General features: G+C 59.4%; 44 protein-coding genes and 2 pseudogenes (1 of these 46 cut by a window edge). 11 read left to right on the forward strand and 35 right to left on the reverse strand.

Going from position 1 to position 57671, the window contains the following annotated elements:
* Positions 1-2206 precede the first annotated feature (2206 nt).
* The 3 genes from L0U80_RS28935 to L0U80_RS28945 form a co-directional block, all read right to left on the reverse strand.
* On the reverse strand, positions 2207-3232 hold the full coding sequence (locus tag L0U80_RS28935) for an IS110 family RNA-guided transposase (protein WP_233874383.1): 1026 nt from the start codon (positions 3230-3232) through the stop codon (positions 2207-2209).
* 112 nt (positions 3233-3344) lie between these two features.
* A complete protein-coding gene (locus tag L0U80_RS28940) occupies positions 3345-4313 on the reverse strand; it encodes a ParB/RepB/Spo0J family partition protein (RefSeq protein WP_233874386.1) in 969 nt (322 codons plus the stop codon).
* Positions 4310-5530: a ParA family protein gene (locus L0U80_RS28945; protein WP_233874389.1), complete on the reverse strand. Its 1221-nt coding sequence runs from the start codon at positions 5528-5530 to the stop codon at positions 4310-4312. Before L0U80_RS28945 ends, L0U80_RS28940 begins: the two co-directional genes overlap by 4 nt.
* A gap of 1106 nt (positions 5531-6636) precedes the next feature.
* On the opposite strand from L0U80_RS28945, the gene L0U80_RS28950 reads away from it, so the two are divergent.
* Both L0U80_RS28950 and L0U80_RS28955 read left to right on the forward strand, forming a co-directional pair.
* Positions 6637-8142, forward strand: a complete 1506-nt coding sequence (locus tag L0U80_RS28950; RefSeq protein WP_233874392.1) for a replication initiation protein — start codon at positions 6637-6639, stop codon at positions 8140-8142.
* Between the two features lie 310 nt (positions 8143-8452).
* Positions 8453-8950, forward strand: a pseudogene (locus L0U80_RS28955) (integrase core domain-containing protein); the annotation flags it as partial.
* Between the two features lie 183 nt (positions 8951-9133).
* Here the strand turns inward: L0U80_RS28955 and L0U80_RS28960 are convergent.
* The 31 genes from L0U80_RS28960 to L0U80_RS29105 all read right to left on the reverse strand — a co-directional run bounded on the left by L0U80_RS28960 (position 9134) and on the right by L0U80_RS29105 (position 41915).
* Complete coding sequence (locus tag L0U80_RS28960; RefSeq protein WP_233874395.1) at positions 9134-9382, reverse strand: hypothetical protein; 249 nt, start codon at positions 9380-9382, stop codon at positions 9134-9136.
* 31 nt (positions 9383-9413) lie between these two features.
* The gene (locus L0U80_RS28965; RefSeq protein WP_233874398.1) at positions 9414-9581 is read right to left on the reverse strand and encodes a hypothetical protein; all 168 of its coding nucleotides are present in this window, start codon (positions 9579-9581) and stop codon (positions 9414-9416) included.
* 248 nt (positions 9582-9829) lie between these two features.
* A complete protein-coding gene (locus L0U80_RS28970; protein ID WP_233874401.1) occupies positions 9830-10147 on the reverse strand; it encodes a hypothetical protein in 318 nt (105 codons plus the stop codon).
* Between the two features lie 1237 nt (positions 10148-11384).
* Entirely contained in the window at positions 11385-11510 is a 126-nt protein-coding gene (locus tag L0U80_RS31605) for a hypothetical protein (protein ID WP_267955014.1), read from the reverse strand.
* Positions 11511-11527: 17 nt separating this feature from the next.
* Positions 11528-11767 (reverse strand): hypothetical protein, encoded by a 240-nt coding sequence (locus tag L0U80_RS28975; protein WP_233874404.1) that lies wholly within the window; start codon positions 11765-11767, stop codon positions 11528-11530.
* 229 nt (positions 11768-11996) lie between these two features.
* Complete coding sequence (locus tag L0U80_RS28980) at positions 11997-12353, reverse strand: type II toxin-antitoxin system VapB family antitoxin (RefSeq protein WP_233874407.1); 357 nt, start codon at positions 12351-12353, stop codon at positions 11997-11999.
* A gap of 171 nt (positions 12354-12524) precedes the next feature.
* On the reverse strand, positions 12525-14399 hold the full coding sequence (locus tag L0U80_RS28985; RefSeq protein ID WP_233874410.1) for an AAA family ATPase: 1875 nt from the start codon (positions 14397-14399) through the stop codon (positions 12525-12527).
* Positions 14400-15461: 1062 nt separating this feature from the next.
* The gene (locus L0U80_RS31735) at positions 15462-15737 is read right to left on the reverse strand and encodes a type II toxin-antitoxin system CcdA family antitoxin (protein WP_233874413.1); all 276 of its coding nucleotides are present in this window, start codon (positions 15735-15737) and stop codon (positions 15462-15464) included.
* Positions 15718-16446: a hypothetical protein gene (locus L0U80_RS28995; RefSeq protein ID WP_233874416.1), complete on the reverse strand. Its 729-nt coding sequence runs from the start codon at positions 16444-16446 to the stop codon at positions 15718-15720. Before L0U80_RS28995 ends, L0U80_RS31735 begins: the two co-directional genes overlap by 20 nt.
* 3 nt (positions 16447-16449) lie before the next feature.
* A complete protein-coding gene (locus L0U80_RS29000; RefSeq protein WP_233874419.1) occupies positions 16450-16692 on the reverse strand; it encodes a hypothetical protein in 243 nt (80 codons plus the stop codon).
* A 2-nt stretch (positions 16693-16694) separates the two neighbouring features.
* On the reverse strand, positions 16695-17024 hold the full coding sequence (locus tag L0U80_RS29005; protein WP_233874422.1) for a hypothetical protein: 330 nt from the start codon (positions 17022-17024) through the stop codon (positions 16695-16697).
* A complete protein-coding gene (locus tag L0U80_RS29010; protein WP_233874425.1) occupies positions 17021-17332 on the reverse strand; it encodes a cyclic-phosphate processing receiver domain-containing protein in 312 nt (103 codons plus the stop codon). Before L0U80_RS29010 ends, L0U80_RS29005 begins: the two co-directional genes overlap by 4 nt.
* 484 nt (positions 17333-17816) lie before the next feature.
* Positions 17817-18083, reverse strand: coding sequence for a hypothetical protein (locus tag L0U80_RS29015; RefSeq protein WP_233874428.1), 267 nt, complete (start codon positions 18081-18083; stop codon positions 17817-17819).
* Positions 18084-18695: 612 nt separating this feature from the next.
* Entirely contained in the window at positions 18696-18881 is a 186-nt protein-coding gene (locus L0U80_RS29020) for a hypothetical protein (protein WP_233874431.1), read from the reverse strand.
* Between the two features lie 1399 nt (positions 18882-20280).
* Positions 20281-20481, reverse strand: coding sequence for a hypothetical protein (locus L0U80_RS29025; protein WP_233874434.1), 201 nt, complete (start codon positions 20479-20481; stop codon positions 20281-20283).
* Positions 20482-21059: 578 nt separating this feature from the next.
* On the reverse strand, positions 21060-21476 hold the full coding sequence (locus L0U80_RS29030; RefSeq protein ID WP_233874438.1) for a PIN domain-containing protein: 417 nt from the start codon (positions 21474-21476) through the stop codon (positions 21060-21062).
* Positions 21473-21736: a type II toxin-antitoxin system VapB family antitoxin gene (vapB, locus tag L0U80_RS29035; protein WP_233874441.1), complete on the reverse strand. Its 264-nt coding sequence runs from the start codon at positions 21734-21736 to the stop codon at positions 21473-21475. Before vapB ends, L0U80_RS29030 begins: the two co-directional genes overlap by 4 nt.
* A gap of 320 nt (positions 21737-22056) precedes the next feature.
* Complete coding sequence (locus tag L0U80_RS29040; RefSeq protein WP_233874444.1) at positions 22057-24870, reverse strand: DEAD/DEAH box helicase; 2814 nt, start codon at positions 24868-24870, stop codon at positions 22057-22059.
* A 765-nt stretch (positions 24871-25635) separates the two neighbouring features.
* Positions 25636-25920, reverse strand: a complete 285-nt coding sequence (locus L0U80_RS29045; protein WP_233874447.1) for a hypothetical protein — start codon at positions 25918-25920, stop codon at positions 25636-25638.
* A 39-nt stretch (positions 25921-25959) separates the two neighbouring features.
* Positions 25960-26952, reverse strand: a complete 993-nt coding sequence (locus L0U80_RS29050; protein WP_233874449.1) for a ParM/StbA family protein — start codon at positions 26950-26952, stop codon at positions 25960-25962.
* 102 nt (positions 26953-27054) lie between these two features.
* A complete protein-coding gene (locus L0U80_RS29055) occupies positions 27055-27747 on the reverse strand; it encodes a hypothetical protein (protein WP_233874452.1) in 693 nt (230 codons plus the stop codon).
* A 434-nt stretch (positions 27748-28181) separates the two neighbouring features.
* Positions 28182-29003, reverse strand: coding sequence for a phage integrase Arm DNA-binding domain-containing protein (locus L0U80_RS29060; RefSeq protein ID WP_233874455.1), 822 nt, complete (start codon positions 29001-29003; stop codon positions 28182-28184).
* A 3-nt stretch (positions 29004-29006) separates the two neighbouring features.
* On the reverse strand, positions 29007-29900 hold the full coding sequence (locus L0U80_RS29065; RefSeq protein WP_233874457.1) for a site-specific integrase: 894 nt from the start codon (positions 29898-29900) through the stop codon (positions 29007-29009).
* Positions 29901-29903: 3 nt separating this feature from the next.
* Complete coding sequence (locus tag L0U80_RS29070; protein ID WP_233874459.1) at positions 29904-30176, reverse strand: hypothetical protein; 273 nt, start codon at positions 30174-30176, stop codon at positions 29904-29906.
* A gap of 1211 nt (positions 30177-31387) precedes the next feature.
* Positions 31388-32224, reverse strand: a complete 837-nt coding sequence (locus tag L0U80_RS29075) for an alpha/beta fold hydrolase (RefSeq protein ID WP_233874461.1) — start codon at positions 32222-32224, stop codon at positions 31388-31390.
* Positions 32225-32253: 29 nt separating this feature from the next.
* Positions 32254-33984 carry a site-specific integrase gene (locus L0U80_RS29080; RefSeq protein WP_233874463.1) on the reverse strand — a complete coding sequence of 577 codons (1731 nt, stop codon included), beginning with the start codon at positions 33982-33984 and terminating at the stop codon, positions 32254-32256.
* A gap of 411 nt (positions 33985-34395) precedes the next feature.
* Positions 34396-36651 (reverse strand): KAP family P-loop NTPase fold protein, encoded by a 2256-nt coding sequence (locus L0U80_RS29085; RefSeq protein ID WP_233874465.1) that lies wholly within the window; start codon positions 36649-36651, stop codon positions 34396-34398.
* Positions 36652-36770: 119 nt separating this feature from the next.
* Entirely contained in the window at positions 36771-37196 is a 426-nt protein-coding gene (locus tag L0U80_RS29090) for a TetR family transcriptional regulator (protein ID WP_233874466.1), read from the reverse strand.
* A complete protein-coding gene (locus tag L0U80_RS29095) occupies positions 37193-39085 on the reverse strand; it encodes a site-specific integrase (protein WP_233874468.1) in 1893 nt (630 codons plus the stop codon). The genes L0U80_RS29090 and L0U80_RS29095 overlap by 4 nt, the downstream gene beginning before the upstream one ends.
* On the reverse strand, positions 39082-40764 hold the full coding sequence (locus L0U80_RS29100; RefSeq protein ID WP_233874470.1) for a site-specific integrase: 1683 nt from the start codon (positions 40762-40764) through the stop codon (positions 39082-39084). The genes L0U80_RS29095 and L0U80_RS29100 overlap by 4 nt, the downstream gene beginning before the upstream one ends.
* Positions 40764-41915: a tyrosine-type recombinase/integrase gene (locus L0U80_RS29105; protein WP_233874473.1), complete on the reverse strand. Its 1152-nt coding sequence runs from the start codon at positions 41913-41915 to the stop codon at positions 40764-40766. The genes L0U80_RS29100 and L0U80_RS29105 overlap by 1 nt, the downstream gene beginning before the upstream one ends.
* Before the next feature lie 300 nt (positions 41916-42215).
* On the opposite strand from L0U80_RS29105, the gene L0U80_RS29110 reads away from it, so the two are divergent.
* Positions 42216-42896: a tyrosine-type recombinase/integrase gene (locus tag L0U80_RS29110; RefSeq protein ID WP_373322330.1), complete on the forward strand. Its 681-nt coding sequence runs from the start codon at positions 42216-42218 to the stop codon at positions 42894-42896.
* Positions 42897-43216: 320 nt separating this feature from the next.
* On the opposite strand, the gene L0U80_RS29115 is transcribed toward L0U80_RS29110, so the two are convergent.
* Positions 43217-44029, reverse strand: coding sequence for a BrxR family helix-turn-helix transcriptional regulator (locus L0U80_RS29115; protein ID WP_233874479.1), 813 nt, complete (start codon positions 44027-44029; stop codon positions 43217-43219).
* 98 nt (positions 44030-44127) lie between these two features.
* Here L0U80_RS29115 and L0U80_RS29120 point away from each other — a divergent pair, with 98 nt between their 5' ends.
* From L0U80_RS29120 to gmtX, 8 genes and pseudogenes are all read left to right on the forward strand, one after another.
* Entirely contained in the window at positions 44128-45522 is a 1395-nt protein-coding gene (locus L0U80_RS29120; protein WP_233874481.1) for a hypothetical protein, read from the forward strand.
* Positions 45523-45576: 54 nt separating this feature from the next.
* Positions 45577-46389 (forward strand): hypothetical protein, encoded by an 813-nt coding sequence (locus tag L0U80_RS29125; protein WP_233874484.1) that lies wholly within the window; start codon positions 45577-45579, stop codon positions 46387-46389.
* Positions 46390-46407: 18 nt separating this feature from the next.
* Positions 46408-50943 (forward strand): coiled-coil domain-containing protein, encoded by a 4536-nt coding sequence (locus tag L0U80_RS29130; protein WP_233874487.1) that lies wholly within the window; start codon positions 46408-46410, stop codon positions 50941-50943.
* A complete protein-coding gene (locus L0U80_RS29135; RefSeq protein WP_233874490.1) occupies positions 50913-52034 on the forward strand; it encodes a Wadjet anti-phage system protein JetD domain-containing protein in 1122 nt (373 codons plus the stop codon). Before L0U80_RS29130 ends, L0U80_RS29135 begins: the two co-directional genes overlap by 31 nt.
* On the forward strand, positions 52021-52536 hold the full coding sequence (locus L0U80_RS29140; RefSeq protein ID WP_233874493.1) for a hypothetical protein: 516 nt from the start codon (positions 52021-52023) through the stop codon (positions 52534-52536). The genes L0U80_RS29135 and L0U80_RS29140 overlap by 14 nt, the downstream gene beginning before the upstream one ends.
* A gap of 714 nt (positions 52537-53250) precedes the next feature.
* On the forward strand, positions 53251-54003 hold the full coding sequence (locus tag L0U80_RS29145; RefSeq protein WP_233874495.1) for a site-specific integrase: 753 nt from the start codon (positions 53251-53253) through the stop codon (positions 54001-54003).
* Positions 54004-54542: 539 nt separating this feature from the next.
* A pseudogene (gene gmtZ / locus L0U80_RS29150) lies at positions 54543-57131 on the forward strand (gamma-mobile-trio integrase GmtZ).
* Positions 57128-57671 carry the 5' portion of a gamma-mobile-trio protein GmtX gene (gene gmtX, locus L0U80_RS29155; protein WP_233874497.1) on the forward strand. The gene runs 107 nt beyond the window's last position, so 544 of the gene's 651 nt are visible here — the first part of the coding sequence; it begins with the start codon at positions 57128-57130; its stop codon lies beyond the right edge, outside the window. The pseudogene gmtZ and the gene gmtX overlap by 4 nt, the downstream one beginning before the upstream one ends.

The following is a 57671-nucleotide window of genomic DNA, read 5'->3' on the forward strand; positions in this document are numbered from 1 at the left end:
ATCTCGAGTGCCTTGAACCGGGACGCTTCAAGGTCGGACGGATCAGCAATTTCGTATCGTATGAGGGGCAGCCCGGCTCCGCCTATCGTATATTCTCCGCAAAGTCCGGGGCGAGGAATTGGGAGGGCCCGGCCATTGGGCACCACTCTATGGCGCACTTTACTACATAAAACGTATTGAATATTACGTCGCAATGGTCCTGCTGTCCGGAATCGAGCCGAGCCGTGTCACTACATGGTTTTCCGCCATTCAGCGCGCCAGCGAAGCGTGAAACATACAGTCGGCATACGGTCGAAAGCCCCGCCTGTTCGGGCATTGGAGCGCCTGAGAATTCGTCCTCGAATGTTTCACGGCGATGAGATTTGGCCGCCTGCATGATCTGCGCAAGGTGGCCCGGTAAAAAGGGGACGTCTGCTGACGGTCCGTCCTTGAGATCGGCTTCTGTACCTGCCGAGTCGCCGCAAGGCCGCCCGCCCTTCTCTAAAACAAGCTCCGTCGCAGCGGGTAAGTTCTCACTTGCCAATCGAGCTTCGGAATATGGGCGCGCCTTCAGGCGCCTCGTGGTTTGGCGCCCGATTGACGGTTAGTTGCGTTATTTGGTATCGATAGTAATTTGCGCGACGCGGTTCCCATCAGTATTGCCATCGATGTTCGTACTGGCGCAGGTACGTCGACGGGTCATAGCTGCGGTGACGCCTATGTGTCGCTGCAGGAGAGATTTCGCTGAAACTGACCTCTCCCCAACTTCGCTTTCGCGGCGCTGGCAGCGTCGTTCACGTTAGGCTATTCATTGGCTCACTTCTGGCTCCGCCTCCGTGCGACGCCCTTACGCACCTGTTGAGAGCACACATCGACGTTGCGTCGCTGCCTTCCTTGGGCGCCTACGAGCCGCTGCGCGCGGATGGGAATTTACTGAGCAATGTCATCGGCGAACAATTGATTCGGGTGCGGCATCCAACTGGTGACGGCACGTATTTTAGTAACGACGCGAGGTCATCAGAGCGCCCAAACGTCGGCCACTCACTGTGCCCTTCTCGTTCGCGCCAGCATCATGACGGAAACAAATTCGGACTACGGCTAGCAGTCCTTGTTGTGATCGCGCCGCACCGTTCAAACAATACGCGCGGGCAAGACTTCACCCAGATCATCCACGATCGATTTGCCGCTTGGCTCGGAAAACATCCTGACGAATCGTGCTGTGCAGGATCTTGATAGACACGGGGCATGGTTCACCCGAGCCTTTCAACGAGGCGGCACTCGACCATCAAAAGACCGCGGAGTGATCGTAGCGGCAAATGTTGACTTTGCACGGTGCAGATACCATCCAGCTACTGTTTAGCGCCCGTGTCGCTTCAATGAACCCGGTCGAATATGCAGATGCCGTTACCGCGGTGTGCCTATTAGGCACACGTGGTGAGCCGCCTCGTGACGCTGACCGGCGTCCAAGTATCTGTGCCTAAAAGGCACACTCCCGGGCTAAATAGGGTGTCCGTGGTGCCCGTCCTCCTGTCTGGTCGACCGCTAGCTTGACCAGCCGGCTCGTACTCCCGTAACCCATAGCATCCAGCGTATGCATGCCTCAGTGGGAGCCCGCTATCCGCGTAGTGGTGCACGAAACATATACGCCAAATGGTGACCGCTAAAGCAGACGGTGCTCAACGCCGGACCCGCCTCTCACATCGGCCGGCGATTTCGCCGACGAAGAGCGGGCCACGCGCGCGAGGATGGTTATGTCGAATCGATTCAATCTGACAGGTGACAGTGCGCATCGCCCCCAGCGGTTGACATGAGAGACGTCAATGTTCGGGCCGGAGTGTGCCTAAAAGGCACACGCTTCGCTGGTGCTACGCTCGAACCGGAGCGCGCCTTCCTCGGCAACTGTGCGTTTTAAGAACGCCTGCGCTCACACGACGAACCACGCGAGTATCCAACAGCAATAAAAATCTATGGTCAGCCCGATTTTTGCAAGTGAGGTTGTGTTGACCTAAAGTGGACTTGCTCGAATCTATCCGGGGTCGTGGATGGGAAAGATCCCGCCCCATGATGGGAGCCGCGCCGGGCAAACCTCAAAAAGCCCTCAGCATCGAGGTGCTGGTTTTCATATCAGGTTACTTGCCCGGTCGTTGAGTCGTTTATGCCTTCACGTATCTCGCGTCGCAAAACCAGGTGTGACTACTGAAACTGAAGCTGTAAGCGACAGGAAGCGTCAGGCCGGGAGAGCTGCCGGCGCGCTTCGGTAGTGTGTCCCCTTGGCGAGGATGGCCCAGGCGATCCTCGCCAATTTGTTGGCCAAAGCACAGGCCACCACGTTCGAGTGTCGTCGGGCCAGCAGGCTGCGAACCCAAATACCCAATGCATCTGCACGGTGCTCGATGCGCTGCATGATGGTCCGCGCGCATTGCACCAGCAGCCGTCGCAGTTCCTTGTCGCCGCGTTTGCTGATGCCCAGTAGCGTTGGCTTGCCGCCGGTGCTGTACTGCCGCGGCACCAGACCGACCGAAGCTGCAAATTGCCTTGCCGAACCATATTGACGGGCATCGCCCAACTCTGACATCAACACACTGGCGGTCATTGGGCCGATGCCGGGAATCTCCAGCAGCCGTTCGCTGCGTTCGTCCTCGTGTAGCTGTGTGAGCAACTCGCGTTCGAGCTCACTGATCTGCTCATCCAGATACTTGAAGTGCGCCTGCAAGCGTTCGAGCACGGCCACCAGCCTTGGCGGCAACGATTCTGCCTCCAGCACGGCGGGTAGTCGCCGGATCACCGCCATACCGCGCGGCAGGCTGATGCCAAACTCCAACAGAAACGCGTGAATCTGGTTGATCGTGCCGGTGCGATCGCGCACCAGACTCTCGCGAACTCGATGCAAGGCTGACACGATCTGCTGCGCTTCGTTATGCAGACTCACGGAGCGCATGCTCGGACGCGAAGCCGCTTCGCAGATCGCCTGCGCGTCCGCGAAATCGTTCTTGTTGCCTTGCCGGAATGGTTTAACGAACTGGGGGGAAATCAGCCTGGCCTCGTGGCCCAGTGCTTGAAGTCGGCGGGCGATCCAGTGAGCCCCAGCGCAGGCTTCCATCACCACCGTGCAACTTGGGGAATTGCTCAGCAGCGTGAACATCTGGCTGCGCGTGAGCTTCCTGCGGAACACCTGCTTGCCTGACGCATCCTGTGCATGCAGGTGGAAGCAGTGCTTGCCGAGATCGATGCCGACCAGCGATACCGTGTCCATGATGGCGCCCCTGAAAGGACAAAATCCCCACTCAGCGTAGTCCACTGAGTGAGGATCGGGCTGACCATCCTATTAAGCCCGCTTTCGCGGGCCTCAGATATGCAACGGTAATTCACGCCGGATCGCCGTTAAACAACTCGCTGATCACCTGGCGTATCCGAGTTTCCTGAGCGTCAGAGAGAACGCCGGTCTTGATCTTCACGGTAAAGCTGTTCACGTCTTTCGTAATGCTGCCCGCGTGAGTCTTTCCAGCAAAGAACTTCTCGATTGATCGTTCGCGAGCAGATGTTCGCGAATTTCGCCGCGCGACTAGCGCCGCGATCGCGGGAGCGAATTTGCTTTGATCAAGACTACCGGACACAACATCGGGCCAAAGCTCGCGAGCCGCAACTACGCCGTCGTCACCATGCTTCTTCAGCACTGTGACGATCGCGTCAGCCGCATTGCATCCGATCAACGACGGGTTCAGGTCCAAGTCCTTCGTAACAAATTCCGGAAGGCTTCCAAAGGAAATGAACTTATACAGACCGCGGCGACTCATTCCTACCGCCTCCGCGAGACGCGTGCGGTTTGGAAACTCCTTTTCGGTCGTCCGGATCGAGACTGCGATCTCGTAGTCGGTCAGATCGTCGCGGCTCACGTTCTCCACCAAGGCGAGAACAGCCATGTCCTGGTCCGAACATTCGATCACCACGGCGGTAACGGCATCTTTCCCGAGCATCTTGTGCGCCCGCCAACGCCTTTCACCCGCTACGATTTGATATCCCGCCTCGGCACGCCGGACCACGATCGGCTGCAGCAGTCCCGCCTCGCGAATCGACTCCGCCAATTCGGAGAGTTTTGCCTCCGAAAACACCCGGCGAGGTTGCCACGGATTCGGAACGATTTCTGCCACTGGGAGTTGCGAAGGCGTCCCTGACGCCTCCAATTCCCGTACGCGCAGTTGCGCTGAGGCCAGCGCTCCAGCCATCCCCGGTGCTGTCTCGGTACGTGCCGCTCGACGCGCGGGATCCGGCTTTCGTTCGTCCGTGGACCGAATGCCTGCCGTTTTGGCAAGCAGTTGCTCGCGGATGTTGCTCATTGTGCGGGCCTCCATTGCTTGATGAATTGTTCGTCGACCCATCGGCAGTAGTCGACTAAAGGCTGTCGCACTCGCTGCAATGACTTCGCTTGACTGTGTGTGCTGCTGATGTCGAACACAGTGGTAAATGCCAGAGCTCCAGAACTCATGACTGAACTTGCGGGGACCTCGAACGGATCCAGCCACTGACGGTAGGCGCCTTGAGCCCAGGTACGGACAACTGGAGCCGATGATGTCGGCCCGTAATTTACCCGGGTAAGAAGCACGGACACGAAGTCGTACTTCTTGTCGGCCTCAAACCTTATGAAGGATTTGGCGACGTCGGAGAACAACCGCCAAAACGAGAGTGAACTAAAAAAGTCTAGGTTCTCGGGCACCATTGGCATAACCATGGCGTCAGCGGCCATCAGTGCGTTCAAGTTGAGATACGACAGGGAAGGGGACGTATCGAGGATGATGTAATCGTAGTGCTTCCTCAGCGGTGCCAATCCGTCTCGCAGCACCTGCCAGAATTTGAATCCCGGAACTTTCATCTGCATCGCCGGCAGGTGATACTCCGCTCCAACCAACTCGGTATGCGCTGGAATGATGTCGAGTCCATCCCAGTATGTCGACTGAACTTTTGCAAGCAGCCCGCCTTCAATGTCCTGGTCGTAGACGTAAGGCAGCACGGTAGCTTCAGGAAACACCTCCTTCTCCGCGTATAACCCGCAGAGTTCAGACAGAGAGGCTTGGGGGTCAAGGTCGACTACCAGCACTTTGCGACCACGGAGAGTCAGCCCTTGTGCGAGACACATGGTGGTCGTAGTCTTCGCAGAACCACCCTTCAGCTGCGAAGTAATGATGATCTTGCCCTCGAAGTCCTCGCTTGGGCCCGCGACTAGCGGTGTCTGGAAGATATCGGAAATCTGCTGGACCCAGGTGCGCGCTTCCGCCAGAGTGAACTGCCGACTCCGACTACGCCCCGTCCCGGTGCTATGCCCTTCTGGCAACACCCCATCACCTTTTGTTATCTGGTATTGCACCTGATTGCGGGTCAATCCGCACATTTCCGCGATCTCGCCGGTCGTGAAGACCGGGGGAGTCTTGCGGGGACGGGGGGCGAGAATTTGGTCTCGCAGTTCCGTCGCATAGTCGGTCACGATATCGGCGAAATCGCTGATTTCCGCGAGCGTGACTGTTCGGTCGATTGGTAGCGGTTGACTGACATTGGCCATTTTCAGAGTTTCCGGTCAAAAATTAGGCTAAACGCAGAATACCGGAAAAATCCAAAAACGTCTTTATATTAGTGTCGTATTCATCGCTTTAGTTGTTTTCGAGCTTAACCACAGCAACCCATTGATTTCCTTCAGGGCGACCGAGTAACTCACCCGTAGCTCAGACGCCCGCAAGTCGGTACAAAATGTCTCACCTTCGCGATGGCGTCGGTTTGCTCAAGTACAAAGGTGAGCCATTTTGTACCTATTTCGAGGAATGAATGTAACGTAAGACGACGTGAAGAAGCCACCAGTGAAGCAATTGGGTTGCTGATACATTACAATTTCATTTCGCGCCCGGTCTTCCTCAGCAGAGGTGAGAGATTGTGTACCCAACCCTGAGCGTTACGGCCAACCAGCCCTTAAGCGGTACATAATCTCTCACCTCTGAGGCACACCGCCAAACGACGAATAAACGACCCGTTCAAGATCGCTGCGCTTCTTGTACAGGCCGCAGTTTTTTCTTGGCCACGAATCGATGCGTGGCTAGACCAGAACATCAACTATCGCCGTCAGATCTTCAAGAAAACTTGGATTACATCCCGATGTTGCACTCTTCGGGAAGCCCTCTGCTAACAACCCAGAGATGTGATTGCAGTCGCGAAAGCTGTTTTGTGCGCTGTGTTTGTATGTGTTTTTATAAAAAAATAACGTACATACAAACATACACGCCGAGGTAGTTTGTTAAAAAACAGATACTTAAGTCTCAAAAGTGAGAGGTGCTGTCCCTAAGGTGAGAAATTGTGTACCTCAAAAGTGAGAGATGCTGTACTCATAGGTGAGACTAAGGGCGAGTGGAAGGTGAGAGATCGTGTCCTGAAGAGGACAGATAAGAACCGACGCGATGAATGCATGTGGATAACCCTTCGGACGTCCTGTGCTATTGGGACCTAGCAGATTGCGCCGTGTGTGAAGGTGAGAGTTTGTGTACCAAAGGTGAGAGATATTGTGCATCTGTGCTTTGCGACGGAAATAAGGTGAGAGATCCTCGTTGACATCTCACCTTTATGTGCTACAGTCAGTCGAAACTTTGAGGGTAAGAACGGCTCCATGACCGCGGACTAGGCATGAATAGCAGCAGTGACCGGCGGGTGACACCGCTCCAGTATGCACTCGACCTTTTTGTCGAAAACTCGCCGGCTCAGAGAGCTATTCACGAGCTCGCGTCAGACAAGGACATCGGATTTCAAAAGAATCGGGTGTTTGCCCGAATCGTCGGCCTTGGGCTGTCCGCGCGACGTTTCGTTGATGCGGCTTACTTCATCGTCGCCCAAGAGCCAGAGGTCAAGGAAGCCTACGACGTCACGCTCAGCTTTTTCAAGTGGCTGATGCGCTACGACAGCAAGAACAAAAAACACTTTTCCAGCGTTATTCGCAGCGTCAAATCGTCCATGCTCGAGGTGACAAGCGCGCCGATCGTCTCCGTTGATCCGGCTGGACGGTTGGTCGATCAGTCATCTGACGACCACGACCTCGATGACGAGGGCCAGACGGATGGTACCGGCAAAGCCGCAGTTGTCTCGATCACCGATGAAGATGGCGACTGGCTGGAGTTGATCGGCCGGGTAAGCGTTCGAAATGGCAGGATACGATTCCGCGTGCCTGTCGAACTGCAGCGGCTTATCAAAGATCCAGAGAATTCGTACTGGACGAGCTTGCTGGTGACATCAAGGTTCACGCTGATCTACGCGAGAGGCATCTACGACCACGTCCAACCTGTCGTCGCCAATGGCGTATCAGAATGGCTGCCGCTCGACCTGATACGAAACCTTCCGGGAAAATCCTGGGCGAACAACGCCGAGTTCAAGTACTTCAAGCGTGACTATCTCGAGCCTGCCGTCAGGCAAATTAACGAGCTGTCCGATATTGACCTGTCGTATGAGACGCGAGCTGGAACGCCGGGGTCACGCAAGAAGGATCAGATTCGCTTCAAGCTCAAGCGAAAGAATGGCGCTTTGGCGTCCAAGGCCGCGATGCTCAACTCAGTGGCTCTTTTCCAGACCCTGCAGAACGAGTTTGGCCTGACCGACAAGCAGTTTGAACGAATCGAGGACAACAGGGCTGTCTGGACTGACGAGCGAATTCAGCAGGCGATCGACTACACCCAGTGGACGATCCGCCAGGGCACCAAAGTCAAACGAGCGTCTGCGTACTTGATGAAGGCCCTGTCGGAAAACTACCGCGTGGCCGAAGCAGACCGGCAAGTCGAACTCGTGCAGATGAAACTCGCCGAGGCGGCTGTGGCCGAAAGTGCGGCCAAGCTTGCTTCCCGTACCGCCGTCGCCGAAAGCGTGGCGGCAGCAGACGCGGCCGCGAATCAGCGTCGTGAGGACGAGGCGAAACACGCGCGAGAATCTTTCGCGGCGCTCGACAAGAAAATGCGGGAGGAACTCGTTCGCAAGTTCGTCGCGCAGAACGTGTTCGGACTTCGCGCTATCGAACGACAGGGGATCAAACCGGCTGATGTCACGCATGAGAACATCATGGAATTGCCCGGTATCGCAAACACGTTCAGCCACTACGTCGCGTCAGAATTGAGGAAGGCCGCGCGGACACGGCAATCAAAAGACTGATGCAAGAGATGAGATGTGCCGGAGTAGATAAGTGCATCTGTACTCGCGCAGTGCTCACGGAACACGATCACAAACTCCATCGAGCGCATCGAGATCAACGGCTCAGTGCTGGTTCACCTGCGCCTTCTGAGATTGAGAATGGTCTCGTTATCGGGTACCCGAGTGATTTGCCCATTGTCCGTGCTTAAGATCAGACCTTCACACGAACCGCCGCCCAACTGCAGATTCTGTCCAGAGATGTAGTTCGCCTGGATGCTGCGTAGGAACGCGCAGGTCGATGGCGCTCCCCTGTTTTTCCCAACAAGCCGGAGGCCGTGTCTACCAGCAGACTTTCGTCGACACCTACTCGAAAGTTGCATTCGCCAAGCTCTACGATCGCAAGACGCCCTTGCCGGCGGCGGACCTGCTCAACGATCGCGTTGTCCCGTTCTTCGACGGCTTTGGCATCCCGCTGCTACGCGTGCTGACAGACCGCGGCACCGAATACTGCGGCAACCCCGAGCATCATGAATACGAGCTGTACCTGGCTTTGGAAGACATCGACCATACCCGAACAAAGGCCAAGTCGCCGCAAACCAACGGGATCGTCGAGCGACTCCACAAGACCATGCTCAACGAGTTCTACCGCATCGCGTTCCGCAAGAAGATCTACGACTCGATCGCCACCTTGCAAACGGACCTTGATGCGTGGCTCGACCAGTACAACAATGAACGGGAGCATCAGGGACGGTGGTGTTACGGCAAGACGCCGATGCGCACCTTTCTCGATTCGCTGGAACTCGCCAGGGAGAAACTCATTCCCCATTGATCGCTTCCTCTCTATCGGCCCGACTACCTGTCAGATCGAGTCCCGGCTAATACACTTTTTGCATGCACGTTCTATGCTTCCCGGTCCGACCAAACCAGCCACCCGTCATTCACGCAAAACGTGTGCGCGCGAATAGGGGAACAAAAGATCAGGGACTTCGATGACTTCCCTGATCGATAGCTGTCACGGCAGCCTCCCTGTCTTGATGCGCGCGCCCATGGCGCAGCGTTGATCGGCATAGGACAGCGAGCGCATCGCGAACACCACCCAACGCGCGCCGGCCACCTTTAAGTAACCGTCCTTGGCGGCTTCGTTGTCTATTGGCACATAGGCGGCGCGCTCCGTATGATGCGGGAGCACTCGACGATTCTTGCGATCGGACAGTTCGGCCTCGACCGCGGGCAGCAGCGCAGCTTGTCGCGTGCTGGTCAAAAAAGAGCAACTTGCGCTGTCGCAAAGGCGGTCATGCGGCAGCGAGTGCGTAGACGTGCAGCAGCATTTCGGCCGGTTCGAACTGACGACGGCCAAGCGCGGCGCTGTAGGTGATGTGTGCCGCGTCACTTGTGGGCTGTCCGGTGGCGAAGGCATGCAGCACGATGATAGGTGCAAGTCCCGCGTCCTCAATCTGCAACCGCGGGTCGGCCGGAGCGGCAATTCCCGCGAGCGGGTTAGGGGCGACAACTACCCAGTCCGGTTCGCCGATCAGGGGACGGGCAACCGGGGAGCCGGACCAGCAGATCGCGGGGCAGAGGCCGGATCAGGTTCGCTGGCGCGAGTGAGTCAGTGCAGCAGGAAAGTCAGTCATGCCGGTATGGACGAAGAGTCTTGTTGAACTGGCGGCACCGATTAGTGCGATGCTGCGCAGGCAGGATGAGGCAGTTAGCGTTGCGGTCCGTCATGCAGGCCGAGGCGTCGCGGCACAAACAGCCGGTGTGGCGCCTTGATGGCTATGCGCAGGTGTGGTTTGCGGCGCTGCTGCTGGCGTCGTCGTTCGCAGCGCACGGCGTGACGTCCCATGCCTGTCCGGTTGAGCTTGTCGCGGCTCATGCGGAACAGCCAACCCGACAGGCTGATGGGGACCCGTTCGGTGATAAGTGACGTGGCGGTGGGGTGTAGCGGATAGCGAGCCTCCCGGCTCCTGTGGGGGGTGAGGCGAAACCAGTAGCGATCGCGGTGGGAGCGCATAACCATGATCATTGCCCCCTCAACGACGCGTGACGCGCCGCAGCCAGTGCCACGCAATGGTGAGTGGCCGGAAAAGGAGGTGCAGGAAAGCACGCGCCTCGTCGACAACAACCTGCCAGAGCGAACGGAGATCATTCATGAACGGGTTCTTCCATTTGAAAGGTGTGCAAAACGCACGACGGATAAACCAGGCGACCCGAAGCGGGTCGGCCCACCTGTTGCCTGCACGGTGTGGTGCAGGTGACATCAGCGTCTCACGGATCAGAGCGAACGCAAGTCGACATCCGGGCAGCAATGTGACTGTGACGTATGGCGGATGGGGGGTGACGTGCCGCGATGCCGGTGTCATAGGTATGGCTTCGGGGGGGCGGGCTTGCCGTGCAGTAACGGTGACGGGACGGAGCAGGCGCGGCCGGGGGATATGCCTCGTGGCCCGCGATGGCTGCGACTGCCTGGTTGCGTTAAGGCGTAAAGCAGATCATGGGCAGGGTCGCAAAGGTGAGCCGGACGGAGATGATCGTGCCGGGCCGTATGATCCCGGTACGCCAGCGTAATGTTTTCCGGGGCGTTCGGCGGCTCACGGATCGGCATGGGGTGCCAGTCGGGAACGTATGGCAAGTGGTGCCCGTCTTGCCTGCCGCGCAGATCGGGTGGCGGTGGTAGTCGGCCGTCTGATGCCGTGCGGGTGGCCAGATGGTGACGTATCTCGACGACGCCATGAAATCCCTGCTCGTCTCACCGTTAGATGAGGCTTGCCCGGAAACGGTTGCGGTCCTGCATCCTTGTCGGCTTTCTCCTGGCGGGTTGATGGACCAGCCCGGCGCCGACAGATTCTCCCGGGAAACGCCGGATGCCGGTCGGCTGCCGGGAACGGTACCGCCGAAAAAGCGCGGCGCGAATCGGCTCGCCAGCCTGCCTCGGCATCCGGGTCGTGCACGTTGTCCACAGAAACTGGGGGCAAACCTGTGGATAAGGAGAGCGGGATTGGGGCCAATGACCGGCTGGAGGGCGCCTTGCCTGTCATGGTCGCCAGACGGGCAGGCGCTGCCCACCGGAGCGCAAGTGGCTACCCGCTGTTTCGCTCATTCAGTCCGCGGCCGGATCGGCGTTGCACTTTGCTCCCCGATTGCGTAGCCGTGCCTGCCAGAATTCCTCATGGCGCGCAGGCGGGTTCCCGGGAGGCTCCAGCCATCTTACGGATCCCGGCGTGTCAGCACCACCGTCGCGCCGAATTCAATGAACTGCCTGGTCATTTCCCTATCTGCTCGGCAAATGGTTTCGGCATCACGGTCACGATATTGGCGAACGGATGAAGTTTGTCCTGTGCCGCGTCCGTGAGGCGAATTTTCGGCCGGCCCCCGGAATGGACGGACATGATCAACTCCGCCCTCGTTACCTGCGGGGCCAACTGGCTAGCGAGCAGATGATGCTGACGACCGCGGCAATGCCTCCGGCTATGCCGAGCCGGGTAATGACGAGCATCGGGAGTGCGTCATATCCCCGGTACCTAGGGAATTTACGCTCGGCCAGCGCGACCGCGCCGGGGACGGTCCGGGCCAGCAGCACCGGAATCCCGATGAATCCCAGCCAGTAGATCACCACCAGCGCGACAATGAGGAGTAACAGATACATGTTGATTCCTGGTTATATTGATTATTAGGATCGCAAATCATGCGATGACAAGGGCCGTCCGGTATCACGAAAAGCGGGGGGTGTCATGGCGTGCCGCCTGCAGAAAACTGGCGCGCCGGACCCTGAAACGTCGTAATGGCGAGCGCACCAGGGACGGCTTTTTCCAGGTGCGGCGGATGCGTTTGTGCGAACGTTGCTGCTTCGTGAATTCACGCTGCCTGCGCCGCAACTACCCGCGGACGTGGCCCAGGGGGCGGGCACGCCGGTCCCGGACGCGAGGGGGGCTGTCGAGGTCTTCGAACTGGTCTGCCAGTGCGAGATAGCGGAGCAGCTGGTGCAGGCCAGTCCGCCGCTTGCGTCGTAATGTCATGGCTGGATGCGTCACGGTAGCCGATACGAAACGGACCACTGTCGGGATGTTGTCCGGACCCGCATTGCTGGCCTCGCACAGGAACGTCTGCGTGAGCGTGCGCAGGCCGCGTTCGATGACCTCGCGCTTCGAGGTCAGGCCCGTGGCGGCCATCGCAGCGGCGAGCAAATGCCTGTCGATGGAAGCACTAATGCACTTGAATGGCTCCGATACCACTTCTGTCTTTTGACGCAGGGGATGCGCGTAACAACCGGATCTCCAACGTCAATCGTGTGGGAAAGGCGGTGCTGTCCACGGGTTTCCTGGACCCCCGGAGGGCGGCCACCGCCGCACGTCGTGCAGCGGTGAATCCAGTGTCGCACGGGCCAGGAGGACCGCAAGCCGGCTTCAGTCCGGCCACTCCACGGTATCGATGCCGAGTGTGCTGGCGGCGGCCAGCATGTCCACAAGGCACAGAAAGGGTCCATCGTTATCCTCTTCTGCACCATCGAGAAACCGCATCGCGCTCAGATTGATGGCCTCGTCAATGAGCGCCCCGGCGTCGGCAATGGGGCGCCCGGCCAGCAGTTGCGCAGCCAGTTCCCCGGCACCACTCTCCAGCGCAAAGTCCAGCCTCTCCTGCCTGTCATCCAGCGTGGACTCTATCCATGCGAGCATGTCATCCGCCCCGGGCACATCAAAACGCACCTGCATCGCAAAGCGCCCGCCGCGCAGCACGGCCGGATCAAGCATGTCCGGATGGTTCGTGGCCGCGATGTATAGGACATCAGGGGTGCGTCCACCGGTGCCATCCATCGTGGCGAGCATCCGGTTGGTGAGGGCCGGGACGTTCGAGTGACGCCGGTTGGCCAGGATCGAATCCGCTTCGTCGATGAACACGATGGACGGGCGCTGGTCTTTCGCCTTGCGCACGAGCTTCTCCCATTCATCCGGGCGGGCAATCAGGTCGGTGCCGGTGGTGGACAGGAAGAGCCACCCTGAAGCCTTGGCGAGTGACATTGCAGCCATGGTCTTGCCGGTGCCAGGTGGCCCGTAGAACAGGATTCCACGCGGCAGCTTTCCACCGAGCTGGGTGAAGTCGTAGACATTGCCAAGCCGTTCCCCGAGACCGGTCAGCATCCCGCGGGAGGCCTGGGGCATGACGATGTCCTCGAGCGGAACCACATGCTCTGGAAACGCGCTGCGCTGCCCCTGGATGAGGCGCATGGCCCGCATGGCGAGCTCGAAGGTGACGGGGCCGTCGAATTCGTTGTCGCGCTTCATGTCGCGCAGTTGCGGGCCGAGGGCTGCAAGACGTGCGGCGCTGAAGCCTTCCCAGCGCCGCGCAAGCTCATCGACGACAGGCCTGTCGATGGCTTCCCGGCCGAGGCTGCGGACGATATTTGCACAGAGTACGTGGTGGCGGGACTGTAAGTCAGGAGCGGGTACCTCAATGTGGAAATCAAAGCGCCCCGAGCGGATCGCAGCGTGGTCGAGCTGCTCAATATAGTTGGTTGCCGCCACCACCACGACCTGGGCATTGCGCAGATCCACAATTTCCTTCAACAGGGTGTTGACCACGTCACGGTCCATCGAGTGGCTCATGCCTGAGCCGTCGCGGGGCTTGAGGAACGAGTCGACCTCGTCGATGAAGAGCACGCAGGGCGCACAGCGACGCGCGGTACGGAAGAGGCCGCGCAGTTTCTCCGGTGTCTCGTTGATCCACTTCGACGCCATGTCGCCGAAGCCAACTGGGAGGAACGGGATGCCGAGCTCGCCGGCCAGCGCCTCGGCAAACATGGTCTTGCCATTCCCAGGTTCGCCATAGAGCAGGATGCCGTTACGCGGCTCGCCATCCAGAGCGGCCAGGATGTCCTGTCCGGCATGCAGCAGGCGGCGTTTGGTGTCGGCCATGCCGGCGAGGTGTCTGAACGAACCTCGGGCAGGACGGACGAGCTCGCTGCAGTCGTGCGGGATCGCATCGGCTGTGGCTGGCACTGGCATTGCAGGGCGCGTAGCGGGGCGGGGGGCTGGCGACGGGCTCACCGGCGCGGTGGAGGGCGTCGAGGAGGCAGGCGTTGCCGACGCAACAGCGGATTTGGCAGGGGCCATCAGAGCGGATGCAGCTTCCGGCGCAACCGTATGGGCGGCCTCGACCGTTGACGCCGCAACGGAACGCGAGCGGGTGATCTTGTGATGCAGGGGGATCCACGCGCGGGAGCCCTCGACAAAAAACGTGGACTTGCGTGCCGGAAACGGTTTCTGGATGGCGGAGTATTGCATGGCGACCTCGTGAGTTGTGGGCCGGACGGTTCCGGTCCGTTCTGTTGCCGCAGTTCGCTGCGGGTCAGAACCAGAGTCTCACGACCCCGGTTAAACGCAAGTCGGTGCCGGGAGGGGTTTCAGGCGCCCAAAATTCTGCAGGTTTCTACGCGCAATATGGAACCAGGGGTACACGGGCTGGGTCCGGTGCCTGTTGGTCACGACCTCTGACGTGAACGACGGATTCGTCCGGCGCAGACACCACGCGGTGTTCGTCAGTAACGCGAATTTCCATGTTGTTTCGTTGAGGGGTATCGTCAGCCGCACAGGGCGTGGGCAGGGAAGCGGATTCAGGATGCGGTATCGCGCGGGATGGATGCCTTCGCCCTGACGAGCACTGGCGATGCTGTTTGCGGGCACCTGCACGCTCTTGCCCGTAACGGGAAGCTGTTACGGATGACTGCTTCTTTTCCTTTGAGGCCCATGCATGGTGGTCTGGTCTCCGTCTATGGGGGCTGGGTACCATTGGGCTGGCTTGCGCCAGCGGTCTGAAGGTCGCGTGCGGCATTTTCGCGCCGTGCACGTCATGAAAGAGGGGAGCCCGCCCACGCGACGTGTGACCGGGCGCAAGGAGTGTCGCGGTCAGGCACCACGCCAGGGGAGGCCAGCCACAGAAGATAGGGGTATTAGTGCAACTAACCGTCAATCCACATCACCCACAGCCAGCGCCTCCCGGCGGCAGGAAATGAACAGCAGGAAGGGATCGGGTAATGGATGGTGGGGTCGTCCGCGTTTTCACCGTGCGGCACGACCCGGACGCCGCGCACGCCAACCGTGAAGCGTCAGGCGGTGCGCCGTACGCAGCGGCCGCGCAATCCCGCGAGGCTTGACCGGAGCTGGTCACGCCATCCGGACGCGGCGTGGCCATGACAGAGGTCGCGCCGCACGCCTGCGCGGCGGCTGCTCCGGACAACCCCACGACCGTCCGTGTGCGCACCAGGTACGATGCGCAGCGGGTCAGAGGCCGGGCGGCGCAAGGTGGCTGGCCGCGGCTCCGGGTGAGAACCTGAGGGCCGTTGGTCATCAGAACTGCCGGTACCTCGCTAGCGGCAAGCCGTGCTCATCGACGTAGTCGTTTGAGGAACGGATCGCGTCAGCATTTTCCGCGAGCCACGTGCGCTCCCGGGCGGTCGGGCTGTTGCCCGGGAGCGATAACCCGTCGCGCGGCAACCCGTTCTTCTCGATGTACTCGTTGTCGTACGCGATCGCCTCGGGGTTCTCCTCGGTCCATTGGCGCGCCGCGTCGGTTGTGCCGGCGGCGGGAGCGGGTGTTGCGTTGTCAGTCTTGCCAGTCGTCACGGCGGGGGCTCTCCGTATTGTCAGGATTGCGAAAATCTTCCGGCCGCAGAACGGGCCGCTCCAGCGCCTCGCGCATCCGCTCCAGCGTGCGCCGGGCGGCCTCGCCACCGGCGTCCGCGTCCCAGACAGGGCTGGCCGCCACCGACGAGTACCCTTCCGGCCGGCCGTTCCGATAATAGACCTCGCGGAATTCCCGCCTCGTTTCGCCGCCCCCGTCAAATTCCATGACGCGATAGTTCCAGTGAAATTCGGGCGCTGGCCCACCGGAGTCGGCGCAGGGCTCGCCGACTCCAGCGTTCCCTGCGCCGGCTGCACTCGCGGCATACATCGACTCGATCGACCCGGCCTCGCTCCCGGCCGCGCTCTGGAGAATGCTTTTCAGCTCCTTCTGCTGGACCTGTCTGTGCTCACCCTGATCCTCCGCTGGTTGCGCCCAGACCGGTATGCGCGCCATGAGCCGCCGCAGGTCCTCATGGTCCGGCTGCGTCACGCGCAGCCAGGCGCCCAGCGTCTCGCGCACGCAGTGCTGGCAGAGGTCGAGGCGGATGTATGCGCCGTCGCCGAACACCGACCAATACCCGCCGCGCGCGTCGACCGACACCATTTCGTCCCACTCGCCATCGTGACCGTCCGGGGTCATGCGCCGCCCGCAGCGGTCGCACGTGCACGCCGCGACTTCCTGCACCGTCTTGTTGTGGAATTCGCGCATGGTTTATTCCTTGCTCCAGCGGCCGCGTTTCGGGTCCGGTGCCACGAGACCCCGCTGCCGGGCCGTGGTGACGGACAGGCGCAGCACGTTGCCGCGCGGGTGCTCCAGGTTGCGGGCCATCGCGACTTCAGCCTCGAAGCCCTGCAGTTCGAGGTACACCGCGTCGTCGTCTTCACGCCGCCCGGAATTCCGATCCCGGCCGGGCTGCTCGCACGCTCTGTTCTGGTCGTGGATGGGGGGCTTCATGCTCATGCTTCACCTGTCGAAGGAGGGCGTTTGCCGCCGCAGTGATTGATCGCGTCGGTGACGAGCGAGTGCGCATCCTCCAGCGCATGCGGGGCCGGCTGCGCCGAAAATGTTTCCGGGACCCGGCCCAGTTGCCTCGCCGTGGCCACCGGCAGGCGCAGGCGCACCGTGCCCGGCCACGGGCCCTCGTTGTCGTCGATCAGCGTGAGGTCGGCCAGGATGCCGCGCAGCCCGAGATAGACGGCATCCGTCTCCCAGCCCTCGCGATAGAGGTGCCACCCGGGCCGGTCTGCGTCCCGGGGTTGATGCCGGATGGTGGATTTTGTGCTCATGTTTCATGGTCTCCGAGTGTGCTGGCGAGTCGATCAATCGCTGCGATGGCTGCCTGAATTTTCAGCCGGGCCGATGGATTGGCAGAATGCACGTGGAGGCGCGGCGGGCGCAGGCCATGTACGGCGACCTGCTCTTCGAGCCACAACAGAACGGTGTAGCCGGTGCCGTGGGCATCGTCGCCGAGGTCATGGTCGAGGGAGAGTTCGGTGACTCCACCCTGTTGCAGCAGGGCGATGACCTCCTCGGGCCAGTACGCGCGCACCCAGCCCTCGGGCGTGGCGCGCTCATCATCCAGAAACACCTTCATTGTCATCTCCGTACGGCGCTGCTCTGGCACGCGCGCCCTCGCCAGCGGCGCCGTGAGCTTGAACCTGACGCCAGGCGAACTCCTGAGCCAGTCCTTGCTGCGACCGGGCCTGCAGGCGGCTGGTTTTCATCGTGGTCCATGACCACGCCCTTGCTGCCGGAACGGTCGATCACGGTAGAACGGATATACTCGGCCGCGTTCCAGACGCTCACCGGCGCCGGCCACCATGGCCTCAAATGTCGGGTCCCGATCCGCGAACACGTTCCCGCAGTCGGCGCCCAGCCACAGGACGATCTCAGAAGCGCCAGTCCGGCTTCGCGTTTGCCTTCCCACCGCTCGAGCCGATGCATCCGGCGAAGACTGGCGTCAGGCTGGGTGAGCAGGGTGTATGCGCCCGCCCTCGAACTCAACACGATTATTCCCGGAGCAACCATACCAGCATGACCGGCGCCAGAAATCATGGCGTTCCCATCAACCCCTGCGCTCACTTGACCGGACACCGCCAGTACATTGCCGCGCTTCGCAGCGTGCGCAGATCGTCCCGCACCGTGGCCACGAACACCTCGCGAATTGCGGCACGGCTCGCGGCGGGCGCGACGAGCAGCAGCACGCCGAGCAGCAGCACGGCGAGCGCTAGTCCCACGCCGCCGATCGTCAGCGCGGCGAGCGCGCCGTTCCAGTGCCGCACGAACACGCAGTACGCCAGCAGCAGGGCGAGCCCGCTCAGGATCGCGAGAAAGGATAAACGCATAACGTGAGATCCGAAAACGATAGGGCCAGCATATCCGGTTCCCCACGCAGTGCAACTTCAGGTTCAGGGGCGCGGCGGGCGGTGACCGGCAGGCCTGCAAATTTGCACTCACGCTGGCCGTGTAGCCACCCGGTGGCTTGTCAGCGGGACCGCGACGCCCCATTACCAAAACATGGACCATGTCAGTTCCGCTGCACCAGCACGTTCGCGAGAATGTTGACCAGCGGCACCCGAATCTGGAGCACGGAACGGGGCGCGCCAGCCCCTGAACAGGTGCGCGCCTGCTGAGGTTGACTGAACGTGAGGTCGTGAAATTTGCCTGGCACTGCCATGGAATCGATCTGGTGGAGTCGTGCGGGTTGAGGCCCTGCCCGGTCGGGTGCAGCCAGCAGGCGAGGGCGACCGAGACAGCCACCGCCATCACGCTGGGCCCTGGGTTGCGGTGCGGGTTTTGGGGTTTCTGCATTGTGCTGGACACGCCTGAGTGTGATGACTGGACCCTGCGATATCGCCCGGCCGGGGAACAGCCGTGGCGCGCGCGCCCGGGGGCGCAGGTCTAGATAACCCGCTTGCGTTCCGGCGTCACGTCGGCTTGATGGGATCGCGCGACGGTCATCGCGGAACACGGCGGCGCGGGCCAGCCAGCACCGTGACTTGTTCCGGGAACGGAACGGTCGGCCGATCCTGCAGGGGGCGCGTGCGGGCCGCATATTGCTGCAGGCGCTCTTGCAGTTCTTCAAGTGTCTCGGCTGGCAGCGCCTCGGCGCTGCGCCTGAGCCGTTTCTTCTTTCTAGGCATGCCGCCTCCCTTAGCGGTGTTGAGAACGTCATGAGACCGGCAACTAGCGCAGCGGGCAATCATGGATTCCGGTCCGCCGCGGCAGGAACAGCCGGCGTGGCTCCCTCTCTGCCATGCGAAGGAGCGGTTTGCTGCGCTGCGCGTCGCGCCGTTTTTCAAGGCGAACTGCCTTCCGGGCCTGGCCCGTCCGGTTGAGCTCGCCGCGGCACAGGCGGAACAGCCAGCCCGCCAGCCGGACTGGAACCCTTTCCGTGGTGAGCGACGTGGCCGTGGCGTGCCACCGGTTGCGAGGTTGCCGGATCCGGCCGGGTGTGAGGCAGAACCAGAAACGATTTCGGTGAGAACGCATAGTCATGTCAGTCCAGTCAGTGGGTGAAGTGCGCCCACAGCAGGAGCGCGACGGTCGCCAGGGCGCAGAGGACCGAGCCAACCCGGATGATCCGGGACATCCGCTCGACGGTTTCCGCGGTGTGCCGAGGCTCCCGGCCCGGGCTGGGAGGCGCGGGCGGAAATAGGGGTGCGCTGTCAGCGGCCATGCGTTCGACCAGCTGGTGCAGTATCTCGTCGACGCCACGAAATCGCTGCTGGTCCCGCAGTTAAAGAAGCTTCGCCCGGAAGCGGGTGAGGTCCTGGTCCTGCGTTGTCATCTGCGTGCTCCTGTCAAGGTAATGAGCTGGTTCGGTACAGACAGCTTCTCACGGCGCAGACCGAGCGCAAGTTGGTGGTGCTGAGCTGTGTCGGATGGGGTTTAGGGAAAGGTGAGTCTTTGCGGGGGCGCACCGGGCAGGCCCCGTCCCCGCCCGCAAGCGTTTTATCCGACCGCCGGTGCGTGATTTGCCCCCTGTGGGCGCCTTCTGGCAGGTTCGTGTTTATGGGGGGAAAGGTTACGGTTTATGGGGCACGGCGCACGTCGGGTGCGACGGCAGGCCGCCAGCTCAAAAACTCACGCGCGCGGCCCCACGGCGCACCAGATCGTGCGCGAGCCGGCCAGGCAGCACGCGCCTGAACTTGGGCAGGGCGTCCCATTCGCCCTCAGGTAACGTGGCCAATGCTTTCGCAACATGCCCAGGACCCAGCCAGTCGAGCGTCGGCGCGGCCATGCCGGCTGGGTGGGTGCCGACCGCCGATCGCCGTCTTGCGGCCCGGCTGCGATTGCAGCATCGCCACGCCATGGCCAGATCGCCGCGTCCCCGGTTGCCCCAAGGTCAGATAGATCCTCGGGATGGGGTTGCGCGGCGTCAGCCCGGGTACGGTGGCGGCACCCGCCCGCAGCGCCACGATCGTCTCCCGATGACATCCTCAACCGACACAACAGCGGAACAACATCATGACATTGGCCCGAGACAAAACGCAGGCGCTGCTCGAAGCGGGCGGTTTTCAGGAGCAGTCCGCCGGAACGCTATTTCTGCTTGAAATGCTGATTTTTGCGGGTCGGGCCGGCCAGGACGACGATATTGTCCGGGAGTGTGGACTTTATCGCGCGCGAGCCCCAGCCCCGGGTCCGCTGTACGAACGCGTCCATCCGCGCGTCGATCGCCTCCGGGGAGTCATCGATAGACGAATGGCGAGAACGCCTGTTTACGCGATCGGTAGCCTTCATTGCGCCCCTCCTTTTCATTCATATGTTACGTCTTCCGTAATCTGGTCAGTTGCCCGGGTGAGACCCTCACTCCACTTCACTTTACTTGCGTAAAGGCCGTGCCATGACTGTCTCGGAACTGATGGAACGACTGGCCAGATTTGCGCCGGACGCGCGCGTCATCGTCCCGCACTTCAACCGCGGGCTTAACGATGTGGTGAACGTATTTGCTCTTCCGATTGTGGCGGGCAAGCCCGGCGCCGGGCTGTTCGCGGAGGGGCAGTGCTGTTGCGCGAGCGCGCATCCCGTGTCCTCCCGATCCCGTCTCGCGGTTGTTCCACGACACCGTCCAGCTCGGCCCGCGGACCGCTGTTTCGGTCCTGGCGAGCAGAATGGATTGTCCGGGAAAAGATGTCTGAGTCTACTGCTACCAGCTCAGCGCCTCCCGAAGCCGCCCGTGCCATGTCAGTGAACTGTCGGTTCGCAGTCAGCCCCTCAATCTCCGCGGCCGCGACTTCGTCGTGGGCGATGTGTGAACACCCGTTCCAGCCGAATGTCTGCGCCGGTCGCGGTTCGCTTTTCCTGAGCAATCCTTGCACTTATCGCGTCCAGTCTTCGCAGCAAAGATCGGACACTCGCATGAATTCGCGCAAGTTGTTTGTAACAACCACGGCCCCAGCGCTAAGAGCGTGGCCCGCTATTGCGGAATCGTTTTCGCCTATCGGCGTGCCGAGCTTCGCTAGATCGACTCGAATTTTCGTCGTTGCGTCAACCGCTGCCGAATCCCACGGCAGCACACCATCGAGCCGCGCGACGAAGGCCGATACCATCCCTGCGTGCTTGGGTGATGCCTTCTTGCCAATGGAGCCAAACCGCATTTCGGCATAGGTAATGGCCGATATTACGAGTCGATCTTGAGCATCTACGTGTGCTTGCAGGCGCTCAAGAAGCTCAATCGGACGTTCGCGCATGATGTAGGAACAAATTTTCGTGTCCAGCATATACATCTGCGTCACTTGCCGGTCTCCGTCGCTTCGTCTTCAATGCCGCTCAAATCGAACCGGCCGGGTTCGATCACTGCTGGCCGCTCAGACAGGAATTCGGCGTCGGCCACCGGTTCATGCGCAAACGATGTCCAGTTCGGCCGTGCGGGGCGCAAGAGAAGCGTGTCGCCCTCGCGGCGAATCTCTAGCTCAGTGACTCCCTCATATTGCATATCTTTTGGAATGCGAACGGCCTGGTTGGAGTTGTTCTTAAAGATGGAAACGGTACGCATGGCTGCCCCCTAAAGTTCAGCCTCCATTGTAAACATATGCTGGCATATGTTAATGTGTATATGGCAGCATATGAGTGTCGGATGTGCGGTCGCATGTCTGGGCGAGAGCACCCAGCGGAACAGGCCCGTCGGGACAATGGCCGTCGTGAGGCGCTTACTATTATCAGGTAATCATTTTTGAGCGGACTAGGGTGATTCCTGCGAATCCGCAGGGTTGTCCACGGCCCGGAAAGCCTGCGGGCAACTGGCCCGGTCCCCAGCTGGGGAGCCAGCGACCGGCTATCCATCAGGGCGGGGCGGTGGTCGGGCAAGCTATAATTTCATGTGGATGCACGCAGTAATTCGTTTTTTCGCGCGATGATGGCCTGATTAATCGCGGCGGTTTCCTGCCCGCTTCCCGTACGAGCCATGATTATTTTCAAGGCTTCGTGGGCTTCCGGAGTGAGGCGCAACATTACCCGCTTCCCGCCGGCGTCTGCGAGCGCTTTAATCGATTGCTTTGACCGCTCAGTTGCCGTCGGCCGCGCACTGTCTACATAGACTTTTGGGCGACCACGCTTGCGTTTTTCAACATTCGGCGCATCTGCCGTGCCCGCCATCACTGCTTGTACCTGTTGTCCGGCCTCTTCCCTCCCGGTGTCTGGTGCCGTAATTATGGTGGGCGAATCTGACTCCTTGGCCAGAAGGCCGAGGAGGATATCAAGGTTGTTGTCGTCCGCGTCCATCGCACCGACACCAAGCAGGCGGCTCTGCAAATTGGCCTTGATATCGCCAGCAATAATGTTGCTGCCATCCTCATTCAGGACCGCGCCGATGCGCGCCATTTTGGCCCCAATGAGATCAACCATGATGTCGTCCAGATTAACGCCGACCGGCATTCTGGCTATCAGCTGAATAACTTGGCAATTACTGCGCTGGCCGACCCGATGAATCCGATCCTCAGCTTGCAGCAACGCCGCAGGGACCCAATCCAGTTCAGCAAAAATTACGGTGTCCGCCCTTGTCAGTGTGATTGCTTCGCCCGCAGCATTGATGCCGCCAATCAGTACATCCAGGTTGCCGTCCTGGAAGCTTTTGACCAGTGCCGACCGATCTTTCGGCTTCGTGCGCCCATCGATGATGGCCACCTGCAGTCCATCGGCAACAAGCTGGGCCTTGAGTGTGTCGCTGGCGTCATGATGCGCGCAAAACACCACGCAGCACCCCTTGTTTTCAACAACGTCAATTACCAGATCGCTGACCGCTCCGCCCCGTACCTTTGCTAGTCCGAGCGCTGCCCTGGCTTTCTCAATCCTACCTAGCATCTCCTGACGCGCTGTGGCCTCTGATTCTCCACGCTCCAGGGCTGCGGAATAGCATTCCATTGCCCCCCCCAGCGCTTCCCTGTAAATTTTCATCTGCTCTGGATCAAGGGCGCCGATATCGATGCGTTGCCGTGTTTTGTCTGGAAGATCGGGCAACACCTCAGCCTTGGTCCGGCGAATCATGAAGTAGCTGAGATAATCCTTGACGTCCTCAATGGTGTAACCGTTTTTTTTGTTGCCAAGCACCACAGCCGTCTCGCCATCCAGCAGGCTCAGCAAGGTCGCCGCCTCATGCTCGTGATTGCGCAGGGGGGTCCCGGTCAACATCAGCATTTGTGTCCCTCTGTCCGCGATGCGCTGGATGGCCTGCGTGCGTTTTGCATTCCTGTTCTTGGCGCGGTGGGCCTCGTCAAGAATGAGTAGCGACGGACCGATCGATCGAATCTGCTCTTGCAGTTCCCCGCGCAGCCGCTTCATAATTTTTTCCCACGCCACAATTCTCTTCTCATGGAACGCTGGTACGCCAACCAGTGGCTCAATTAGCCTGATCTGGCTTGCTCCCCTCTTCTTTTCAATCTTCCCAGCCAACTTTGGGAACGCATCCACAAACGCTCGACGTTCTGCATCGTCACAAAACCGCCAGGTCTCGTTCCGAACCGCGATCAGATCGTAGGTGATGATGTGCCAGCGCGCGGCCAGGTCTAACTCGGTCAGCTGGCGCACAACATGCTGAACTGCACCCCGAGCGCCCCAGCTCTCAATTTCCCTCTCCCATACGTAGCGCGCATTTGCCGGGCAGACCACGACCACGCGAGGCACAACGCAGGCTTCTGCGGCAGCAATCGCCTGTGCGGTCTTGCCTACCCCCATCTCATCGCCGATCAGCGCTCGCATGCCTCGCTCGGCGCAGAACTGCACGCCCGCTTTTTGGTATGTATGCAGTAAATGCCCGTTGGGCGCTGGGGTGTCCCAGCCAGCTACCCGGGCTACGTCAAAACTGGCAGGCACTGCGAGTTCAGCATCCGGATCATCCCCCTCATATTCCAGCCCGACGGCAAGGATCGCCGCTTTCAGCTTCGGCCAGTGCTTTCTTGTCGTGCGTATCGTGCCATCCCACGGCACTGGGACCTTGACTCCATACGGGTACGCGCCTTCCCAGCGGTATTGCTGGGTGGGGGCTACGGAATAGTGCAGCAAATCTGAGAGATCGCACGTAATCTGCACGGCCCAGCCGGTGGCCTTGATCTGCAGCTTGCGGCCGCGTGCGTTAATGACCGGCCATTTCCTGGCGAGCGTGTCGTCACAGACAGCACCTTGGGAGGTCAGCCCATCGATTGCATCCGCGATCTCGTTCGGTTTGCCGAGAAGCAAACCGAGCTCAAGTTCACTATTGCCGCCTTTGCGCTTACCACCGGCCAGGCGAAATGCCTGTACCTTCCCAGAGACAGACGTGAAAGGTGGCAACGGGGCGGGTATGAGGCACGCTTCGAGTCCGTCCACCAAGTTCAGCCGTGAAATCGAAACTCCGGCCAGTGGCAGAAATGGCTGGTTGGGTCGACCAATAACAGGCCAGTCTGGGTTTCGTTCGACGATCTTGTCGAGCATCCCTTGGGCGCTCTCCGGACTCTGGAACGTCCAACCGCCACCAGTGCGATTCCAAATCCCGCCTCTCCGTTTCGCCATTTGGCGAAGGCCCTGGTCAGCGGTTTCGTAGCGCCAGCAGAGGACTTGCATACGCCCTTCGGCGTCGCAGGTCACCGTGACATGCTCGGGCGTCTCCTCACTAATTAACTCAGAGGCGGTGTTCAGTTTTATGACGCTGGTGATCATCGCAGACCCGCTGTTCGCACACGCGTATATATTGTGTATGCCTTCAATATACGCTGACAGCGCCGCTACGCCAACTATTTCTGCGTATGCATTCTTTAATTATCAACGAGTATTTGTATTGACATCCTGAAAGATATGAAGTAATGGGCCCGTTCCATGCAGGCATTCATTCAGCGCCTGAAGGACCTGGACGTCAATTGGGATGACAGCGATGAGACGAAAGAAAGCCCGCGGCCATGCTATGCCATCCTGGCGATCCGGGGACGGGACCCTAGCTCGTGTCGGGCGAGAACATGCGCGCCGCCCGCGAGATTGGCCGGGAGACGGCTAGCGATCCAGATTGATTCACTGCGCGAGCGATGGAGAGATCCTGGGGGGCTCGACAGACAGATCACCGGTATCGCACGGCGCCTGCAGGCCTGGATGAAGGAACACAGGGCCTGCAAGGCAAAGGTTGTACTTTATGGGGCGGCCTGCGCATGGCTCGGCGTGAGCCGGCAAGCGCCTGATCTGATGGCCTGTTTGCGATCTGCCCCAGTGGTGAAAATCTTGCGAGAAGTTAGCCTTTATGGGGGAGGTTAGATTTTATTGCCGAAAATATTAAGAAAGGCACCTTCTGAGGAAATTGACTCAGACGTGGACAGGAAAATTTGGCGTTGCATGGCGGATATCATCGATGCGCCGCCATCCTGACTGGCCAGGGAGGAGCCGGCCAGACGGAGCACGTCAGGGCAGGAAAATGACGTCCCCCGTCTGGCGGGCAGGCTACTGCGTGCCGCCTGGCAGGAACTGCGCGAGGCTCGACCGGACGTCGCTGGCTGTCACACCGGGCGGGTTTGCGACGGCTTCGTCGCGAGCGCTCCTATGAATCGTCATACCACGCGCGGCCCCCGCTGCTGCACTGTCGCCCAGCAGCAGCGTGTCCTCCGCGAGTCGTTTCAGCGCGGCCGCCCGGCGCTTGCCCTGTTCCCGTGCTGACAGGTAGGCGTGCAGCCGCGGATGAGCATCTGCGTCGATCCGGATTGTCATCTCAAGAGGGGAGGTTCCCACTTCATTGTTCCTTTCACGTGGTGAACTGGCGCGCCAGTTTCATGCTGCCCGATTGGCCAACGCCGCCAGGCCCGCGACCAGAAATCCGCGCGCATTGGCCATCAATGGATCCGGCATTACCTGGATTGGAATGTCGCCAAAGACTTTGCGGATTGCAGGACGAAAAAACTCCGCGCCTCCCCCAGTCAGGCAGATGAGGGCGACGTTCTCGATTGTGCCAACACGGCCATATATTTCCAGCGCGCAGGAGTCAAGGTATGCCTGGATCTCCTGCATATAAGACTCGAGGTAGACCTGCTGACCATAGACGACGTACGGCGTCCGAGTGCGCAGACAGTGTTCGATCTGGTCGAGGTCACTGACCGGCTGGCGAATTTTCTGCGCAACCAGGTCTGCGAACATCTGATAAATTTTGCCCATCCCGGCTGCCAGTCCAAAGCTGTTTGCATGCTCCAGCGTGAGGCCGCGCGCGCGCAGCACGTCGGTGCTGTAGTAGCCAACGTCAATCACGATCTGCGCGTTACGTGCGCTGTTAATCAGGTTTCCTTCATTAATACCGGCCAGCAGAGATCCAAATGGCTGTGGCAGCACAATCGTGGTTCCAATGGTGTGCGAGCCCAGTCCAAAATCAAGCGTGCCACGGATGGATGAAAGGTAATCGCGATGTTTGTTGAACGTATGTACGGGGGTGCCCACTACCAGCACATCGATCTCTTTCAGCCCGGCCGCATACAGCCCCGCGGCCATCAGGGCTGCATGGTGCGCCGAGTTCTGGAAATCATCCCCGGGCGCTACGCGTGTCGCACCGGCCACCCCGCGGTTGGCCGAGAGCGACACCTTATACGTGACGCCATTGACCACTGGCATCACCTCGTCAGTCTGACGTTCGCCTTGAAATGATGCGAGCGCGCCGGCTCCACAAAGAGCCACTATCGATGGCAGGTGACCCGCAGCAACGATCTGTCCGCCTTTACTGGCCGTGTATTTCGTATTGCCCGCTCCGGTCTCAATGACCACAACAGAATCTGACATACAAACTCCTGTAGGATAACGAATGAATTGAAACTGGGGATGACCGCAATGGATAACAGAAAACCGAAGCGGCCACCCCAACTTGTTATTGAACGATTCTCGTCATGAAACTTGGTTGCGCTGACAGGAACGGCGTGACGACCGATCGCGCCGCGCAGTGTGATGGACGTTGCGGGTACGATCGAGCAATTTGACAATGGCCGAATCGAAGCGCTCGCCGAAGAGTGCGGCAACTGCTTCCCCGACCGCGTGCCAGTTTGTGCAACCCGACGGACAAACGATGAAGACCACCGCAGCATCCAGAGTATCTTCGCCCGGATTCACGAACAACTTTCCCGGTCCGCGGTAGCGTCCCACGAACTGATGAATGGCTTCTGTGAAAACTCGATCGAGCGCCCAGAATTCCCCAAAAAAATTAAGATCGGCGAGAAGTTCGGGCTCCGAAGCAAGAAGACGTGGGCGAAATTTCAGAGCGACAACCTCGCGAAAGCGTCCATAGTAGTAGCTCGTTTCCATGCTCTTCATTTCCATCAATCCCCACCCGGTGACGCGGTGTGGGACTTCGAGCGTTGACGTCTTGGCGAGCCCTGCCTGGTACGTCTTGGTCCGGTGGATTGCGTCTTGATCACATTTCAACGTCTGCAGATCGAGTTGCTTTCTGTCCGCTTTCAGAGTAGAGAGGAGCGCGATGTGTTTGGCCAGCCACGTCGGCCGCGGGGCGCTGATCAGCCCCATGGCCTCGGCGAACGCGCTTTCCCTGTGTGCGAGATGTTGTTTGTAGCTTGGGTGTGGCACGGGACCTCCGTTGATAGTGGTTGGGAAGGTCGTAACCGATTAGAAATCGGCGACGCGCAAGCCAATAGCCGGGAGGGCGGCGCTTGCGGGTCGCGAATTTGAGAGTTTCAGTCGGGGCCAAACGATGGCCGGAGTGGCCGCACGAAACCGCGCGACGTTTTCAGGATCGATGATCCGGACATGGCCACATTCAGTTCAGGAAAGTGGGCAGTGGATCACGAAGAGGGGACAATTGATTTTGATGCACCCAACACGTGCGCCAATCTGTTTCTGCACACAAAATGCAGATAGAGTTGATGCAACTCGTCAGTGCCTGCCGTGGCAGGGAGCTTTTTCATTGAATGCCGATTTAACGGCTAGAATCAACTTTATCAAAATTATTTCGATACGTCAAAACATTCCGCGTCGAAATATTTACAAGATATTTCTACATGCTAATTATATGGCGTAGATCTGTTGCGAGGACCATTCTGTCGAAACACTTTCAACCGGATGGCGCGGCAGGTACCGAGAATCAGGCCTGATTCCGGTCCAGCAGGCGGGGAGTCCGTGACGCGTGCCAGCAGCGCGTCGAATTCAATTTTGGTCAGTGACCGCAGGTGCCGGGCCATGTCACGCCGACCGTCGGCGATGAGTTGGGACGCAAGCTGATGCTGATATGCCACGGATTGCCGTCGATCATGCTGCGCATCGCTAGATGACAGCGGGTGATCCAGGGCTCGTAGCTGCCTGATCGCCTCGATCAATTCATCTTGTATGTCACCCTTTAGGGCGGCGATCACGTCACCTGAATGCCACGGGCATGGTCGCCCCGCCGGCAGCACGTCGGCGCGTTGAGCCCAGCGCCAGATGTGGCAGAAAAGATAAATCTCCGCGCCAGCGCGCAGGCGTCGCGCCGGCCCGTGATATTCCAGATAGGCATCCTGATCTGGGGGCGAATTTTCTGGGTATGTGCTCCCGATTGCGACAAAATACTGCCTTAGAGTATTGGATTGCCGCAGCAAGGCTGGACGATCTCCGGGCTTGCGAACCGGAATCTCGCACTCAACAAAGCAATCAATGAGCGTGACGAGGTTGGTCACAGGATGCTGTTGTAAAAAGCGCGCGAGGCGGGATAGTTGCCACGTTTGCAGTGCTTTACTTTTATCGTCGCCCAGTGGCATTTCCCTGTTTGTATCAGGATGCTTGAGGTAATACGATGTGTTTCCTGAACTAGTGGTGCGTGCTCGCATCCCAGGTGGCAAATTATGTTTCATTGATTAGCGACCGGAAATATAGTTGAGGGTGATGCTTGGCCTGAAGTGGCCGAGTTCCTGGCTGAGAATCAGGAGCGCGTCGCGTGGCGGGAACAGCGTGCACAAGGTTGCCAGGCGCCGGCGCGCAAAGCTGTGGCGAAGGCCATGAAGACCTCGGCTCTGACCGATCGCGAGTTCGCTTGCGCGGCTGAAGCTCGACGATAGTGCCTGCCCGCCGCCGATGGCAAATGACGACCTGTAGTTGACCTCCCGATCCTGGATTACGACAGGCGCAGATCGGAGCAGCTTCTGCAATGCATCAGAGAGTTCAATCGACACAGCGACCTCACGGGTCAGACCTCCCTTGCCCGTAACAAGGTAGATCACTATGTCGGTGAGTCCTGCAAAGCGTTCAGGTGACCAGTCGCGATGGGTCGAGGGCGACCCATCGCAGCGAGGGGCAAGTGTGATGCACTCGTGTGCACGCAACCCGGCATCGAAGCAGAGCAGAGTTGCCAGTTGATTTTTGTGCGTCTGGTACTTGATAACCTGAGTGAGTTCATCAAAAGTGTAGGTGCGGTCGCGCGCCGCAGTTTTGATGAGGCTTTCTACTGTTGGAAGCGTCACGGCAAAGGTTTTCTGGAGGGCTTGCCTTGCCTGATCAACCGACTTCTGTCCGCGCGATTCGGCGTATTCATCAAGAAATTCCATCAGCATGCCACGCGTGTGCAAGGTCTGGAGCGGGATGCGCTGGTCGCGCAACCATTCCAGATAAGTGGTGACAACCTGCCGGTAGGCGCGTTCGGTCCCGACGCTTCGCACGGCCCATGCGTTCAAATCATCAAGCGCGGTCTTGGACTGTCCGTGGACCGCCACGTCGGCGACGAGTTCGCGTGCAAGTAATTGTGGAGTGCTCACGGTTCAACTCCACAACTTATAGAGGCCGTGGGCGATCAGTGCCTTGCGCACTGCGGTCTGGCAAAACGAATGTTCTGACTTGCTATTGATTATTTCAGCCAGCTGCTTCAGCGTGAATCCTGCCGGGCGATCCGAATTTAGCCGTTGCAGTGTGAACTGCTGCATCTCTTCGACGTAGGTATCGAGGGCGGAACTGCGCTCCCGGGTACGTCGTGGGCGGGCCGGGACATCGGCGTAACGGCGACGAAGTCGTGCAACCAGATCGTCAAGGGCCATCCTGGTTCTCCTTACTGGACAGGTGAAACTGCGAAAACAGACAACGAGAGACCATGGACGTGCAGAACGTCCACCCGGCCCAGGCGCACCAGGGCCTCGCCGCGGACAGCGTGAGTGCACCGAGCCCGCGGCGAGGCTCAGGACGGAAGCATTGCAGTTGATAGGGCGCGTGCAGACGTGCGCGTGCCTTGGAGTCGCATGGGAAAAGGAATCTCGCGACCATGATTGGCCGCGATTGCGAAAGTCTCATCGGCCGTGCGGCCAGATGTGCTTGCTGATAACGAGCGGCAGATTCAGTACCTGCTCGCGCACGGGACGTGAGCCCGTCTTGCCTTGTGGCCCGGCGATGATGCCTGGCCGACTCTTGCGATTTGAAAATTATGCCGCCATGCGGCGCTTGATGCATTTAAAGCCTACATCAAATTGATGGAGTACGCAACGAATTCTCGGACTGGCACTCGCGATCCGTTATGTCTCTGTAACAACGCTGCTGCCGCCGCAACGAGACATTTGTTTCCCGAATTAAACAGCACATCCACCGGCACCGCAGGAATCATTGCCGAGACTCAGCTCGGTCATTGCCCGGACTTTGCTCCCATGAAAATCGGCAGATTCATTCTGATCCCGGCCAGCCAGGACGATGCTGGGAGACATGTCCGACTTATGCTGTTCGATCAGGGTTGCTGCCTGCCAGGTCGGACGATCGTCGTACCACCGTCGAGGAAGGCAGGCGCGAATCAGCGCCGCTGTGCGGAGTGATCGCCGTGGATGCACACGCGTTCCCGAGCGCAGCCTTAGCCCAGGAGAGCCGTCTGTGGAACAGGGTGCCGCACGGCCGGAACTTGACTGTAAGCGGCATCGTGAATCGTTTATTTCCGCTCGAAACCCTTGTCTGTCATGGGTTACATGATGGTGGCATTACTCTGACATAGCGAGCTTTTTCCAACTTCCAGATGCGCCATTTTCCTTGCAAGTGGAGCAGCCAAGATCGGAGCGCGGACCAGTTCTACGTTGCGGCTGGGCTGAAGCAAAGGCAGAAGACTGCTTCGACGCAGGTGAGCGATGCCGCTCAGTCTCTGTCCCTGTCAGCGAGCGAACAGGCGACTGTCCGAATACAGCGATTTCATTGCGTCGTGGGCGTCGATAGTGTCTGGGCGCTCTTGCCCCGCGGGGCCGTCTCGGAACGGCTTCACATCGGTTCCTGTTGCAAGTTAGTCGTTGATAAGGCCATCAAACGCCATCCGCAGCGCCGCGGGCACCTTCGCAGTCTGTTCGACGGATGGCGCATGCCCGCAAGCGTCGATGCAAATCAAATTGCAGTGGGAAATTTTCTGTGCGCGCGCAGCCGACGTAGCTTCGAGAGGGCATGCCTGATCGTTCTTCCCATGTAGCAAAGTGCAGGGCACAATAATCGAGGCCAGTTCCGCGTCCTCGATCGTCCAGTCGAGAATCAGCTTCTCAGGAAACGATAGCTTCTGCTTGAAGTAGTCGCCGTAATCGCCAGCCGAAAGGGTTTTCCAGCGGCTTTCGACCCGTTCGTCCGAAATGGCGCTCGTATCACGGATCAGTCTGCTCAGACCAGCCTTGAGTTCTTCCGTATTCGCCACGATTGTCCACAGGCGTCTCAGGTGGTCGTTCAGTTCAAACGTTGTGCCAGCCGCTGCGGTCGTGAATACGGCGGCTACGCGGGCATCCGTAGCGGCAGGCCGCAAAGCGACGGCTGCCGACATCGAATGACCGGATACATAGACCTTTCCGCCGTTAATGCGCTGCATGAGTGCCCGCGCCTGGCGCAGCCAGAATTCGAAGTCTGCGAATGGCGGCTCGCGCTTGCGCCCAGCGGCATGCTCCGGGCGTTGAGCGCGTGCGCGGATTGTTTTCGAATTGACGTTCCGCGCGGAGTTCGGGACCGAACCGCTGGCAGCGCGGATCCGTCGACGCCGTCCGGGGCAACGGTCTCGAGCTGGGGGCTCCGCGCGATGGTCGGGTTTTCGTTCGGGCTCGATCCGGATTCCTGCCTGTCGGTTGGTGTGAACAGCGCGGACCACACGGTGTGGATCGCCCGTCTGGTATCCCGTTACTTGGGCGTTGCAAACGCCTCCCCGATCTGCCGTGCCCGTGTGGCCTCGTCGCTGTGCAGGTAGCGTGACGTGGTCGACACCGACGCATGCCGCAGGTTGTCCCGAACGGTCGTCAGTTCTGCGCCGCGCCCGAGCGCGTGCGTCGCGTGCGTGTGGCGCATCCAGTGCGGGCTCGCGCGGCGGAGCTTCTGCGCGAGCGGCGGATGGTCGGCCTCGATCGCATTGGCGGCGAGAAGGAAGAAGCGCCTGAGCACGCCCCACAGCCGCGCGCCGCTAATCGCCGCATGGCTTTCCGCTGCGAGGCTGCCGATGACGGGCGTTTCCGGACGCCAGCGCGCGGGCGTGACCGGCAACCTACGTTCCGCGAGGTAGCGTGCGAGGGCTTCCCAGGCGAGCGGCGGCAATGCCACGCGCGCCAGCTTGTTTCCTTTGCCCGTCACGCGCAGCCAAGGGTCGCCACGGGCGTCCGTCTCCACGTGCCCGAGCGTGGAGACGACCAGTTCGCCGGCGCGTAGCCCCGTCGCGTAACCGAAGTCGAGCAGGAAGCGCAGCCGTTGCGCCGCGGGTGCGGTCCAGCGCTGGGACCCCTCCGGCGACCACTCGAGGCCATCCGCGATGGTGCGGGCCAGCGCCCATTCACCCTCCGTGAAGGCGCGCGCGGCGTCGAGTGCCGAGGCCGTGCTGCCGCCCCGCACCTTCACGCCCGCGAAGGGATTGGCAAGCACATAACGCTGCTCGATGAGCCAGCGGAACAGGGCGCCGAGAATAGAGAGGGCGTGCGCGACGGAGCGCGCTGACAGGCTGCCATTGAATGGCCGCCAATCGGGCGACGTGCGCGCCCGCACCGGGCCGACCCAGCGGGCGCGCGGCGAGGGATGGCGCAGAAATGTCCGGTAGGCGATCGCGTCCTCGGTCGTCAGTGACGAGAGCGCGCGGCCGCGCTCGACGATCGCCCACAGGATCAGCCGCTCGGCCTCCCTGCGGTAGGTACGATGCGTATCGGCTGACTCGTGCAGCGCGAGCCAGGTCTGGACGGCCTCGTAGTCGTTCGAGGCGTCGAGTGTGCAGGTCGAGGCGGGCGCGCGGAAGGTGCCTGCGGAGCCGTCCACTTGATGGGGCAGTTTCAGGCTTTCCCACGGCACGCACAGCGCGTGCTTTGGGCCGCGCTGGCTGGCGACCACGAGCGCGCGCGCCTTTTCCGTGAGCGCGGGCCAGGCGGCGAAGAAGGCCTCGATGGCGCGGGCGCTGGCCGCACCCAGTCCCGGTACGGCCTTCCACCACTGGCGTCGGCGCGGAATGCTTACGGTGAGGTCGGCGAGTGTCGTGATGCCGTGCGCGTGCAGCACCCGCACGGCGCGCGGGGTGAACCACTGCGCGATGGCGTCGGCGATCTGGGGCGCCGGCGCGCGGGCGGAGCGCAGGACCCCGATCGCGTGCGCGACCGCTTTCGCATGCTGCCCGCGTTCATTGGCCGGGTGGGCAAGGAGGGCGGCGAGATCGTCGCGGTGCGCCGCGTGTGCCACGGCGACCAGCCTGCGCCGGATACGTCCGAGCACCCCGCGAGGGGATCGGCCGTCGCCAAGCGCGGACGGCAGGTAGCGTTCGACCGCCTGCCGCACGGGCAGCCCCGCGTACCAGGCGCGCAGCGCGGCGAGTTCGCCGGGCTCGGGGAAGCCGGGCGGTTCAGCGTGGGCGGGAGCGGACAGCGGAGTGGCGCGCATTGTCATGCGGGCAAGTTTAGTACAAAAATAGACACCTTATGATAAGAAGACTTATCTTAATAGGAGCGTTGTGTGTCCCGTTCCGGCGGAAAACCGGGGCTCAGGGTGCCGTGAAGGAACGCTGGGCCCCGTCGGATGCGGCTTTTTTTTCCGAGGACGTGAGGCGCGGCGCGGGTTAGGCTAAAAAGGAGCGCCGTGTCGTTTCTCTCTCGTAACAGGCTCGAAATCGAGCGTATTCCGAGAATGAGAAGCGATGGAACCGAAGCGCGCAAGAACCCTAACACCCTCACAGATTCGCCACGCGTTTCGGAGCGTTGTTAACAATTAACAACAGGAGTTGCCTGATTTGATGGGCCGGGGGGAGGTAACATTATTCGCGATTTTTTCGTCCGAGCATTGTGGTTTGGCGCCATGGTCCTATAGCCCGATCCGGGCGAACGGATCGTCCGGGCTGCGTCCGTTCCGAATTAGCACCATTCCGGCTTCAAAAGCCCGCACCGCTTCGATTCCGGACTCATCTAGCTGTCCTCGTTCTGCGATTGCGGACACACGCGTTGCCAGATTTTCCAGATCCACTGGGGGGGAGAGATAGGGCTCAAAAATCCGTGGATTCACCGATACGGTACGCCGGGCAACCCGATCACCTGCGGTCTCGATGCTACCGACCTGCACGGAATCTACGAGCAGGTGCAGTAACTCATCGTCGTTCTCGAATGCCTGCCGAAACCATTGTTGAGCTTCGGCGGGATCGCCCCAGGTCCGCCAAAGTCGCAGCAGGAAGTGGGTATCCGGCAACTGGCCCAAGCGCCCAGCGTTGGCCGAATCGCGCACACGCTCGACAGCGATGCCCTTCAGTTGTTGCACTGTTGCATCTGCAAACTGCTGAAAAACAGAATCCCGCTCGGTTGCGTCAGGTTGATGCATCCTGGCTATGCTGTGGGCTGTTTGGCACGCAAGTACGATGGCCCGGCCGCCCCTTACGCGCTCGACTATCGTCGTCTCCCGGTCAGCCTCGGGTAATAGCTTGGTGAGGTGATGAATTAGCCAGTACGCCTGAATTTCAGGTCGAATGCTAAAAAAATGACGTATCGTGTTTCTCGGATCTCCGATGAACCTGTCTCCGACCTCGAAGAATGACGCAAGGCAAGCCATAGCAAACGGCTCGGGCAGATCGTCGCGCTTTATCAGGGCCTCGATGAGGTCGTTCGCCTTGCCAGTGCCGTGCGGGCGTCGTTCATCGTTAGCAGCGGTCCAGGCCTCGGCCAGTGCTTCGACGTCCGCATCAAGGGCGATAAACGACCGCAGTTCCCGCTCGCTCAGCACGTGGGGCGAAACGGCAAACTGGAAATATCTGTCAAATTTTTCCGGATCGCACACCCGCGCCTGAGCACTCCAAGTCGTCTGCGACTCGGCACCGTAGAAGACATTGCCACATACAGACTGCAGACGAGGGAACAGTCGCCGCACAAGGGCCTGTACGGGCTCGCGGTGACGCGCGGCGACCAGGTCAAGCCAGCCCTGATGGAACGTGCGCTCCGTCTCTCGTTCATCGCGTTCCCTGGCAATCCCTGAGAATTTTTGCTTGTTATCCCGTATGACAGCGTATGCATCCGGAACGAACACTCGCAGGCATTCCAGTGCGATGAAGTCGACCGGGTTGACCTCGCCTCGCAGATGGGGGAATGTAACGAGCAGCGCGTTGACCGCGCGAACCACATCTCGCGGCGTTTCAAGCAACGGCGATATGCCATCATGAAGCACGTTGCCCCAATACGTCGGCTCAACCGGTATATCGTCCTGGCTGGGCGGGGCAACGAGGCGTTCCAAGTCCTCCGCAAACTTCTGGATGAGCAGATCGTGTGACACCACCGGTAGGGCGAACTGCGCCTGGACTATCTTTTCCAAATATGCGTCACCGTCCTCCAGTCCGAGTGACGAAGCCAACGCTTCCGACACTAGGTGCCGGTCGAATGCGAGGAGGTACACGACATTTGGAAAATCTGCGACCGCCTTGATCACCTTGAAGGCTTCACGGATTTCCTCGGGGGCAAGCCTGTCGATATCATCGACGAAAACAACGAACCTCGGCCCGGCCTTCGACAAGGCATCCGATATCTCGGCCTTCAGTTTGTGCACATCCTTCGGGGCACGACGAAACCTTGAGAACAGCCACGAGACCACTTGCTTCGACAATGGAATCGGGACGCCGGCGCCAGCAGAAATACTGGCCGCGACCGCAGTTCCGATCGCGTCTGCATACTCCGCGAACGCGTCGGCTACTGCCATCAGGACGGGGTTTTCAGCAGGAAAACGCGCGCGAAACTGGACGAGGAACTGCATGGCCAGCTGTTCCTTGTCGGCGAACCACCATGGATTGAAGTCAACTAGGACGACTGGCGCGTCAATCCTCGCAGTCGCTTCTTCTGGAGTGGGTGACGATAGGTAGTGCCTGACGAAGTTGAGCAGGCTCGTCTTGCCTGCTCCCCACGGGCCGTCAATTGCCATGACAAGCCCCCTCGGACTCTGAATCGCGCGCACTGCGCTAGCGATTGCCTGTGCGAAGGGTGCGTAACCGAACGCGTCGAATGATGGATGGAACTGCGGCGCGTCGCTCCCAATTGGCACTTCCAGGGTTGGTTCAATTTCCAGTCGATCTTTGCCTGCCGCTTTCATGACGGTGCTCCCGTTCATTATTGTCGAGATTGGCGCGACATGCATCGCGCGCTAACCGATAGATGGCACGCCGTCGGTGGAACTGCGTCTTCCGAGAAACGAAGCAAATACCGCTGGCTTCAACCAGGCAATACGGATACCCGATTCTTTGCACCCAGTCGCCGCACGTTCGAGGCGCTTAGTTCTCCCCGAAGAACTTGGTTTTCCAGCAGCAGCGTTTCATTGATGCTTGCGAGTTTGGCAATCTGGCGCATGGCCTGGGCAAGCTCCTTCCGGAGCTTGCTGGACTTCTCTCGCTCCTGCTTCAGCACGTCCAGTGCAGCATTCCGCCGTTCCCGACTAGACGCGCCCAGCTTCACGCGGATCTCTTCAGCGATTGACGGATAGTGATTATGGATCAATGCCGGTGTAACACCGGCTTCCCGTGCCACGGCCGAGACACTCAATTTGGTTGCGGCGGTATGCGCCCGGCCGCGCTCGATCCGATATATGGCCAACTTCAACTCTTTTTCCCTCGCCGCTGCGGGCTTGCGTTGCTTACTCATAGGCTCCCCCGTTCCGGGTCGTAGCCCAGCGTCATCAGCACATTCCGGCACCGATGCATGTCACGTCGAACGCGGGCTCTGCCGCCTTCACCGATATCGTCCAGGCGCTCGACTTCCCGTAGATCGTCGTAAAGCCGTTGGTAGAGATGTGCGTGGCGACTTCCGACTACTGCATTCTTGCAATCATCAGCACAGCGTGTGGGGTCAACGTCGTTGCCGACGCACAGGTTATCGCCAGCCGTGCACCATCCATGACCATTGCTTCTGATCTGCGTACTCTCTGCAATGGATCGGATCATCTGCTGCCGATCTTTGAAGAGAGTCACAGGCTCATCGCGCTGACGCCAAGCTATGATGTTCTTCCCGTATCCCCCAGCCAGCGGCTCGGATGGGTCAAGCCATGTGCCGACCACCCCTTCCTTGATCTCGTCCAGCTCCTCCTGTATCTCCAGATACAGCGCCATTTCCTGCGACTCGTTGAGTGCATAACGCAACGTCATATCTTGGGACCAGTGCTTAAAGTGTTCCTTCAGGTAGCGCAGGTCGCCAAACTGGCTGCGGGCCGCATAATTCGCGAACTTCCGGCGGAACTGATGGGTTGCTAAAGCCCAGTCAACGCCACAGGCCTCAGCGAATTCCGTCAGGTGGTGTCCCCACGACCGGCGAGATAGCGTTCTAACCATGTCGCTTTTGCTGTGCCAGCCGAGGAAGATAGCGCCAATGTGCTTCTGAGCCTCAGCGATTTCAACATCGTGGGGATTTGCTGCCCGACGGGATTGGAGCTCAGCCTGTAGCCTGGACTGGTATGGCAAAGCCCAGCGGTCCATAATTTTGAGTGCCGTCACCACCGCTTCCGGAATCATCCACTCGGTAACACCTTCGCCTGTTTTGGTCGATTTCGAGCGCATCCACCAGTACACATCTCCGTCCTGTTTGGTGCTGTAGTAGGACGCCGACTGCAGGAAGGCCAGTTCGTGATTTCTGCATCCGCTCAGGCTGGCAACTACGACATAGCATGCCGTCCGCAATTCAAGGAGTGCCGTTTCGAGAGACGCAAGGCCGCCCGACCATCCGCGCAGTTTGAGCGCACGGTTCTTCCTCTTCTTCACGCCGGCGATCGAGAGGTGTCGGCTCCGAGAGCCGATATCGTCTATTTCATCGCGTATATCGAGGAGCTGGTTACCGCCGTCGACAATACCCCACGCGCGCTGGAAGAGAATTGTGAAAACGTCATCTGGGATAAGGGGCGTTTTATTCTCACTATCATCCCGTCCGGGCCCAACGATTCCGGCTAGGTAGCTTGCGGAGGTATCCGCCCATGGATGGTTTGGCATGCGGTCGCATGTGTACTGGCTTAGCTCATGAAGAGCTTCGACCGCGCCAAAATTTAATGCGAGGGTCTTCTTTGCCAACGACTGCCCGCGCGTAGGACGGCCACGATTCGTGGAGGTCGCCTCCCTGGTGACTCGGACATAGTTTGCGCAAACCATCGGTGTTATACCGGATAGTGACTCGACGCCCAGCGAAGTCAGATATGTCAGGAACGGCTTCCAATAAACCAGTAGTTGGCGCATCGCGCTTGGCCCCGGCTTCTTTTGGCCTTCCCTCCCGCGTTGCAAGAAGCGATACAGCATCGCCTTCGCTACCTCCCGGAAGACATCGGGGATCGACAAGAAATTTAGCTTAGAGAGACTGGCCATGACGTTCGTCGGCGAGCCGGAGAGCATCCACACGTCATCGCCATAGCGACTACGAACTACCCAGCGCCCGTCAACATTCGATGCCGAGATGATCAACGCGTCGCGTTCGTCGATCGTGATGAGCCTAACGTCGTGTGCTTGTCCTTGCGCAGGGTGAGAATGGTTCTGAATGGATACTGTAGCGCTCATACCAGTCCACCATGAAGGTCGGCCATAACCGTTTCGCTCCTCCAGAACGGATGCGGATCGTGATGTGCACGTCGCCGCTCAGCCTCGATCACATCATTTTTAAATATGCCTTTGTCGAGGCCGGCTTGAACTACGTCGGATTCGATAAGGCGCGCGATGTGTGCAAATTGTGCCTTCCAGCGGCGCTTACCCATGGTCGATCGTTCGCGCAATACACGCCAGTAAAAACTGAAAAGTCGATACAAATCGTCGCCAGTTACGACATAATTTCGGCACCGGAGGCAATTTAAAAAATTCATGCAGACTGCGCCTTCGCGCTTCGGCGCATAGTCGCCGTTCCTCGGGTCAGAGCACCGTCCGACCGGAGTTTTCTCGGTTGAGCCGAGCGTACTGGTAAGCAGTTCCTGAACCAGAGCCTCGCCCATGAATCTCCAATTTTTCAGCGCTTCCTCTCCGGGCTGAAGATAGTTCTCGCGAACGACACCTGCGGTATTACCGGCTGCTGCGGCAGTGCTCGCAACATCGCCGTCGAGGATCTCGTAGACACGATTCACAAACGTCTTCCGCAGTCTGCTGACGTTGATCCGCAGTGGTTTGCCGTCCGTGTCCTGTAGCTGGTAGTCACGAACCAGGTTGGAAATAGCAACATTCAGGCAATTGGCGCTCAGCGCCTCGACCTTGCCGAACGTCTGAAGCCTTCGGCTTCGGTAGAGCCAGACTCGGTCGGCAATGTCGAGTGGGGCCTCGGCTCGAAGCTGAGCTGATAGTTGCAACACCCGTTCGATCAATGCGGCAACAGTGGGTCTGACCGTTGGCAATGATTCATGTATCTTCTGTCGCCCGGTGTCGGCCCGAAGTGCGATCTTGCTTGTGTTGTGGCCGCGGCGTTTGTGCAGTACAAGAAACATCGTGCCGCTTTTCGGGTGAGGACGCAGGCAATTCGGCGACATTTCAAGCAGTGGGGTCGTATTTCGGCCTGTATGGAGCGCAACGACCAGATAGGCGTAACTGATGAGGTCTGCGGATGGATCATTTTCATCTATGAACAGCGGCATGACAGCAGTCTTGACGGCCACAGAAAAGGCCTTACGCTGATCCTTGGTCAACGGTGTTTCGCCCTTCGCCTGCTTCTTTGCTCCGGGGAAGGGATTGACCGGGAAAGTGGCATCGTCGCCGGCTGAAATTTCTCTGATCAAGCCACGGCGACACAGCGCCTTCAGAATTGCCTTGGTGGCGACGTATTTTCTCCTTTGGTCCGGGGTTAGCCATCCTCCGTCAGCAAGGAATCGTAGATAGCCATCAATCGTGGTTCTGTCGATATCGCTAACATCGAAATGTTTGGCGCGGCCAGCGCTGCTCAAGGCGAGATACCGGAGGAAGGGGGCGGCACCGTCCCAGCAGTAATTGGTGACAGTGGAAACTTCCACTTCTGCATCCTGCTTCGCAAGAAATCGCTCGATCTGGCGCTGAAATGCAAATGTGATCGGATCAATGCCGACACCGTACCAAGCCAAAAAATCGAAAGATCGACGGCTGGTCGCGTTACGGCCGAACGTCACAACTGGATTATGTTCTGGCGTGATCGCGGCGGAAACAATGACTCGCCCGTCATTATCCCGGGCATGGTCAACCTGCGGAACAATGAGGTCGGTTTTGACAAAGATCTTGCGCTTTCCCATCAAGCTCGCTCCCCGATCCATTCGTTCAGTTCGTCGTCGTAGGCAAGCACCGCATCGTCAGCGAGTTCGTTGACCAGATGGAGGTATGCCATAGTGGTTTGAATCGAGGCGTGCCCCAACTGCCGCTGCAGGAATACGAGCGGCTCAATTCGCGCATCGCCACGTTGCCGTTGAAGGGCGACCAGCGTGTGTGTTGCATACGTGTGCCGCAGCATGTGCGGGTGAGTCTTGATTCCCGCTTTGCGACCGATTTTGCGGACCATCGCCTCTATGCCTTTCCCGTCGGCGGACCACGGTTCACCCGACTGGTTCAGAAACAGTGCCTTCTGGGCAGGACTTAACGACGCGCGCTGGCCTCGCCAGTGAATGCTGTAAAGGTAGAGATCCCTCATGAGGCGTCGGCTGATGTAGACCGCGCGTGGCTTGCTGCCCTTGGTCCGCATACCGGTGCCATCTGCCGGATCGAGGTTCAATCGGACATTGCGCTCAACGCCGACCGATTTGTCCGGATCGATGACGTACGCAAGCGGGAAGGATGCGAGTTCCTCGCGGCGGAGCCCACTCTGGACCGCGAATCGGATCATCGCGTGGTGATGCGGATTCTCAGCTGCCGCAAGCAGAGCCTTCACTTGCTCCTTCGAGAGAAATTTAACGAGGTCTCTGTGCTTGCGAGGCATCACGGACTTGACCGTTCGCTTGCCGCCGGATGCGTCAACGTGCGCAAGAAACCCACCCGACTGCATGGCCCGACGCTCCTCGTATTCGTAGGGCAGCCTTTCCACCCAACCCCGTCGCTTGGTGAAAGCGTAGAACTCGCAGATGTACAGCAGGCGCTGCCGAATAGTGTTTCGGGCTAACTGCGCCGTGTCGAAGCAGTAGTCGCGATACGCCGCGACTAGCGTCTTGGCTTCGCCACGGTCAACGTCATCCCACGACAGGTCGTGCGCTTCCAGAAACCCGAAGAAGTCGTACATGGTCCGCCCGGTGGGTTCCCACGACTTACTGGAGCCGATCGCGCCGCGTAGAAGGTAGTAGCGCAGGAATTCGTTTGCCGGCTGGCAGCTACTCATGTCTTCCCATAGGAGGATCGGGAAACCCGTGCGAGACCGGCCCGCGAGCTTGAAATCCTCAGTCGCCGCAATCAGATGCACTCAGAGCCCCTTGCTACGCAGGGCCGCAACTGCCTGCCTGAAGTCTAGGTTAAGCAGATGCATCGCGAGGTCTATCGCGCCACCGCCGCCATGACCTTTTCGCGTGTCCAGAAATTTCGGCCCGGCGCATAGGATCTCGAACTCGACACCGTTAGCCCGAATATGCCAGCGGGTTGACTGCTGGCTCGTTCGCGGGACGAACGACCGATCCTGCTTCGCGTAGTCAGCGAACAGTTGTAGAGTGTCGGCAGCGGCGAGCGATCGCCAGCGAACCAATTCAGAGTTATCCACAGCCTTGTGATGTATCGAATCCTCCCCCGGCCCCCCACCTGCTACTCGTCTCATAGAGACAGGATTTTGCTGCATATTTCAGGTAATAGATCATACGCGCCAAAACACCTTCTGCGCGTCACCGACGCGACCAGCCGACACCCGGAGCGCGATGTGCTCGTGCTCCTACTCGGATTCACGTGCGGTATGCGCGTGTCAGAAATTGCACAAATCGAAACGGCCGACGTGCTGCTGCCGTCTGGCCGTCTCCGCGAAGAAGTCAGCTTGCGAAGCGCGATCACCAAAGGCTCGAAAGCGCGTTGCGTCTATCTTAGTCATCCCAAAACTGTCGCGGCCATAGAGCGGTACATCGAGTGGCGCTGGAAGCGCGGCAAGGCCACGGCGCTCGACCGGAGCAAGTGGCAGGGACTTATGCCTAAGGTTCCTCTCATCTTGACGCACAAGGGCACACGCTACGAGCTGAGCGTGAAGCGTCGCGTCAACTACGACGGCGAGGTGGTCGATTATCTGGCCGCCGACAGCCTTCAGAACTATGTGACCGGGCTGTATCGCGCCGCAGGATTCGGGCGAGGGTTTTCAAGCCACTCGGGCCCTTATGCTAGTGAAGGAAACGTAATATTTGATGTATCCCACGGGTCTTTGCTGAGGCGTAAGCCCCTTTCTATGGTTCGAAAGCAGCAAAGATGCTAGTGCATATTGCAATGCATCTGGATATGTCCGTGAACAGAATCGCCTTAATTCTTATTCGCAAGGCAACCGGAGGGCGTCAGTCTGCCTTCGCATACCACTAAGAGTTAATCCGCCGCAGTGTGGGCAAACGGTGCAGAAGTGTGGGCAACGGCTGGTTGTTGTCCACACGGTCGCAGAGCGATCTGCACGGTTCGTCCATACGGAGGTGGCCTCTCGCGTGCGGGCGGAATTGTTGATGGTCCGCCGTGACGAGAGACGTCAAATCCGGGGTGCTCGTGTGTGACGGGCGGGCGAGTTGTATCGGCGCCCTGCAGGCAATATCAAGAGGGGAGTGTCGCGATAAAAAGCTGATGTGCAGCCGGGTCCGGAACGAGTTCCGGATCAAACTTGGCTTTCACGTAGAACAGCATCGATTGCCTAAGGTTCAGAGTCGCTTCCATGCTCGTCGGCGGCAGATCATACTCCGCCGCAATGGCCTGCCGCTTTCCCGGTCCGAGATCAGGGTTGGGCGTTACCACTACCTCGACAAGGGTGTGCCACTTCTGATCGCGCGCTGAATCGATTTCGCTCGGCTTGTTGTGCCGGGTAGCGAGTATTCGCCCCAGTACAAAATCCAGGAATTCTCCCCGCGTGTGGCAATACGCGCGCACATGCCACCGCTCTCCGTCGGATGCGAACGCGTGCGGCGAAAGCCATCGCCACGTCGGCTTATCCCCCGTCATTGACTGATACTGAACCTCGATCTTCTGGCGTTCTCGCACCGCTGCCACCATCGCCAGCAAAACGTGTGGCGTCGCACGGCGCTTCGGCAACGGCCAGGTGGCGACAGGTATCAGTGGTGACGGGATTGAAGTGAACTCGTCGAGCGTGACAGGCTCAATGAGCTGGGGGCGAAACCCCGGTAGAGGCAAGTAGCGCTTACGCGACTTGTTGTAGTCCATGTTGCCCGGATACCGCTCCATGTAGACGCGAAAATCCATCGCGGCCTGGACGGGGTTTATGCCGAAGGTATCAACCAGATCGGCGCGTTGCAGCTCTCCCCTCCAGAACAGGCAGCGTTCGACGTGCATCAGCCGCTGAAGCACGGTCAGTGGTAAGTCGTCTGGGGTGGATTTGTTACGTTTCTGGGGCATGTGGGATCGTTCAATGCGCCTACATTGACAAGCCTATCATCGTAGGGTTAATCTGCACAATATGTTGTGTAATGCAACCCATGCATCCGAACTGAATTGTGACGAACTCAGGAAAAACCTCACTCCCGCATGACGTCAGACTGATAGCGGCGGTATCGCGGCTCATCGACCTTCATCAGAGCCGTGGAGAGACCGAGGTATATGTCCCGGAAGCTCCGGCGCGGGCGGGCTATCTGTTGGCGCTCGCGCTTCTGCTGCTAGATACCCTACGTGAAATCGAGATGGATCGTGGCCCGAGCTTTGTGCCCATAGTCGACGTAGCTACGGTGCTCCGCCGTCGGGTTGCATCGGTCACGGCGGCCGAGGTCGATCTCGTCATCGAGTCCCTCGCCAGTGAGCGAGAAATCCGATTTGGTGTTGAGGATGGGAACGGGGGAATCGACTTCGGATTGACCAAAGATTCCACGCCTTTGCTCGAAAAGGCTCGCGGATTCGGTCAGATCCAGCTCTCGGAAAATGCGCGGCTGCTTTTGCGGGTCTCGGCCATGAAGGACAGTTGGCTGTACAGCGACATCGACGCGGACAAGCTGGTAAAGGCCATTGAGCGTGGCCAGTTCGGGGACGTCCCGCGCTTTTGCAAATTGATGGTGCTTGACATCGCGTCCAAGCATAAACAGCTCACGTCCGCGATGGAGCGTCCAACGCTCGCCGACATTCGAGATCTTCTTGTCGAAAATGGGGCAAACATTGCTGATTCGCTTCGCGAAGCGGCAGACGTCGTCAAGCGCGCTTGCGCATTGATCTTTGATCAGCGAACGCGAGAGGATTTTGATCGCTGGGTGACGCGAAATGGCATCTCGTGGTCAATCGGGAATGTGCAGACCGAGATTGAACTCGTGATGCAACACGTGGAGGCGCTCTCGCGCCGATTCGTCGGGTTTCTCGAAACCGCTCAGCGCGCCAGAGCTGTTGGGGGCGTCGGTGTTCAGTTTCTGAAAACTGCTGATAGCTTGAGTTCCGCTTCGCGGGTGATTGATGTCGAACAGCTCTCGGCCATTCTTGCGCGTTTTATGCCGTGGGCGGTGAAACCCGCTTACTTTTCGCCAACGCAGATGGTTGGTTCCGTCGATTTCGACTTGCTGACTGAAACCACGGAGAGCCGGCAGACGTCTAGCTTCACGCTTGATCCAGAGAATCAATTGAGTCATGGAAGATTGCTTGATTTCATCCTCCGGAACCGAGCGTTGATCATTGATCGACTTAAGACTGGGCCGGCAACATTCTCGGAGCTGATGACAACCATGGGCTTCGTTACGGAAGCCGGTGAAACACCCATCGATTTTCTCGGCGTCTACTCAGCGCCGGAGCATCTCGACGGGGAGCAGTTTTCAATCGCTGTGGGCCTGACTGGTGAGCGTTTCGACGTCCACATTGGAAATGAGCGCTACGCGGGATCCGATCCTCTCATCGTACTCACGGAACGCACGGTTTGAGGCCCAATGCACGTTATAGCGCCGACGCGCTACGTTAAAAAGTGGAGGTGACCAGTGAATCACGGTGAAATGGGGGTGGTCTTCGCGTATCTATTTCGTTGGAGAGAAATTGCTGGCAACCCCCCTGATCGATCTCTTCGAGACGGCGAGAAAGACGCCGCGCGTATCCTTGCGGACTGCAATACGGTGGCGCTCCAAGAATTTGAAGAGTTCCTGAACGTCCAAGGATTTTCGCTAGTCGATCGAGACGCTATCGAATTCGGTGTACCGCCCAAAGCAGGTGTACCGAACACGATTTGGGTTCTTACGCGAAAGCGAGGGGAGCCCATAGCAGGATACATCGACGATCGGTGGTATGTCGACGCGATGAGAGACGGGCGCGGGGGAGACCGGGACGCTCGAAAACATGAAACGATATTCTGGACCGCCCGTTTGTGGTTGACGCTGCAATACTTCTTTTACGAGAAGATCGATCGCCCGCCGTCAGACGTGCAAGCATACAGGGAAGCCTTTGTGTCGAAACGACTCTTCATTGATGAGCTTTCGGATGGCATCGAAAAAATGGGCAACGCCGGTCGCCCAGATGGCGATGCTGGAACCGTTTGGGACCACTTCTGGAAGGACAAAGGGAAGATATCGGCCTGGGCCTCACGCTTCCTGAGAGTCATGGAGGATGCGGGGATGATCGAGCCAACAGGTAACCGCGATGAGTGGCGGCAAACCATCTTGGCCGCGATTGAAATGGCCGATTCCGCATCGCATGAACTCGCCTACCTGATGCCGCCTAGCTCCACAGAAACAACAAGGGAAACCGCCGCGCTTTTGCGCGGCGACTCTTCGCTCGCCAACCACGCAGCTGAACGGTAAGAACGGGATCAGGTCGCCATGCCGCTCATCAATCGAATCGAAGTATCGAATTTCATGAACCGCCGACGGGAAGATCCGTGGCGGCCCGACTGGACGTTGCAGGTATTCGAACTCGGCGGCTGGAACGCCGCAATCAATATGCCGAACGGCGGGGGCAAAAGCACCATCGTTCATACGATCCTGGCAACGCTCGCGGCGGACAAGAGCATGAGCGACGTCCGGAAGAGGCATTTCGCGCCCTTATCTACCGGTCACTATTCTCACGTGCGTATCGAGACCTATATCCGTGTGGATGACGAATCGCCGGTCGATCTTGTTGTGCAGGGCGGCGGCGATGCTGGAGGCTATCCTATGGTCATCGGCGTGTATGGCAACTCCGGTGAGACCGGTACATGGCGTGTGTATGCCTATCAGGGGACGCTCGAAGACTGCCCGGTCGGGCGCAAGGTTGACAACCGCGTGACGCTAATTGGTAACGCGGCGTTTCTCGAAAAACTGTCTGTTATGCCCGGTTGCTTTCCAGCGACGCAACGAGAGGCTACCCGCTCTAATTGGCGTGAGTACGTTTCCACGCTGTTCGACATGCCTGGCATTGAGCAGCAGTTGGTGTATCAAAAGGCAAAAGGCGCTGAAGGCAGTAGCGGCTATTTCGATGCGAACCCTGGCCGAGGGGACTTTTCCGAGGCGGTGTTCTACGAGCGATTGGCCCCGGAACTGCTGGTCGACATGATGAGCAGCTTCGAGGAGTACTCCGACGAACGCGGCATCGAGGACACCATTCACCAAAAGGTGCAGGGCATCATCAAGGCCAAGGCGCGTACGGCCAGGACCGCAGACGATCTGGAGAAAACGAGTCGCCTCCTGGGCGAACTCAGGCGGATTCAAGTCAAGGCCGATGATGTCGAGTCAGCGTTGGCATCTGCGAGTCGCGCGATCGCGGAATATTCGCTGCAGCACGCGGCACTTCGAGCAATTGCAGTCGAGAATCCAGTACCCGGTATCCCCACGCTTCCCCCTGACGATGCGCCGACCGTGGTGCGATCGATGGTCATGCAGGGTGGAGAATGGTATCTGCCAGACCGGGGTTTCGAGGTGCTTACAGGAGATAAGCCCTCGGCGATCAACCAGCGCGCGGACCGGCAGAGAATCCGAAGTGAGGCCGCAACAACGTCGCAAGTCATTGATTTTTATTGTGATCTTAAGCCGACAGCTGATCGTGGACACCCGAGCCGCCTGTACCGGCTCGATGCCGCCTTGGCGCTACTAGCGGCGACGACGCATTTCACGGGCCGATACACTCGTGAAACGGCCATTGAGTCTGTCGCGGCGGCGTTCGCGTGGGCGACGCAGCACGGCGACACGAATCCGGCGAGGATTGAGCTGCTGAAGGTCAAGGACCAGGAGCGCAAAGCCAACGCCACACGAGGCGACATGGCGCTGCGACGGAATGCCTTGAACGAGGACAGCCAGAAACTGCGAGAAGAGCAGCAACGGATCGGCGAGCAGCAGAGCGAATACCGACGAATGGTCCAAAGCGGGCTCTTTTCGGAGCGGGAACTGGCAGCGCCGGGCGAAACCGGCCGCTCGGCTCATAAAGAATTCGATGCCGCGGAACGGCAACTCGTCGACCATCGAGAAAAAGAGATTGCCGCGAGACAGGTATTTAACGACTGGCTCGCATTCACGGGTGAGCACGGAGCCGACGCCGACCCTGCAGAATTTGCGGCCATGCTCGAATCCACTCTAGAGAATGCTGAGATTGCCCTCCAGGAGAACGGCCTGGCTAGCGACGAGGCGAAGCAGCGGGCAAAGCACGCCAACGGCCGGGCGAAGGAGCAAGGCGCGGCATACGAAGCGCTTGCAAAGGTGGCGGAGCGCCTGCAGCAGCGTCGCCCGCTCGCAGAGGTCTTTACGGCCCTGTTCCCGAATGAGAATCCCGTTGGGTTGGCCCAACGGGCTGTGTCGGAACATCAAGACACACTTGCGCGTTGCGCAAATATTCAGGTGGCACGTGCTCGAATGTCGGAGCCGTTGGTGGCGCTTGAGGCGTTCAGGGCGACGTGCGGTGCTCAGAGTATCCCCGACGCGTGGTTGCACGCCCGGTCGGTCGAGCGCGACGCCCTCATGGGCGAAGTTCATCTAATGGAGGGCGACCTGCGCGACCTCGAAACGCGCCGGAAGGACTTGGACCAAGCCGTCGTCGCGCCCGGCAAGGTCGCCCGTGAGGTGCTTTCGCTGGCTGGAGACGATACGCAGCCGCTACACGCAGTGATCGAACGCATGGCACTTCCAGACGAGCGGAAGGCGAGCGTGCTGTCGATGTTCTCGGCGCTGCTGTTTTCGCCAGTGTACGAAGACGCCGAGCGTGCTGCGCAGGTTGCCCGCGATCTTGCTCAACGCGGCATCGAGGCGCCCGTTTTTGTTGCGGCAGAGTTGGCAAATTTCTGTCTCACGGCCGAAATTGAATGGGACGGGGCCGTTGCAAAGACGTGGCTGATCGGCGTCAGGACCCGACCGGTCGACTGCCTTCTCGACCCGTCGCTTGTTGAGCGCGAGAAACGCGTGCTTGACGAGAGGGTCTCCGAGCACAGGGGGCAGATTGAAGCGCGCAAAAAGCGGATCGCGGAACTCGATCCGGGATCGGAGACAGCCGTAGTTGCACGCCAGGCGAGTGAAGCACTCAGCAAAGGTTATCCGAACCAAGATGCTGCACTCGCGGAAGACCTTGTCTCCCTCCAGCGCGACTTGCCCCGCCTTGAACGGAGGGCCTCGCCGGATGCCATGGCAGCGATCGAAGCCGCTATCGAGTACCGAGGGATCCTCGGAGACAAGACCGAAGTGCACTTCGAAATCGAACTTGCCCGGCTCGATGAAAGCGCCAGACTGGCAAACGAAGAGGTGGAGCGTTGCGAACAAGATGTCCAGCGCCTCACTAACGCCCGCGACGCATTTCAGTCTGCCCTGCGGAACGCGCAGGTCGCGGCCACCGCTATCCCGAAGCTGAAACAAATCGACGCGTTCGTCAGGGACGGCGGCCCGTCGTTCATGACCGGTGCACCCGCTGAACAGCAGAAACTGGACGCGGCACACAAGACCGCCCAGGCCCGGAAGGCGTTCCGGTTTGATCTGGCGGAATACTTTGTCAAGTCTGGCGACCGACGCCCGCGCGAAATCGAGGAGCGGCTTAAAGTGATCGAACCCGAGCGCGATCACATCGTCAACGTGCTGATTCCCGAGATCGAAGCAAGTCTTTCTGTGCTCGGTGAGCAGACGCAGACGCTAGTCGTCGTCGCAACCAACATTGACAATTTCGTTCACGATCTGCGGCGGAAGTTCCGCGAGGTGTCGGCCGCTCGGTGTGCGCCGCAAGACGTTGATCCCGAGGCGTTGACGGCCCATCCGCTGTTGCAGGCGATGCGTGCCGTGCGACGCGCGGACACGGCGCTGGAGGCGGGAAATGCCGTGCTGGCCTTGCGAGGCCTGATCGACGAAATCGATACAGCGGTCCTGAGACACGGCGTGGAGACCGCGCAACGTTCTTGTGATCGTGCCCAAGCCCAGTTGTCGAGCGAGATCGACAGAGTGAAAGGTGATTCCGCGATCAGCATGAGCGAGTATATTCGCATCGGTCTCGAAAGGGGTAAGGATGACATCGCGGAGTTGGCGCGCATGATCGCCGCCACCGAAGAGAGTTACGGGAAGAGTATGGCCGCGAACGAGACGGCGAGGCGACACCTCGACGACGAGTGGTCCAATATCGGTGCGTGGCTAGAAATTTTCACGCGACGGTTACCCGGAAATTTCGAGACCATGCGCGCAGTATTCAAGCCATCGCGAGACGCCGTTTCAGGGGAGATTCTTTCGGCTGGCTTCGACATCACGGCGCGAATCGCGGACACCAACGACGTGCGCGCGGTGCTCACAGGTATCGTCGACAAGGTCGAGAAGGCCGAGAAGGGACTCGAAGCCCTTGGCGATGTCGATGTGCGCAAGGCGCAGTACGACCGGGATATGCGACGGGACATCCGGGAGGAGTTCTATCGCAACGTGATTATCGAGCCTCGAATCAAGGTTTGCATTCCCTCAATCAGCAGGCGTCCGTTGAAGCTGGAAAAGAACATGGTCTCCTCTGGACAGGGGGTTGCCATGACTCTGCTGTGGATCGTCAAAATGGCCGACTACGTAACGGAGCGCGAGTTGCAGATGCAGAACGTGAGCAGTGCGCAGCGCAAGCGTGCCCGGCGGCTGCGGACGTCGTTTGTGTTCATCGACGGGGCGTTTTCCCACCTGTCCGACAAGCGTTTGATTACCGACGCGCTGGATGGCGTGAAGCGCACACGCGGAAAGTTCCAGCTAATCATCACGGGCCATGACGCCAATTACAAAAACGATTTCGCCTATTTTCCGTCGTACATCGTTGGGCGCGAAATCGGCGGCAATTTGATGTATGCCGAGAGTGAGACACGCAAACTGCTTGAGCCTGAAGCCGTTGGAGCACACGCCGGCGTGATGGAACTTGCGTCGTGGCAGAAGGTACCGGAGACCCTAGCATGACCCGGGATGATGACATCGTCGCCACACTGCGAAAGCTGATGACCGGTCGCGACAGCCTTCAACCAAGAGGACTGATCGAGCGGATTTCGAATGTGTCGGGCTTCGCTCCAATTGAGGTGAAACTCGCGCTGGGAAGACTCGCGAGGCGGGGCGTCGTTCAGGGTGTATCCGCTCGCGGCGATACCCTGGCTCGGGTCACGTTGAGCGTTGCCGCACCGGCTTCGAAACTTCCTGATTCGCACGTCCGATGGAGCCATGCGTTGAGAAACAGCGGGTTGTCGGAGGATGAAGCCAGCGCGTTAATGCCGTGTCACGATCGGCTCGCCGATTTTTCCGAGGCGGATCTTGGATCCCTGATTCAGGGACTGTTGCGGCTGCGCGCGCGGCAAGCAGCCGAGCGCGGTGTGCCCGCGTTCGTTCGTTCCGCGCGTCACCTTCTCGGGTCGTCGAAGCTCCTCGGGAGCTTGCCCGCGACAGCACTGCGAGGGTTTGGGATCGAGGTGGATACCTTTCCGAATGCGCCTGCGTACATTGTCGTCGCGGGCCCTGAGTCGCCTGAGGCTGTGCTGTTGATCGAAAATCCCCATTCGTTCGAGGAGGCGCTGGCTGCGGGGTGTGCGGATCGCATCGCGCTCGTCGCGACGTACGGTTATGGGTTGTCCCGGTCTGGCGAGGCCTACGGCAATGCGCTCGTAGAGTCTGTCGGCGCGGGTGCGTCACTGATCCCCTTGGTGCGGCGTGGCAATCCGCCGGTACCCGACGTCCTGTTCAGGCATCCACGCATTTTCTTCTGGGGCGACCTCGACCGCGAGGGGTTGCGAATCTACGGTGCGCTCCGCGCAAAAATTCCGGCAGTCCGGTTGAGCGCGATTTATGGTCCACTGTGTGAATTCGTAAGGCAGGGGCAGTCGCATCCGTATTCCAAGGCTGCAGCCAAGGACACACAGCGGGATGCCGGTAATGTGCCTGAGGATGCGATCACGTGTGTCGCGCTGTGCGAGTCTCGCGCAGTCGATCAAGAAATCGTACCTCGGGAAGAGATCGCGCGGTTGTGCACATGTGCGTTTGAGGACGTCAATGAAACCGTCTGACTTCAAGATTGGCATGGAATTCATCTGCGGGCCGTTCTGGTGGCGATGCACCGATATTGGAACTCGCACTGTCACCGCGATCCGGCTTGTCGAAGATGATTCGGTCTGGTACGAAGGTCCGCCCTACATGATCGAAGAAGTCGTGCTCGATGAAGCGGAGTTGGACGATGCGCATCTGACGGAAGAAGACGCTATTCGCGCTTCCATTGACGAAGCGGATACCTCTTGGCCCCCCGGTTTTCCCCAAGAAGCGGTGATGCGGATGATGGACGTCAGCATTGAAGGCGAGCCCTATCCTCGAAAGCCGCTCCTCCGTTTCAATCGATTGCGCGCGGACGGTGAGATCTTGCACCCGTACGCCGGACGCAAGGTGCTCGACGGCTGGCTCGTCTGCCTCTATCTGCCGTTCACTCAGGAATGGGCGGAGATACCAGAGCGGGAATTCTTAGACCTTACGATTGCAGGTGAAGCCGTTGTGCGCGAGCGCACTAATCGACAATGACGTTGAGACGTGAAACAGCTCGGTACCACACTGTGGTGCATACGTTGGTGCGCCTCGCGGGTCGGAAGGATGCGCGAACATACGTGCTATACCTCATTGGGCACGAAAGAGATTCTCCGCAGGCAATGATTCCGCTCGTGGAGTATGTCTTGGAACAGGGGCGATCAAGGTCGATCGCGTGGCAGCAGGGTGTGGCGCGGGCTGTTGGCCTTTTTATCGACTTTCTGTGTGCGAACCGGGAGGCGTTTTCCCATAGGACTGAGCGCCCGGAAGTCCTAGCCGAATACGCCGAGGCGCTTGTCGGTGGCACCGTTGGTCTCGATGGTAACGATCCATCGGGGCTTTACTGGGAGCCTCGATCTCTCTCTCGTGCGACGGTCCTGCTTAATGCGCTGACGGCCTTCAGCGACTGGCTTGTAAACCGGAAGGCGGCGGTGCCACTTAACCCGTGGAAAGAAGCGTCGATTGCGGACCAGGTAGCGTATTGGCGTCGCTTCGATCAACGTCGTGCACATTCGTTGCTGGCGCACACATACGGGCGGGACGCGGCCGTCGAGCGGTCGAAGCTGGTGCGCTCCGTATCCGTCAGGCGCAAGGCGCTCTTGCATGACGTTGCGCCGGCCAAGTTCTTTCCTCAGAACCACATTTATCAGCTCATCGCAGAGGGCTTTCCGATTCGAGGAAAATCGAAGGCAGCGAGCGCTGCACGAACGGATGAATATCCGCGACATGCTCATCTCCGTGCTGTTGCACGGGGGTGGTCTTCGGGAATCGGAGCCCTTCCATCTGTACGTGAGTGATGTCGCAATCGATCCACGAAACGCGAAAAGTGCACTGGTCCGACTCTACCACCCCGAGCAGGGCAAAGCGCCTGACGACTACGTGGACCCCGTTGCGCGCAAGGTGCTCGATGGGGACCGTGAGGAATACCTGCGTGTTAAATGGCAGATGCAACCGCGGAATCTGGTGCCGGGTCGGTTTCACGCGGGCTGGAAAGATCTGAAGCTGACCGACGGCCGAGCGAAGTACGCGCTCGTGCACTGGTTCCCATCGTACTGGGGCGAAGTGTTTCTCGCGCTCTTCAAGATTTACATCACCAAGGTTCGCAGTCGCCATTGTGCTCACCCGTTCCTGTTCGTAAGCCAGAAAGAAGACGTCGCTGGTGCCCCCTATACCGTGGATTCATTCAGGCAGGCCCACGCCAAGGCAGTGAAGCGCATCGGTCTGGTCCCGGGAAAGGCGTTCGGTACGACACCGCACGGGCATCGGCATGCGTATGCACAGCTAATGACCGATGCTGGTGTTCGCGACGAGGTTATCCAGGCGGCACTGCACCATAAGGCTCCGGAATCCCAGCGGGTCTATAAGGAGCCGACTGCCGACAAGGTCAATTCGGCGCTTCATGCAGCGGGCAACCGGCTGTTCAAGGAAGAATCCACGAAAATTTTGCAAGGCATGGGGTTATGAGCAGATCCTATCTCCAGACGGACCAGTACACGACCATTGTTTCGCCGCTGACGGGAAACACGTTATACCGAAACGACAGCGACGACTGCTATCTTGTGTCGCCCGCCTTCGACGGCTCGAAGGCGGCGACCATTTGCGATCAGATTGTTCGCGGCTGGACTTCGGCTGACTGGTGGCAGCATGCTGCTGGCACAGAATATGAAGGTCCGTGCACGCGCCTCATCGGTCTGGCGAGCGTAGTCGACTTCATTGAACGCTTCAACGACCTGATTAGCGTTTTGAACAGGCGTGGGCCGAAAGATGGCGCGATTTCGGCCAAGACGGGCCTGCGACGGCGGGTCATCGAACTGACCTCCTCTCTGTGGGAAGCCGACCTTCTGGCCGCGCCTCCGCACTTGCCGTTTCAGCGGCTCACCGTGGATATAGGAATCATCGAATTCGGTCCGCATGCAGCGTGGATTCGTGAAATATCGGAGGTCAGTAAGAGCCTCAACGAGGCTTACCGTAGGCAGGCGTCATACGGCATGTGGCGTCTTGCCATGACGGCAATCGGCGTGCGGGAAGCGGGAGATATGACGCCGGGCGTGGTTCGGATGGAAGCGGTCGACAAGTTCCGTGGCCGGGCGATTCGATCCATTCGCCCGTTGCTGGCCGTGCAGCGGCGGTTGTATGGCGCAAAACTCACAATTACTGAACACGACTGGGGTGTAGGACGCGGGAGGCCACGCCCCGTATTCGATTTCTCTTCGGTCTTGCAATCGGACCCCAGTCTCGTGGAATGGCAGACATTGCTGTCCAATTGGATGGCAAACGACGTGACCGGCGGCGTCGCGCCCAAGCGTGATGCGCTCACCGTATTTTTTCGATACCTGCTGGCATGTCCTGCGGTTACCCGCAGCCCCGTGGAATATGTCTCGCGAAGCTATAACATCCCGGTCCGCTACGAGGAATGGATTGATGAACAGCGTCTTGAGGCGGGGACTGCGGCTAAGCGCATCGGATCCATGGCCGGATTCTTCGACTGGTATGTCGATGTCCGGCTGGCCCTAGAAGACGACATCGGACGGCCAGTCCGGAATCCACAGTTGTTCAACCCGATTGCAAGACGGAAAGAGGTGCCGAAGCGAGCTGAAACGGCTCGTGACGCTCTGCCTATCAGGTATATCCGGGAGCTGATTCACGTCATCACCCATGACGACTACGCGTGGGCCAAAACCTTTCGAGAGGACCACATCAAGCGATTTCATCCGGTTACCAAGCAATGGGAGACCGTATGGAGCCCGGTCAGGGCGTACGCGATGCTTCTCAAGCTGTTTTTACCGCTTCGCACCTACTAGGTGACTATGCTGGATAGCGGAGAGGCGGATTCCTTCACCTATTCCCACGGTCGTTGGGACCGGAATCTCGGCGAGTTAGCTCCGCAGGGCGCGGCTTTGGTGCGGCGGGGCTTTCTGAGGCGCTACCAGGATACAAATACCGGGAGTGAGTTCACCGGGTTTTACGTCAACACCAATAAGACGGCTGACCGCTTCAAAGATCTCAATGATAAAGGATATGAAATACCCTGGCAGCACGACGAGGTGATTCGATTGATCGATGAGCTTGTTGCGTGGCAGAAAACGTTCAATCCGATCCACCACCCCACAAAGTGGACGGATCTCACCAATGCGAACGTCACGCGAAGCCATACGAAAGCGCAGATGATCGCCAGAGGGGCAAGTTGCTTCCTTTTCCGAGACCCAATCCGCTCCAGCAAGGATCATCCGATCTACACCGGGCGCTTGCTGACTTTCTGGCACGCTTTACTGGACGAACTCGAAAAACGCGTTGAAGCGCGCGGGGAGACATTGCCCAATGGAAAGCCTATCCGGTTCATCGAAAAACGCGACGTGCGCGGTAACCCGCGCGTGCCGATATTCGATCTGCACTCGCTGCGAGTTTCGATTCTTACGGCCTTTTCCGTTGAAGGCGGCGTGCCGCTATCCATTCTTAGCAAATGCGTAGCCGGACACGCAAGCGTACTCATGACGCTCTACTATCTGAAGCAGGGGCCGTCATATATCTCGCAGCAGCTCGCTGAAGCGCAGGCCGAACTGCTAGGGCACGAGCAGGAAAACTACTCACGCTTTCGACAGGATTGCGATCTCGCCAACGCGGAATCCGTTGTGGCGTTCAATGACAAGGTCGGCTTACTGGCGGCGCAGGAGCGTTCGGCGGCCGGGTGGCTCATCGGCGACCTTGGTATTTGCCCGGTTGGTGGTTCACTTTGTGACGTCGGCGGCCCGAAACTGACGGGAGAAAACGGGAGAAAGGACTTTCAGCCGACGCCGGGCGGTCCGCGCAACTGTGTTCGCTGCCGGTTCTTCCTATCCGGCCCTGCGTTCTTGGGCGGGTTGGTCGCCCACTTCAATTCCGTGGGGATCGAAGTTGTCGAAGCCAGCGAGCAATTGCGCCGGATGCAAACTGACATCACCACGGCCGAGAACGAGATCCTCAACGACGGGGCTGAAGAAGCGGCGTCATCGACCTACCGCCGGCTCGATGCCCTCTACAGTCGCCGTGAAACGGCTATGACGGAGCTTGATGTTCTCGCGCACAACTGGCACGCGACCTACACGTTGATCGAACGCTCGAAAGCAATACTTGCAACGGCGCCGGAGAGTGGTGAGCCCGGTAAATCCGTTCGCCTATTGGCGACTGTGGATCTAACTGATGTCGCGACAGCCCTCGGTGAGGCCCGCCCGTTCGATCTGTACAACAGCGTGTGTCAGCACGCTACCGTGTATCCGGCCCCTACGGTCCCCCGGGCCACGCTGCGTCGAGGCAGATTGCTAGACGCCATGCTTGCCCGAAACCATCGGGAGCCGATTTTTGCTTCGCTCACGGACGACGAAGCGCTGGCTGTGGGCAACGAACTCGTCAATTTCCTCTATGCCCGCCTCGGTTACAAGGAGACGGCGTGCTTGATCGAGGGCAGCAGGCTGCTTGAGGCGAGCGGCATTGCCGATGACATGGATGTGATGTTGACGGAGCGCATCGGCGCGCCGGTAAAACTGTCGACGTTGATTTATCAGGAGCCTGCGCCGCAGCGGGCGGCGCAACTCGCGTTAGAGGGGGACCCCGCATGAACACCAATCCAGCGGCATTACTGGAGCAGCTATGCGGCGCGGCAACCCCTCGTAAGGAACAGTCGCTGCGGCTCGTCTTTGCGATCTGTGAAGAGCAAACTGACCGAGGAAGTCGAGACTATTCTGTCGCCACCATTGGTCGGATTTCGTCCGATCGAGGCGGACCGTCTGCGGCCGCAATCCGCAATAAGCCGGGAGAGGAGTATCGTGCCCTGATCAAGGCTTATGCAGCGTCGGTCGGTGGCAACGACCGCAAGAAGAAAGCGCAGAAGGCAACCGCTGCCGATGAGATTCTTGAGGGAGTCTCAGATCCGGTTCTTGCCGTGCGGATCAAACTTCTGCTGGCCGAAGTCACGTCTCTGCGTGCCCAGCCGCTAGCGACACGGAAGCTGGCAAATCAGACTGCGGTGCTTGACCTGTCGGAACCATCTCACCACGACCAACAGGCGAAAGCACCGAAGGGTTTGAGACTCACGTTTCACGAAGTGACGGCATTGGAGGCAGCGATTAGCTCGGCCACGCTGTCTGACTGGGGATGGA

Origin of the sequence: Paraburkholderia adhaesiva (genome assembly GCF_021390575.1) — a bacterium.
Taxonomy (GTDB): Bacteria; Pseudomonadota; Gammaproteobacteria; order Burkholderiales; family Burkholderiaceae; genus Paraburkholderia; species Paraburkholderia adhaesiva.

Coding starts and splice junctions, on each gene's coding strand:
- L0U80_RS31605 (WP_267955014.1), bottom strand. CDS start 11,510: ATGTCCGTCCATTCCGGGGGCCGGCCGAAAATTCGCCTCACGGACGCG.
- L0U80_RS28995 (WP_233874416.1), bottom strand. CDS start 16,446: ATGCGCGAATTCCACAACAAGACGGTGCAGGAAGTCGCGGCGTGCACG.
- L0U80_RS29050 (WP_233874449.1), bottom strand. CDS start 26,952: ATGTCAGATTCTGTTGTGGTCATTGAGACCGGAGCGGGCAATACGAAA.
- L0U80_RS28935 (WP_233874383.1), bottom strand. CDS start 3,232: ATGGACACGGTATCGCTGGTCGGCATCGATCTCGGCAAGCACTGCTTC.
- L0U80_RS29070 (WP_233874459.1), bottom strand. CDS start 30,176: ATGGCCCTTGACGATCTGGTTGCACGACTTCGTCGCCGTTACGCCGAT.
- L0U80_RS29020 (WP_233874431.1), bottom strand. CDS start 18,881: ATGCCTAGAAAGAAGAAACGGCTCAGGCGCAGCGCCGAGGCGCTGCCA.
- L0U80_RS28940 (WP_233874386.1), bottom strand. CDS start 4,313: ATGAGCAACATCCGCGAGCAACTGCTTGCCAAAACGGCAGGCATTCGG.
- L0U80_RS28945 (WP_233874389.1), bottom strand. CDS start 5,530: ATGGCCAATGTCAGTCAACCGCTACCAATCGACCGAACAGTCACGCTC.
- L0U80_RS29025 (WP_233874434.1), bottom strand. CDS start 20,481: ATGAAGGCTACCGATCGCGTAAACAGGCGTTCTCGCCATTCGTCTATC.
- L0U80_RS29130 (WP_233874487.1), top strand. CDS start 46,408: ATGCCGCTCATCAATCGAATCGAAGTATCGAATTTCATGAACCGCCGA.
- L0U80_RS28950 (WP_233874392.1), top strand. CDS start 6,637: ATGAATAGCAGCAGTGACCGGCGGGTGACACCGCTCCAGTATGCACTC.
- L0U80_RS29005 (WP_233874422.1), bottom strand. CDS start 17,024: ATGAGCACAAAATCCACCATCCGGCATCAACCCCGGGACGCAGACCGG.
- L0U80_RS29060 (WP_233874455.1), bottom strand. CDS start 29,003: ATGAAACATAATTTGCCACCTGGGATGCGAGCACGCACCACTAGTTCA.
- L0U80_RS29085 (WP_233874465.1), bottom strand. CDS start 36,651: ATGAAAGCGGCAGGCAAAGATCGACTGGAAATTGAACCAACCCTGGAA.
- L0U80_RS28970 (WP_233874401.1), bottom strand. CDS start 10,147: ATGATCATGGTTATGCGCTCCCACCGCGATCGCTACTGGTTTCGCCTC.
- L0U80_RS29110 (WP_373322330.1), top strand. CDS start 42,216: ATGTATCGAATCCTCCCCCGGCCCCCCACCTGCTACTCGTCTCATAGA.
- vapB (WP_233874441.1), bottom strand. CDS start 21,736: ATGCGTACCGTTTCCATCTTTAAGAACAACTCCAACCAGGCCGTTCGC.
- L0U80_RS29040 (WP_233874444.1), bottom strand. CDS start 24,870: ATGATCACCAGCGTCATAAAACTGAACACCGCCTCTGAGTTAATTAGT.
- L0U80_RS29090 (WP_233874466.1), bottom strand. CDS start 37,196: ATGAGTAAGCAACGCAAGCCCGCAGCGGCGAGGGAAAAAGAGTTGAAG.
- L0U80_RS29015 (WP_233874428.1), bottom strand. CDS start 18,083: ATGCGTTTATCCTTTCTCGCGATCCTGAGCGGGCTCGCCCTGCTGCTG.
- L0U80_RS28985 (WP_233874410.1), bottom strand. CDS start 14,399: ATGCAATACTCCGCCATCCAGAAACCGTTTCCGGCACGCAAGTCCACG.
- L0U80_RS29100 (WP_233874470.1), bottom strand. CDS start 40,764: ATGGGAAAGCGCAAGATCTTTGTCAAAACCGACCTCATTGTTCCGCAG.
- L0U80_RS29115 (WP_233874479.1), bottom strand. CDS start 44,029: ATGCCCCAGAAACGTAACAAATCCACCCCAGACGACTTACCACTGACC.
- L0U80_RS29140 (WP_233874493.1), top strand. CDS start 52,021: ATGAAACCGTCTGACTTCAAGATTGGCATGGAATTCATCTGCGGGCCG.
- L0U80_RS29080 (WP_233874463.1), bottom strand. CDS start 33,984: ATGACAATGCGCGCCACTCCGCTGTCCGCTCCCGCCCACGCTGAACCG.
- L0U80_RS28975 (WP_233874404.1), bottom strand. CDS start 11,767: ATGTATCTGTTACTCCTCATTGTCGCGCTGGTGGTGATCTACTGGCTG.
- L0U80_RS29095 (WP_233874468.1), bottom strand. CDS start 39,085: ATGAGCGCTACAGTATCCATTCAGAACCATTCTCACCCTGCGCAAGGA.
- L0U80_RS29145 (WP_233874495.1), top strand. CDS start 53,251: ATGAATATCCGCGACATGCTCATCTCCGTGCTGTTGCACGGGGGTGGT.
- L0U80_RS29010 (WP_233874425.1), bottom strand. CDS start 17,332: ATGAAGGTGTTTCTGGATGATGAGCGCGCCACGCCCGAGGGCTGGGTG.
- L0U80_RS29000 (WP_233874419.1), bottom strand. CDS start 16,692: ATGAAGCCCCCCATCCACGACCAGAACAGAGCGTGCGAGCAGCCCGGC.